This is a genomic window from Dyadobacter psychrophilus (assembly GCF_900167945.1).
GTDB classification, from domain to species: Bacteria; Bacteroidota; Bacteroidia; order Cytophagales; family Spirosomataceae; genus Dyadobacter; species Dyadobacter psychrophilus.
This window is the reverse complement of sequence record NZ_FUZA01000004.1, coordinates 403700-461370: the sequence shown is the minus strand read 5'-3', so window position 1 is coordinate 461370 and position 57671 is coordinate 403700. Positions and strand designations below refer to the sequence as shown.

Below are 57671 nucleotides of genomic sequence, written 5' to 3'. Positions count from 1 at the left end.
TCATCGATTCCATGATCTGCAACATTACTGGCCGAACCCACCGAAATGTAGATTTTGGAACCATCCGCATTTGCAAGCAGGTTCCTCGTCCAGTGATTGTTATATCCGCCGGCAGGCAAATCCACGATCTTTTCGCCTTTGCCTGTAATTTTTGTTTCACCGCCTTTGTAAGGATATTTATAAACGCCATTTGTATTGGCTACATAGAAAAAGTTTTTCAACACCAACATTCCAAGCGGCTGTTTCAGATTTTCCATGAAAATTTCCCTGATCTCGGGCTTACCATCTTTATTCACATCACGCAAAAGTGTGATCCTGTCTGCACTCTTTTCGGTAGCGGATTCAGCAACAAAAACATCTCCATTAGGCGCTACGTAAGTCCAGCGCGGGCTTTTGAGCTTATCTGCGTATTTGCTGACCGTAAAACCTGCTGGTGCCGTTGGCATCTTTCCTTCCGGCCAGCCAGCCTCTTCCGGTCTGTTTTCCACCGATTCCGTTGTAAATGGGGCGGGTAATGTCAGGCTGTCTGTCACTGTTTCTACCGAATCGGATCCGCTTTTTGCGGCTTCTTCCTTTTCTTCATTGCTTACCTTGCTGCTGCACCCGGCCAATGTAACGGCCAGGAAGGTGCATGCGAGTATGAGGCTGTTTGTCTTCATTCTGTCGATGGGTTTTTAAATAAAAAAGCAGATCATCGGTTTCTTGACCATTGATCTGCTTTTTTACAATAATGATGCCACTTAGCTTAATAAAAGCATATTAGGCAGCAATGAACATTGCTATGGGACCGTATCAGAAGCTAACCGGAACCTCCACAACGGACGAAGCCCAACCCATGAACATTTTTGCCGAAGTGTCCGAAACCTTCTCAAACACAATAGAGAAGTTCTCGATCGGTGCCTCCGCATTTTTCACGGGAACCGTTACGCGAAGCACATCATTGGCCTCTTTATATTTATAAGCGCCCCAATAATCCAGGTCAGAACTCAGGATAACCGTCCATTCCTTTTCGCCCGGAATGCTGAAAAGGGAATACGTGCCTGCCTTCACTTTTTTGCCCCCAAATGTCGCATCCTGATAAAATTTGATCTCTGTGGACTCATCCGCGCCCGTTCTCCAAACTTTTCCGTAAGGTTCGAGTTTGCCAAAAGCCTCTCTTCCTTTCAGATATGGACGGCTGTACGAAACTTTTACCAATGCCTTTTCGCCATCCTTCCGGTCATGGGCAAAGTGGTCGGGGAAGTAGGCAATGTCACGCGGACTCTTGTCCAACGGCCTGAATTTCTGCGCCTGCGCTGCAAACGCAATGAGGAATAATGTTAGGGAAAGGAGCAATGTTCTTTTCATAGAAGTTGATTTGAAAATAGAAAGTAAAATAATATTTAACGTTTCAGATAATTAAGCCATCATTTTCCCGCTTAGGACCGGTCTTGCGTCTTTTGTTTTGGCTAAAATGGCGAGGCTGCGTTTGAATTCAACTTGAACGGCGTCGCCTTCGAACTTGCAGGTGACGGTTTCATAATGTGCTGTTTCTATAAATCGCCATGTCATTTCAAATGTATTTTCGTCAACCCAGGCCCCGTTACCGGCCACTTTCGTTAGTTTTTCGCCAGGAACAGGTGTAAGTACGAGTTTCAGAGGCATCACTGAAAGGTTGGTTAACCCCACTTTCCAGTTACCCAATCCGTTCACGATCAAATGTTCGCCCCTATCATCATACATGCGGAACAGGCACCAGCCTTTGGCAAATTCAAATGATACTTTATTTACTTTCAAACTATTATCAGCAACTTTGAAGCTCTTGTTATTTAGTTTCGCGGTCAATTCAGACGTTGGCGTTCCCGAAGTGAGTGGCAACGCGAGGGTTGTCAACTTTTTTTGCAGCTGAGCCTGAATTTCTTTGTCAGCAGGCACGCCTGTTGCTTTCACAGCTGCAAGAATGTTGTTCCAAACATGATCCAGAATCGCCTGCATATCACCTGTTTCGCTGGTAATCGCAATCACCATATCTTCCTTTGGCATGACAATGCAATATTGCCCGTAAGCACCATCGCCGCGGTAAGCACCATTCCGGCAACGCCAGAACTGGTAACCATAACCTTGCAGCCAGTCGTTTTCTTCCGGTTTTCGGGAACCGCCTTTTGACATAATGTGCGAACGCGTGGCTTCCTCAACCCATGCAGCCGGAAGAATTCGCTTGCCGTTCCATTCACCTTTCTGCAAATAGAGCTGTCCGAATTTGGCGATGTCCTCTGTCTTCACCCGAAGTCCCCAACCGCCTGTATTAATGCCGTTCGGGTCTACTTCCCAATCCGGATCGTCAATGCCCAGCGGCTCGAATAAACGTGGCGTTAAAAATTGCAACAATGTTTGTCCGGTCAATTTCTGAATGATTGCAGACAGCATATACGTTGCCGCGCTGTTATACACAAAGAATGTGCCGGGCTCATGCTCAACGGGAAGTGAAAGGAATGCTTTAACCCAATTGGTTTCCTTGGATTCCCTCACCCGGCCCGTGGCGTCCTTATCATGCCCGGTGGACATGGTAAGCAAGTCTTTTACGCGCATAGCAGCCAGATTCGCGCTCACCGTTGCGGGCTTGTCATCCGGGAAGAACGATAAAACTTTATCCTCGACAGTCAGCTTTTTCTCTGCAACCGCCAATCCAATGGCCGTAGAAGTAAAACTTTTACTCAGCGAATAAAGCGTGTGCTTCATATCCGGCCCATAAGGTGCCCACCAGCCTTCCGCTACGACTTTTCCCTGCCGAAGGATCATTAAGCTGTGCAAATTCAACTTGTCTGCTTCCACAGCATTGGTAAAATCCAGAATATTTTTCGCCGATAATCCCTGCGATTCGGGCGAGCTGCGTGGTAATTGCCCGGAATGCAATGTTGCTGCCCAGGCCGATGCCGGAATTGCGCTGATTATGCCTAATTGTAATGCACCAAATCCAAGTTGTTGTAAAAATTCCCTGCGATTGTAAGACATGTCTATGGAGAATAAATGTTCAGAAAAGTCAAATGGTCGGGCGGCTGTGGACAGGTCATGGACGATTTGTCTGCGGTAATGGTATCTTTGTGCTTACAAAAATATTTTTTGACCAACTGCGCAGCACTTTATGTCTTTCGAATCGCTTGGCTTGTCCGAACCATTATTAAAAACCATTGCCGAACAGAATTATACTCAACCTTATCCGATCCAGCAAGAAGCAATTCCGGCTATATTGAAAGGAAATGATGTTTTAGGCATTGCTAAGACAGGTTCCGGGAAAACGGCAAGCTTTGTTCTGCCGATTTTGGAATTATTTCAAAACAAACCGGCAGCACCGAACAGGCATATTTCTGCATTGGTACTGGTTCCTACACGAGAACTTGCGGTGCAGATCGCGGTTGTTTTTCAAACATTCGGCGAAAGACTTCCCCGCAAAGTGAAGACGCTGGCAGTATATGGCGGTGTTTCAATCAATCCGCAAATGATTGGCTTGCAAGGTGTTGAAATTCTTGTTGCCACACCGGGGAGGCTAATCGATTTGTTATCTCACAAGGCACTTAACATTTCGGAGACGCAGATTTTGGTTTTGGATGAGGCTGATAAAATGCTTAATCTGGGTTTTGCAGAGGAAATGAAGGACATCTTTTTTCTTTTGCCCAGAAAGCGTCAGAGCATTCTGTTTTCAGCAACACTAGGCGAGGAAATTGACCAGATCAATAAAACGCAGCTTAAAAACCCGGTACGCATTGAGATTGAGGAAGAAGAACAAAACCTTGATCTGATCAAGCAAACCGGCTATTTCGTTGATCCTGACCGAAGAGGACCATTGTTAAGATATTTGATCAAAACGCAGGAAATGAAGCAGGTGCTCGTATTTGTTTCTGCTACGAGAACGGCCGATAATCTGGTTGAAAAACTGAATAAGAACGGAATTCAGGCCATGGCGATGCACAGCAAAAAAAGCCAGGGTGCCAGAACGGAAGCTTTAAACAAGTTCAAGGCTGGCAAGCTAACCGTGCTCGTTGCCACAGACCTCGTTTCCCGCGGGATCGACATTCAATTTCTTCCTTATGTGATCAATTTTGAGCTTCCACGATCACCCAAAGATTATGTGCACAGAATTGGCCGAACTGGCCGGGCAGAAGCGTCCGGAGAGGCGATCTCCTTAATCTGCCCGGAAGACGTGCACCATTTTAAAATAATCCAAAAGAAAATGGGCAAACGCGTCGAAATGCTGGAATCCTACGACCTTGAATTAATGGGTTATTGAGCCGTTTTGCTCTTGCTTTTTGCCGCCAGTTCTACAATGTCCTTCTTGCTGCCGGACCAGAAAGCGATTTTCCGGCGGTTGAATGTATACGTTACAGCAACGGAATCTCCGAAACTAACGATCGCAGGATAGGAATATTCGTCGTCTTTTTTGCCGGTTGCAATGTCGAGCTTATCGGTCCAGTTTTGGCCGTTGTCGTAAGATAATGTTAGCGAAAGCGGCGATCTTGAACCCCAGTCTTCGTTATCCGGGTTGTAGGCCAGCACCAATGTGCCGTCTGTCAGTTTTGCTAAATCAATCCCGCTATTGGGGTTAGGCAGGCTGGTTTTCTTAATGGGTGTCCAGGTTTTTCCATTGTCGAAAGAATCACTTCTGCCGATCACGCCGCCTGTTGTTCTTACCAGCATATGCACATTACCGGGTTTGGACTCCCACAATGTTGGCTGAATTGCGCCTTTTCCCTTTATTTCTGTGGTATCAATCTTAAAATAAGGGCTCGCGGTCCAGGTTTTGCCCTTATCCGTGCTTCTGTCTACAAAAACTTCCCAGCGATTTACCTCGTTGGATGCGCCTGCAAGCCAATCGCCGTTGGATAGTTCAATGAGCTTATCTTTTACAGGCCCTCTTCCGCCTTTATCCCCTTTTACCAGCTCAGCAGCTTCCGACCAGGTGTCGCCATTGTCCGTTGAAGTTTTCACCCACGTTTCCCAATGCGCGATTTCTTTTCCTACTTTGAAATACAAAATAATCTTTCCGTCAGCCGTTTTTTGCAACACCGGGTTCCAGTGCGCATCTTCCCTGATCTTGGCCACTTCTTTCGGCGCACTCCAGCTTCCCGGCTGTCCTTTGGAAACCCAGATGCCTACGTCCGGATTTTTTTCCTCCGTTCCTCCAAACCATGCGATCAGGTATTGACCATTCTCTAACCTTACGAGTGTAGATGCATGGCATTGTGCGAAATCGCGCTTATCCCCGAAAACGAATTCTTTATCGCTTGCTATTGAGTCTGTTAACTCTTTTTCCGCAGTTTCGGACTTTTTGGAACCGCAGGAAGTAAGCATTATTGAAGACAGGAAAAAGCCGGTTAGTAAACTTGCAGACAGGATTTTCGGAACGTGCATAATTGGTCTGAGAAAGTAGTGATTTTAAAAAGTACCCTATTCCGGGCCGATCAGGCTATTTATTTCAATAATTTCTTTAATTCATCCATGACCATTCCCGGCGCTTGCTCTTCATACAAAATGCGATAAACAGCATTCGTTATCGGCAGACTTACGTGGTGGATTTTGTTCATTTCGGTGATGCTTTTGGTGGCATAATAACCTTCTGCGATCATTTTCATTTCCAATTGTGCAGCTTTCACGCTATATCCACGGCCGATCATGTTGCCAAAAAGCCGGTTGCGGCTGAACTGAGAGTAGGCTGTTACGAGCAGATCACCCAGATAGGCGGACGAGCTCATGTTGCGTTCGCGCGGGTCGAGGGCGGTTACAAAATTCCCGATTTCCTGCATGGCGTTGGAAACGAGCACAGCCTGAAAATTGTCGCCATAACCGAGCCCGTGCGTGATGCCGCAAGCCAAAGCAATGATATTTTTCATAACGGCTGCATATTCAACGCCGTACAGGTCGTCGAGCGGGTTAGCAGTTACGTAACGGCAGGTCATCAGTTTGGCAAAATCCTCGGCACTGGGACATTCGGTGGAGGCGATGGATAGATAGGATTGTTTTTCCAAAGCAACTTCTTCTGCGTGGCAAGGGCCTGCTATAACGCAGGTTTCGTGCAGATCAATGCCAAATTCCTTTGAAATCCAGTCGGTAATGAGCATATTCTGATCCGGGACCATGCCTTTTATGGCTGAAACAATCCTTTTGCCCTGCAAATGCTTGCCCGACAGGTCACGCAATGCTTCCTGGACAAATGCTGCTGGAACAGCCAGGATCACGTAATCCGCACCCCTGACTGCTTCTGTAGTTTTCTCAAAAACCTTTATTTTTTTGGGAGAGAGCACCACATCGCTAAGATAACTTGGATTGTGATGAAATTTTCGGATATGCTCAATGTCTCTCTGATTGCGAAGCCACCACCGGATCTGGACATTATTTTGTTCACAAAGGATCTTGATTAGCGCGGTTGCCCAGCTGCCTCCTCCTATCACCGCGATTTTAATGTTGTTTAAAAAACTCATTTTGGAAGCCTGGAAAGCTGTTCAGGCGTAATTTTGAATTGATTGAATGTTTCCAAAAATGAGAAGATTTTGACAGAAAATAAAAAATCCTTGCAGCAAAGCCGCAAGGATTTTCTTTTTTAACCTAAACTAAATCGAACTTATTACATTTTTACAACGTATCAGTTTGCGTTTTCATTTGATTTTTTATCGTCTTTTTTCACTTCTTCTTTCTTTTTTTCTACCAGGTCTCCATTCTTAAGGTTTTTGGACACAGCAATGTAAGGTCCGGAGATTATTCTGTCGCCGGGTTTAAGGCCAGAAAGGATTTCAATGTTTTCAAAATCGCTGATGCCGGTTTTTACCTCTTTCATTTCCGCTTTCCCGTTCACATCAATAAATACGATTTCTTTGATCAACTCCACCTTTTTAGGTTTTTTCTCGTCCTCTTCGGCAGGGGCCTGATCGCCTTGTTCGCCCGGTCGGGCACCGGCTGCAACGGGAGGCGTGGTGCTTCTGGTGGTTACAGCGGCGATTGGAACCGATATTACATCATTTTTGCGCTCCGTGATAATTTCAACGGAAGCAGTCATCCCGGGTTTGAACGGGTAGGATTTTTTGGATTTGGAAACCAGCAAATCAGCGAATGATTCGTTCAGGATCTTCACCTTCACCTCAAATTCAGTCACTGCGTCGGCGGATGCGCTCGAAACCGAGGTGCTGGTGGATGTGGCGGAAGCAAGTCCTGCGGCTGTGTTTGCAATTTCCTTCACAACACCCCTGAATTTTCTACCGGAAGCACTATATGCATCCACGTCGATCTCGGCCGTGTCGCCCAGTGCAACGCGCACAATGTCATTCTCATTCACATTCACGCGCACTTCCATATTACTGAGGTTAGCGATGCGCATCATTTCGGTTCCGGCCATTTGTGACGTTCCTACCACGCGTTCACCGGCTTCAACATTCAATAATGATACGATTCCGCTAACCGGCGCGAATATGCTCGTTTTACGCAAGTTCTCTGCGGCGTCTTTCAAGCTGGCTTCGGCACTTTTAATGTTATATAAGGCTGCAGAAACATTGGCTTTTGCAGATTCTACATCTTGCTGCGCCACGCCAAATGTAGATGCAAACTGTTCGTAGTCTGCGGCCGAGATCACCTTATCGTTGTAAAGCTTTTTGTTTCTGTCAAAATTGGCTTTCGCTTGTAGCAAACGTGCTTCAGCCTGAGAAACCATTGCTTTCGTCTGCTCGTAATTGGCTTTGCTGGAATTCACCGCTGCCTGCGCACGTGCCATTAACGACTCATAATTGTCAGGACGGATTTTTAATAAAAGTTGTCCCTTCACCACAGAATCACCTTCTGCAACATTCAGACTAATAATTTCTCCTGAAACGTCGGGACTTAGTTTAACCTCAACCTCCGGCTGAACTTTACCCGAAGCGCTGACGCGCTCGATGATATCTGTCTTTTTAACATTGGTATACTCAACCTCCGTGGCTTTTGGTTTGCCAATGTAACCGGCCTGTTTCGCTCCAAATAAACCCGCTACAAGAAGTGCGACAATGCCTGCTGTAATCCACCAGATTCTTTTCGAAGATTTACGTGCCATATTTACTTTGGTTACAATTAATTGTTGATTGAGGATAATGGGGAATTAAGCAAATGAATGAAGCACTCTTTAAAAATCCGATAACGGACGGTTCATATAAAAATCAAGGATCTTGGTCCTGAAAACATAATCATACTTAGCTTGAACAAGGTTTCCGTTTGCTCTGTCCAGGTTTGCTTTCGCAATGTTGTATTCAACGGAGTTTATTGCTCCCACATCAAAACGCACCTGCGAAACGCGGAATGTTTCCTGTAATGCCCGCACCTGGTTAGCCGTTGCGGAGTAACGCTTGGCTGCATTCGTCATATCAATGTAAGCCTGCTCTACATTTTTACGAATGGTCAGCTGGACTTGTTGTGCCTGATATTCGTATGTTTTTTGCTGGATCTTCGCGTTGGCGACGTTGTATTTTACTCTGAAATTGGTGAAAATAGGAATGGTCAGGTTCAGGTTGACGGCCGAGTTACGGTTGAAGTTCAATTGATCCAGATAGCGAAAAGTGCGCATTTCACCATTCTGAGTTCTTATTTTCTGTACAATAGGGACCTGCTTATTATCAATGACAACATAGTCTGTCAGGGAAATTACATCTCTCGTCGTAAAACCCGTTCCATCTCCAACAAAACGTTCATCGGGCGCCGCACTTGAAAAGGCGGTGTAGATTCCTCCGTTTAATGTTAATGAGGGCATAGCCGCTCCTTTTGCAAGATCAATGTTCGTTTTTGCTGCCGCAATGCGCAATTCCGCGGCCTGCATTTGTGGCAGGTTTCCGCGGGCTACATCAAAAATTTCCTGAATTGTGGCGTCATAAGCTTTTAAGGTCGGATCGGCAACCTGGATCATCACAACATTGATTTGCTCGCTGCCAGGCATGTTCATAAATTGTTTGAGATTCAGCTTGGCAGTTTCAAGGTTGTTTTCTGCATTTACCAATGTGAGTTCATCATTCGCGAGCTGCGCTTTGAGATCGAGTAAATTGCTTTCTGCCAATGTCCCTGCTTCAACGAGTTTGGCCGTCCGGTCAACCTGCAACTGGGACGCTTCCACTTGTCGCTTCGCCACCTCGATCAGTTCAATGTTGGTCATTACCTGAAGATAGGACAATGCTACATTGAGCATAATGTCATTACGGGCAGCATCCAGGTCCTTGGCGCTCGCCTGATAATTCTCATTATTAAACTTGATATTATTTTTGATCTGAAAACCATTGAACAATGTGATCTGCCCGCCGAGCTGATAGTTGTTCGAGTTTACATTCTGCTGAACAAACTGGTTGGTAAACGGATCAATATTTCGACCGGAACTGAAACCCTGGCTGGCACTAAAACTGATACTTGGCCAGCGCTGCCACTTGGATTGGGCGTAAATGTTGCCATTCGTCTGTACGGTAAGCTCTGATATTTTTACGGAAGGATTGGTTTCCAACGCAATCCGTATGCAATCTTCGAGTGAATAGGTGTTGGCGGCCTGACTCGTATCTTTCTGTGCAAAAGCTGTGTTTCCCGCCACAGATACACAAAATACAATGAAAAGAACTGCGGATTTGCGTAACGATTTTAACATAAGCGGTTCAGAGTTAGATGATCAATATTAGTGTTTAGCAGAAAAAACAGCCATCCATTTTATACGGACGGTTGCATATCAGGGGTAAAAGGGTGATTCGTGTTGAATAGCCGGAAATCAGTGAAAAAATAAATAACCGAGCCATATTCCGGCTAAAACGCCTATCAAATCGGCAATTAATCCTGCTACTATCGCATATCGGGTGTTCTTGATGCCCACCGAGCCAAAATATAAAGCAACAATATAGAGCGTTGTGTCTGCCGAACCCTGGAAAATACACACCAGACGGCCTATAAACGAGTCCGGCCCGAATTCCTTCATTGCATCGATCATTAATGCCCGGGCCCCGCTCCCGCTTAGTGGTTTCATTAATGCGACAGGTAAGGCATCTGTAAAGTCTGTGTTCATTCCCGTTAAAGCAAACATCCATTTAAGTCCGTCAATCAAATAATCCATTGCGCCGCAAGCCCTGAAAGCGCTGATCGCGACGAGGAGTCCTACCAGATAAGGAATTATCGTTACAGACGTTGTAAATCCGGCCTTTGCCCCTTCTATAAATGTTTCAAAAACATTCACCCTCCGATACATTCCCCAAAACAGAAACCCGGCCACGACGCCAAGCAGAACAGAATTGCCTACGAAAATGGAGACCGTTTCAATCTGCTCTTTAGGTAAGCCCGATAAGTACCACAAGATCAATGCAATAATAGTCGTGATACTTCCCAAACCGACCATAACTGTACGATTGAAGAGATTGATCTTCTGCCACGCAGCGGTGATCAGCATACTCACAACCGTAGTAATATAAGTGCCCACAACGCATGGAATGAAAACATCCGAAGGGCTTTCTGCGCCCAGGATGGCCCTTTGTGCAATGATGGAGAGCGGAATGATCTGCAAGCCGGAAGTGTGCAGGACCAGGAACATGATCTGCGCGTTGGAGGCCGTGTCCTTGCTTGGATTGAGCTCTTGCAAACTCTGCATTGCCTTTAATCCGAAAGGCGTGGCAGCATTATCCAGCCCAAGGAAATTGGCGGAGAAATTCATGATCATCTGACCGTTTGCAGGATGATCTTTCGGGACTTCCGGAAAAAGCTTATTGAAAAATGGCCCTATAAACCTTGCCAGCGCATTAATGATCCCTGCTTTTTCCCCCACATTCAAAATTCCCAGGAAAAACGCCATCACGCCAGTAAGCGGTAAAGCAATGTCCATCACCGCAACTTTGGCCATTTCAAGCATCCCTTCCGTAATCGCCTTAAATGTCTGCACATCCCCGGTAACGATAAATTTTAAAAGTGCGATGACGAAGGCAATGACAAAAAAGGATACGAAAATATAATTTAACGCCATAATGAAGGTTCGGGGTGCTAGGCTGGATTGGTAAAGATTTGTTTACAATGCCGAAAGTAAAATATTTTATTTAATGTAAATAACAAAGGTATATTGCAAAGTAGTAGCAGCATCCTTAACCAAATATTGATTCCAATGAAGTATTGCAGCCTTTTTCTCCTGCTGACATTGTTTGCCTGTAACCAGAACACCAAAAAAGAAAGCAAAGACGCGCAAGGCAACGAAATTGTGAACGACACGATTCCTGCTGAAAGAAAAGTGGTCGAAAACAGCCCCGTGGCGAGTTTCAGTGAAAAAGTTAAAGATCCGCTCAACGACTGGCGCTTTTCCGTGGATGTGTATGAAACAAAATCAACCTTTGATTTTTTAGTTAAAATAAAATACAAAGAACTGGACGCTGAGGATAACATTAAGATCCCCAACTTCGGCATCATGCCCAAAGTGGAGGTCCGGAAAGGCAAAGAAGAACAATCCTGCATCATCGGTTTCCTGGACAAAACGGGTGAATTCAAAGAATATAAGCTTGTTCAGGTGAAAAATCAGGAATTGAAGATCTCCACCATTAAGCACTACGCAAGAACTTTGTATAAAGTGAAAAAATAGTTTTTTTCGATATGTTTTTAAACGCAAAAGAGCCTGGTTTCCCAGGCTCTTTGTTTATTTAGCGCTATACTTTTCAGGCTTTAAAAACCTCATCCATTTTTTCACGGATGGTAAGCAACCGCTTTCTGTCTCCACCGGAAACTTCTGCTGATGCCCATCCTGAATAGCCGATTTTTTGTAGAGCTTTGTTTACTTCCGGCCAGTTATTGTCGCCTTCCATAAATTCTACGTCAAATCCTTTCCATAAGCCGAGGTCATTTTGCTTTTTGAAGCTGAATTCCTTTAAATGGAGTTTCAGAATGCGTTTGTTCAAAGCCTCGATCCACGAAACCGGCCAACTGTAACGAAGCACATTGCCAACGTCAAAATACCAGCCAACCATGGGGTGTTTGAAGTCATCCACATATTTTGCCGCTTCCAAAGGACTAAGCAAAAATTGGTTCCAGACATTCTCAATGGCTATTTTGACGCCTGTTTTTTCCGCTATCGGAAGGAGCTTGCGAATCTCAACCTGCGAACGCTCGTAAGCTTCACCATAGCTAACATTAGCAGTCACCACACCTGGCACGACCAATACAGTGTTACCACCATATTCTTTGGTATCCCACAATGCTTTTTCAATAGACTTGACACATTCCTCCCGTTTTTTAGGATCGGGATCAGATAATGGTAGCTTCCAGTGCATCGAATTCACAGTGCCCGGGATCAGCAGACCGGTTTTATCCCTGGCCGCAAGGACTTCCTTCATATCCAGTTTGTCGGGAGAATCAAGCTCTACACCGTCGTAACCAAGATCTTTCAGAAGCTTGAATTTATCCATGACGGACAAATCTTCCTTTATCATTCCCCACATCAGGCTCTTTTTAACCATCGGTGGTGCCAATGAACTTGCAGGTGCTATGCCTGTAAAAGGTTGGGTAGCAGCATTGGCGATTGCCGGTGCCGCTACTATTCCAGTTCCTACTGCAGTGGCGGCAAAGGCCGCCGCTGCAGTGGAAGCTGAATTTTTCAGAAAATCTCTTCTTTGCATAAGATCTTATGAAAACGCTGTGATACCTGGTTTAGCAACTTCAACAACCGGTGGCTTCATGTCGAAGCTGTAAGTATCCGGACCTAATTTTTCTGTTGAGTTCATTGCTTCATCCCAGGTTACGCGCTTTCCAGTGTACGAAGCCATTCTTCCCATGATGGCGATCAGCGTGCTTTGTGCCATAAATTCACCATCATTCACATGCTTACCGCTTCTGATGGATGCAAAAAGTTCGTTGTGCTCAGTTTGGTACATGTCATTTTGCGCACCGGTGTATTTCCATGGATTTTGTCCAAAGATCTCATGCACATTTCTCGCACAGTTCACCATTGCACGGCCTTTCGTTCCGATCGTTTCAACAAGGTAACTGTTTTCGCAGTTGGCTTGCTGTCTTGAATGGTGGAAACCCTTCGCTCCGTTTTCGTAGTCGTAAACCACGGAGAAGTGATCGAAGATGTTACCGAAAAGCGAATCTGTACGAACCTGGCGACCGCCAGTTCCTACTGCAGAAACCGGCAATTTGCCGCCCATTGCCCAGGACATCATGTCGATGCTGTGTACAGCCTGCTCCACAATGTGGTCACCTGCAAGCCAGGTGTAGTAAGTCCAGTTACGCAACACATATTCCGCATCTGTCCAGCCTTGTACACGTGGGAAAGACCACAATGTGCCTGTGTCGTATGTGTTATAAATAGCAGAAATATCACCAACAGCGCCGTCAAGGATTTTTCCGAAACTTGCACGCTTTGGCTCATGGTAACGCCAGCAAAAGCCGGACATTAAAGAAAGATTTTTTTGTTTTGCCAATTTGGCCGCATCCAAAACCTTACGAACACCAGGTGCATCTACTGCCACCGGTTTTTCGCAGAACACGTGCTTGCCTGCATTGATAGCAGCCGTCAAGTGCTCAGGACGGAAATGTGGAGGCGTTGCAAGAATTACAACATCAACACCTGAATCAAGTACTTTTTTGAAAGCATCAAATCCTACAAACTTATGACCTTCATCCACTTTCACTTTTGAGCCGTGTACTTTGGTCAGGTTTTCAAGTGAAGAATCCATTTTGTCTTTGAAAATGTCCCCCATTGCGTGAAGAACAACATTTGGATCTGCCTTCAAAGCCTGGTTGGCCGCACCGGAACCACGTCCACCGCAACCGATCAGACCCACTTTAAGCGTCTCGGCGTTAACGCCGGCAAACGCACGGTTTGGGTTAAGAATAGTAACAGCTGGTAATGTGCTGCCTGCCAGTGCAATACCTGCCATTTTCAGAACATCTCTTCGAGAAGTACTCATTGTTAATTAAGGATTAGGTGATAAAATTTATGATACATAAAAGATCTTTCGGAGCAATAAAGATAGAAAGTTCTGTTATTTTTCCTGCAAAGATGAACCAAAAAATCATTTTGCGTGCTCGTTAACACACAAAATCTTATAACGTCTGTTTTCAATTTTGCATACATTTATATTCCGAAACTTCTCATTCCTCTATGATTCACGATAATTTACTATTAATCATTTCCCTGCTTTTTATTGTTTCAATGCTCACGATGCTGAGCGAAAAAATTGGCGTTTCGTATCCTATCTTTTTGGTTATCGCAGGCTTACTTATCAGTTTTATCCCAGGCATGCCGCATATGGAGCTGGAACCAGATTGGGTTTTCCTGATCTTCTTACCCCCACTTTTATACTCCGCGGCGTGGAATACTTCCTGGAAAGATTTCTGGGAATCGCGGCGGCCTATCGGACTGCTTTCTATTGGCCTTGTGGTTTTTACGGCAACAGCTGTGGCTTATCTTTCCAGCGCGATTATTCCTGGCTTTACATTGGCCATGGGCTTTTTGCTGGGCGGCGTTATCTCTCCGCCGGATGCCGTGGCCGCGACCTCGGTTTTACAAGGACTGAAAGTCCCGAAAAGGGTCGTTACCATTCTGGAAGGTGAAAGTTTGGTCAATGACGCATCGTCACTCATTGTGTTCCGCTTTGCGCTGGCTACCATTGCCACGGGTGAGTTTGTGCTTTGGAAGGCTGAACTAAACTTCTTTATAGTGGCCGGGATGGGCGTTGTTGTGGGACTTGTCATTGCCCATATCCTCTATTTTGTTCACAAATATTTTCCGACGACACCAAGCATTGACACGGCACTTACTTTCATTACGCCTTACATGATGTACATTGCGGCCGAACATTTCGAATATTCTGGCGTGCTGGCCGTAGTAAGTGGCGGGTTGTTCCTTAGCTTCCGGTCCCATGAAGTGTTTGCCTATCAGTCTCGTATGCAGAGCACTTATGTGTGGGAGACGGTTATTTTCCTGCTCAATGGCATTGTTTTCATTCTCATAGGCCTGCAACTACCGGAAGTAATGGCGGGGCTTGGCGCCTACACATTGCTCGAGGTCGTTTCCTATGCCGTCATCATTAGCCTTGTCACGATCGTTATCCGCATCATCTGGGTTTATCCAGGCACCTACTTGCCCCGTTTACTATCAAAAAAAGTGCGCGAAAAAGAGGCGAGACCGAGCTGGCAGACCACTTTTGTCGTGGCTTGGAGCGGGATGCGCGGCGTTGTTTCGCTTGCATCCGCACTGGCAATTCCGCTGACCCTCGACGGTAAGGCCTATCCGCACCGCGATCTGATCTTGTTTATCACATTTGTGGTGATCCTCTTTACACTGGTTTTACAGGGTCTGAGTCTCCCCTGGCTAATCCGTTTGCTCAAAATTGAGGATCCGGGCGAGAATATGACCGAACAAAAAGCGATCATTAATGCACGGCTGGCGACGGTTAGTTTGGAATATATGCAGTCTAATTACGAAGGGGAAATCTCACAGTTTGAGCCTTTCAGACTTTTGAAAGACCGTTACGAAAAGATCATTGAGCTCGCAGACACCCGTTATATGGACGTTGATAACAATGCAACCATTGGCTTCGCAAGGGCTTATCGCAAAATGCTCGTGGAAATTGTGGGCATCAAGCGGGAGGAAATAAGAAAAATTCGCCGGGACAAGGTTTGTTCCGACGAATTGATAAGGACAAAAGAAAGAGAATTGGACCTGGAAGAAGCCAGACTTAGAAACTCAGGCTGACATTAATCCCAAGCCACTTCTATCACATAATTTTTTAGGTCAATGGTCGTAAAACGCTCGCCGTTCTGGCGCTTCAGTGAGATTTTACCATTCTGAATTTTCGCAACCTGTTGCGCCATCACGTCTTTATCGGTTTTCTTTCTGTAAATGGCGACCATTTGTTCTTCACTGTCGACATCCACATCAATGCTGCGTCCTTTGGCGTTGATTAATTTCGCATTATCAGGCAAATAAGGCGCTTTTGCGAGTGCCAGTGCACGTGAAGCCTGCGGCACGCCATAACCGACGAAATTGTTTCCGTAAGGATACAAATGTGCCGATTTTTCAATGAGACTGATCAGTTCCTTATTGGTCAGTTTTGGATTTGCCTGCAAAAGACAAGCTGCAAAACCGGTGATCACAGGTGCAGATAATGAAGTTCCATATAACGAAAAACAGGAAACATTAGGTTTTACATAAGATAAAAACTCGGGCCCAACGCTGCTGTAACCGATTCTGTTCCAAAGTTTTCCATTGGTCGCACCCACAGCAAGAACGCCTTTTGCATCAGCCGGAGCCGAAACGATTTCCCAGCTCTTATCATCGCCTTCATTTCCCGCGGAAACGATCAGCATGATGCCTTTTCTATCAGATGCGATTTGCGCGGCTTTTGAAATGGCGGAAGTTTTGCCATCCATTTGAGAAGGAACGTAATTTTCTTTTGGATCCGAAAATCCTTTGGCATAACCCAATGATGTATTGATCAAACGCACGCCAAGGCTGTCCATCCATTCCATAGCAGCGATCCAGTTATCCTCCTCGCCCCTATATTCACGCAATGAATAATCTGTTCTGGCCAAATAAAACTTCGCATTGGTTGCCATGCCATACTGGATCTCATCCTGGAAATCGATGCCCGCGATAGCAGCCAAAACCTCCGTTCCGTGCATGTCTGAAAATGATTCAGCGGTGCTGAAAAGCAATTCCCCGGAGCGGCCCGGCTTGACATAATCTCGGATGCCTAAAATCCTTTTGTTGGAAAAAATCTGCGTAAGCGAAAGGGAAGAATCGGCGCCATAAAAGCCCGCATCGATAACGCCTATCGTCACATCCTTGGCTGAAATGTTTTCTTTTGTAAATGCATTGGCCTGAACCTGCGACATTACCGGGGCCATCTGTGCCTTTTCGATGGCTTTGGTCCGCGCAATGTAAAATCCGGGATCAATAGGAACCACTTCCTGCACAAAGTCCAACTCGCGAACTTTCATGGCTTGCTCGCTCGTCATGATCGCCGAAACTGCATTCAGCCATTTCGAGCGGTTGATAATGTTCACGGATTGTTCGCGCAACGCCCGCTCATATTCGCCTTTTACGGGCAGGTCCATTTCGTCAGAAGCGACGAGACCTAATTTGAGGCGGTTTTCAAGCGTTAATGCAGAAACGGCCGGTACGGCGTTCAGGTCCTTGTTTTTGAGGTAAATCCAGTATTTCGGACTTGCCGACAAAATAAAAGGCGCAAAAACAAACGCAAGCAGAAACAATCTTTTCATGAATATTATCACAGTTAGGTTATATCGGTAATCTCTAAAATCAACAAATTTGGTATATCGCGCCCAGAACCGGACAAAAGGATTTTTGCAAGTTTGTCGCTCTATTTTTGAACAAGATAAACGTAATTTTACAAATTAAATTACCAGTTACAAAATTTAGCACCTATGCGTTATGCTCCTATCGGCAAGGATCTTTTTATAGAAAACCGCCGCCGGCTTACCCCATTATTGAAGCCAAAGTCATTGGTAATATTGAATTCCAACGACATCATGCCGACCAATGCAGACGGCTCTATGGGTTTCAAGCAAAATACGGACCTGTTCTATTTTACCGGTGTGGATCAGGAGGAAACAATCCTCGTCCTCTCTCCCGAACATCCTGATGAAAAGCTGCGGGAAGTCCTTTTTTTGAGAGAGACCAATGAAATGATTGCTATCTGGGAAGGTGAAAAACTAACCAAAGAGCAGGCAAGAGAAGTAACAGGCATCAAAACCATTTACTGGACGCATCAATACGAAACGGTTTTCCGCAACATTATTTTTGAAGCTGATTACGTATACCTGAACACCAACGAACATACTCGAAACGACTCCCAGGTGCAAACTCGTGAGACGCGCTTTGTGAATGAGTTCAGAGAAAAATATCCTATTCACGCGTTGGCAAGGCTTGCTCCGCTTATGCACCAGCTGCGCGCTATCAAGCAGCCAAGGGAAATTGAATTGCTCCAAAAAGCCTGCGACATTACGAAGCTTGGTTTTGAACGGCTTTTGAAATTTGTAAAACCTGGCGTTGAGGAATTTGAAATTGAGGCTGAGCTGCTGCACGAATTTGTCCGCAACCGTTCCAAAGGATTTGCTTACCAGCCGATCATTGCCTCCGGCGCCAATGCCTGCGTCTTGCATTACATTCAGAACGACCGTCCGTGTAAGGATGGCGACGTTCTTTTGCTCGACGTTGCGGCTGAGTACGCCAATTACGGAGCGGATCTGACCCGGAGCATTCCGGTGAATGGTCGTTTTACAAAAAGGCAGCGTGATGTTTATGATGCTGTTTTAAGGGTTTTTAAAGCGGCAAAAGGCATGTTGGTTGCTGGAAATATCTGGGACGAATATCATTTGGAAGTCGGCAAAATCATGGAAAGTGAACTGATCGGGTTGGGCCTGATAACAAAAGATGATATTGCCAAACAAGACCCTGAAACCCCCGCTTATAAGAAATATTTCCCGCACGGCACTTCCCATTTTTTAGGCCTGGACATTCATGACGTAGGCAACAAATACCGCCGTTTCGAGCCAGGAATGGTGTTTACATGCGAACCGGGCATTTACATTCGTGAGGAAGGCTTGGGAATCCGCCTTGAAAATGACATTCTGATTACACAAAACGGAAACCTCGATTTAATGGCGCATATTCCGATTGAAGCAGAGGAAATTGAGGAGATGATGAATCGGTGATGTGAATGCTTTGATGCATTCTTTTTGTAAATTTGTTCAGATCAAATTGAAAACAAATGGAAAACACGATCAATTTCAACATTCCGCTGTCGTTCCAACAGCTAGTGGATATAGTAAGGCAACTACCGAGGCCGGAGCGTGAAAAACTGGTTACAGTTATCCAAGAAGAGCAGCTGGACGACGAAGAACCTACAAAAGAGCAGATTCTTGAAAACTTGAAGCAAGATTACATCGCTTTAAAAGCAGGAACATTAAAGACATGGCCCCTTAAAGACGTTTTGAATGAGCTTTGAATTAATTGTTTCCACACACTTCAAAAAAGAATTAAAACGGCTTTCCAAAAAATACGATTCATTGAAACAAGATGTTCATGAGCTTGGTGAAAGCCTCGCCGACAATCCTGCTCAAGGCAAGCCTATTGGAAAAGATTGCTTTAAAATTCGCCTGGCGATAAAAAGCAAAGGCAGAGGGAAAAGCGGCGGCGCGCGAGTCATAACCTGTGTTTTTTCTTTACAAGAAGAAGTTGTGCTCCTTAGCATTTACGACAAAGCAGAAAAAGAAAACATTAAGTCAAGGGAGCTAGACGAATTGCTCAATGCTATTGCTAGGGACTAGTAACATAAACATTACCACAATCATCAAAAGCCGGGAGATTTAGCGTCTTTCCGGCTTTTGATTCTTAACAACCTTTGGTTTTGGAAATGGAGTTATTGCCGGAAGACATTTATAAGCTGTTAATATCATTTTTTCTGGGGGCTGTAATTGGCACTGAGCGGGAATACAGGAGCAAATCGGCAGGATTGCGGACAATGATCCTGATCGCGGTTGGTTCTACTTTATTTACGATTCTGTCTATTAGAATCAGTTCGGATGCGGGAAGGATCGCGGCTAACATTGTAACGGGAATTGGTTTTATAGGTGCCGGGATCATTTTTCGCGAAAACAACCGGGTTGTGGGCATAACAACCGCGGCGATCGTATGGGTGACAGCTGCGGTGGGAATGGGCATTGGTGCTGGTTTTTATGAAGTGACAATCGCTACTTTCATTATTTCCGGACTATCACTGGTCATCCTGGCCCCTATCCAAAAATTTATCCGTAAAAAAAGCCAGATCCGGAATTACAGGCTTGTCTGCCCTTATCAGAAAAAAACATTGAAACTATATGAAGAGCTTTTCAAAGTTAACGACCTGAAAATTTTGCAAGGACAGCAAAGCCGTTCCGGCGGGCAGATCACGGGAAGCTGGACATTGCAAGGCTCCGAAAAAAAGCATGAAAAACTTACGCACCATTTACTGAATGACCCCGGGATTATAGAATTTGACTTTTAGCAAGGAACTGCACATGGATTAGAGGATTAGATTTTGATTAAAAATGGATGTAAAACCCCTCCATACGCGTCTTTTGAGAACAGTAAAACGTTATAAAATATCTGGGGGAAACTTTATAACCGAAAAATACTTTATAAATAAACTAACCCACTTTCAAGAATGATTTACAAGGCCAAAACCGCGTAAATCGGAATTACAATGTTCGTTATGCCCGACATCATTAAACAAAAGCTTTGGGAAATACTGGCCCTCAACACCTCGGAACCCGAGGCTGACTGGTTAAAAAGCCGCGCCACTGCTAGTCCGATGGACCTGATGACCGCATTCGTAGCCGCTCCCAGGTTTCTATCAAAAAAAATCATTTCAGTAGATAAAGACAAAAAATGGGAGCTCAACGCCGAGATTCCCGGATTTTCTGTTGAAGGCTGGTCGCTTGTGAGATTGGCGCGCGTTTGGCTGCTTACCCAACTTGATCCTTCCGACAAGGAGGAATATGTAAAAAACATTGAAACGCTCTTTGATACGGCTGAAATGAATGAGCTGGTGGCGCTTTATTCCGCATTACCAGTGCTTTCTTATCCGGATCAATGGCTTTTCCGGGCGACTGACGCAGTTCGTTCCAATATGGGTTTCGTATTTGATGCTATTGCATTGCATAACCCGTATCCCGAGAGACATTTCAGCGAGCTGGCCTGGAATCAGCTGGTTTTGAAAACCATATTCAATGACAAACCCATTCATTTTATTGAAGGTTTGGAGAATCGCGCAAACGAGAAACTTGCGATCACGCTTTCTGACTTTGCGCACGAACGCTGGGCAGCTGGACGGAGCGTTCCGGCGCAGGTTTGGCGGCTGGCGGGTAAGTTCATGAACCCGACTTTGCTGGCTGATATGCAGCATTTGTTTGATTCTGAAAACGTTGACGATCGCAAAGCAGCTGCATTGGCTTGCAATGATTCGTCACTTGCTTCGGCCAATTATCTTTTGGCCAAATACATTGATCTTGAAAAATCAGTTAAGTCCGGCGCTTTAACCTGGGCTGATCTTGAACACTGAAACCTGAACCTATGTGCCTAAACAATAACGATACAACACCTAACCCTTCGCATTTTGAAGACAGCGAAGAAACAGTCGCAGCGCCTGCGCACCGCGACATTGCCTGGAACGACTACAAAGACCTGATCAAAGGAATGCGCTTTTTCGACCCGCATATCCACATGGTTTCCCGGACAACAGACGATTACCAGGCGATGCACCAAGCCGGCATAGTGGCTTTGATCGAACCTGCTTTCTGGGTCGGGCAGCCACGAACGGGACTTTCGAGCTTTAAAGATTATTATAGCAGTCTGGTGGGCTGGGAAAGATTCCGCTCCTCACAATTTGGTATAAAGCATTATTGCACAATGGGACTTAACTCCCGCGAAGCGAATAATGAACCTCTTGCAGAGCAGGTTATGGAAATCCTGCCTCTATATATTTATAAAGAAGGCGTTGTTGGCGTTGGCGAAATTGGTTTTGATGACCAGACTCCTGCCGAAGAAAAATATTATCGTTTACTGCTTGAACTGGCCAAATCAGCCAAGCTGCCCGTACAAATCCACACGCCGCACCGGGACAAGAAAAAAGGCACGGAACGCAGCATGGCCATTGCATTGGAACATGGAATTGACCCTTCGTGGGTAATCGTTGATCATAATAATGAGGAGACGGTGAAAAGCGTTTTGGACAAAGGTTTTTGGGCTGCATTTACGATTTATCCTTTTACAAAAATGGGCAATGAGCGCATGGTGAAAGTGGTGGAGCAATATGGCCCCGAGCGCATTATGGTTAATTCCGCAGCTGACTGGGGTATTTCCGACCCGTTGGCAATTCCTAAAACGGCTGCATTAATGAAAATGCGGGGCATACCGGACGAAACAATCCGCATGGTAACCTATCAGAATGCAATTAATGCATTCGGCAAAAGCGGGCAGATCGATGTGACTGATTTTGAGTCGGATTATGCCATCGATCATACCGAAAAGTTTCATGGAAACAGCATTTTGAGAGGCGGGCAGCAACCTTCGCCCGCCAAAGATTCATTAGTAATTAATTAAAGTGAGCAGCTTAAAACCCTATCTGCAGCTAACCCGTCCTGCCAATGTGGTCACCGCATTTACCGATATTTTTGCGGGAATGGCCATTGTACAATTTACTTTTTCAGACTTTTCTCCTGCTCTTCTGATTGTTTCCACATTGGGCTTATACGGTGGCGGCGTGGTCATGAACGATGTGTTCGACGCAAAGCTCGACGCCGTTGAACGTCCCGAACGACCCATACCAAGCGGAAAAGTGCCCTTGAAATCCGCAGCAATGATGGGCATTTCCCTTTTGTTTCTGGGGATTCTGGCAGCCGCAATGTTCAGTGCTCTGAGTGGGATGATTGCGATAGTTGTTGCTATGCTTACTGTTTTATATAACCGTTTTGCAAAGCATAGCCGGGTGCTTGGGCCGTTAACCATGGGCATGTGCAGGGGTGGAAACCTCATCCTCGGCATGAGTGTGCTGCCGGAATCGCTTCAAAGATGGGCGTGGATTGCATTATTTCCGATTATGTACATCGGCGCTATCACGTTGATCAGTCAGGATGAAGTGCACGGCGGTAAAAAGACAACACTTTACATTGCAGCACTTTTGTATTTAATCGTTCTGTTTTCGCAGTTAAAACTCGCCAATGAGCATGGTAATTTGCTTTATACATTACCCTTTGTTTTATTACATGCCTGGCTCATATTCAGGCCATTATGGAATGCAATGCAAAATCCGGTCGGGCCGTTGATTGGTAAGGCGGTGAAAGCAGGCGTTATTTCCCTGATCGTGATGAATGCTTCATGGTGCGTTGCTTTTGGTTTATGGCCACTGGCATTGCTGGTTTTGGCGTTATTGCCTTTATCAATGCTTTTGGCAAAGGTTTTTGCGGTAACTTAGTGTTAAAAATTACTTTTTTGCGTGTTCAATGTCGATTTCAATGCAAACCATACAACAGCGTTTCCAGGTAGAATACAATTATGCAGTATTCTTTACCGAAAATTTATTTGATACAAAAAACCCTTTACTGCAAGATTTTTTCAACGAATATACAGAACAAGGCTTTCAGCGTAAGGCTTTGGTGATTGTGGACGAGGGGTTTGCTCAGCATCATCCAGATTTATCTAACCAGATCCAGTCCTATTTCGCTGCTTCTGTTTCCCATATTCAGCTTGCCCCGGAAATCATCATTGTCCCTGGCGGTGAAGCTTGTAAAAATGATCCGGCCCTTTTTGACAGCCTGGTAGAAGCTGTTGATACTTATGGCATTGACAGACATTCGTTTATCATTGGCATAGGCGGCGGCGCGGTGCTGGATTTAGTAGGTTATGCAGCCGCAGTTTCGCACAGAGGCATTAAACTAATTCGGATTCCAACAACCGTTTTATCTCAAAACGACTCGGGTGTCGGCGTCAAAAACAGCATTAACTTCCGCGGAAAAAAGAACTTCCTGGGCACATTTGCCCCCCCGGTTGCCGTATTTAATGATCTTACTTTATTGAGAACATTGGACGACCGCGATTGGCGGGGAGGCGTTTCGGAAGCAATTAAAGTTGCATTGATTAAGGATGCTTCGTTTTTTGAATGGATTGAAGAACATGTTGCTGCATTAGCAAATCGCGATGAAGAAGCTATGGCTTACCTCATTCACCGCTGCGCAGAAATGCACACAGACCATATTGCAGGCGGCGATCCTTTCGAATTCGGTTCTTCGCGACCGTTGGATTTCGGACACTGGGCGGCGCATAAGCTTGAATTTTTGACAGGTTTTCAGGTTCGCCACGGCGAAGCGGTGGCCATAGGAATTGCGCTGGATTGTGTGTATGCCGCAAAAATCGGGCAGTTATCCGAAACAGAATTAAACCGCATTCTCGACGTGCTGGGCAAATTAGGCTTCGACCTTTTTCACCCAAAACTGTCGGAAAATGATAAAATCAATCTCCGTAATGGTTTAAACGAATTCCGCGAACATTTGGGCGGAAGGCTTACCATTATGCTTTTAGAAAAAATAGGAAAAGGCGTGGAAGTCCACGAACTGGATGCAGACATTATCGCACAATCGGTTGATTATCTGGAAGGAACCAAAATCATTCATGCATTATGATCACGCCTTACGGACATTTAACTTATTGCAGCAACATTCATCCCGGCGAAAAATGGGCGGACCATTTCCAGTCGCTTCGGGACAATATTCCATACATCAGACAGCAACTTGCGCCCGGACAATCATTCGGGCTTGGCCTTCGCGTTGCGAATGAAGCGTCGATTGAACTTAGTAAACCTGAGGTTTTACAAGAATTCAAAAACTGGTTGAAAGAACAGGATGTTTACGTTTTTGTGATCAACGGTTTCCCTTATGGCGGCTTCCATAACACAGTTGTAAAGGATAATGTGCATACTCCCGACTGGACAACGACCGATCGGTTAAATTATACAATCCGCCTCTTTAACATTCTTTCCGAACTGCTTCCAGAAGGAATGCATGGAGGCGTCTCTACGCCGCCGCTGTCTTACCGCTTGTGGTGGACAACGATGGAAGAAAATATTAATGCAACCGAGCAGGCGACGGATCACGTTTTGCAATTGCTGGACGAACTGATCAAAATTGAACATGAAACCGGCAAGCTGCTTCACCTCGACATCGAGCCGGAGCCCGACGGGATTCTGGACAATGCAGTTGACTTTGTGAAATGGTATCGGGATGTATTATTGCCAAGAGGAACCGCTTATCTGTCAGAGAAATACAATGCAACTGCTGAGGAAGCCAAAGCGACGATCCTGAAACACATTCAGCTCTGTTACGACATTTGCCATGCCGCGGTTGGTTACGAAGACCCGGAAGAAATTTTGGCTTCACTGGACGAAGTTGGGATTCAGGTTGGCAGGATTCAGGTAAGCTCTGCGCTGAAAGTTAATTTTTCCAATGAACGTGAAATTAAACTGAAAGCAATCGAAACATTCGACGAGCCGGTTTATCTGCATCAGGTTGTGGCTTTGAATGAGGATGAAACAAAATCACATTATCCCGATCTGAAAGAGGCGTTGACGGATTGGAATGATAAACAGAAAGAATGGCGCGTCCATTTTCACGTTCCGCTTTTTATTCATTCTTACGGCGTGCTGGAATCTACGCAGGGCGACATTATCAAAACACTCGCTATTCACCGGGAAAAGCCGTTTTCTTCGTTTTTGGAAGTGGAAACCTACACTTGGGGCGTTTTGCCCGAAGATATGCAGAAGCCCATCGGCGATTCGATCGTGCGTGAAATTCAATGGGTGAAGAAAATACTTAGTTATGAATAAAACAGTCGTAATCGACATTGTAGGTTTAAGTGCAAACCTCATCGGTGAACATACTCCGTTTCTTGCCAAATATTTAAAAGACAGACATTTAACACCGATTAAACCTGTTCTTCCTGCCGTAACCACTACATCACAAAGCACTTACATTACCGGCAAATGGCCAGCGGAGAATGGCATTGTGGGCAATGGCTGGTATGATCGTGAGGACTCGGAGGTTAAATTCTGGAAGCAGTCCAACAAGCTTGTCAAGGGCGAAAAAATCTGGGATGCTGCCAAAAAGCTGGACCCCAGTTTCACCTGTGCGAAAATGTTCTGGTGGTATAATATGTACTCGACTGCCGATTTCTCAGTAACGCCGCGCCCGCAATATCATGCAGATGGCGTTAAAGCGCCGGATTGTTACGCCTATCCACCCGAGCTACGCGATGAACTTCAAAAAGATTTAGGTCAATTTCCACTTTTCAATTTTTGGGGTCCTAACGCGAACATTAAATCCACCAAATGGATCGCCGACTCATCCATGTGGGTTGAAAAGAAGCATAATCCGACATTGACGCTGATTTATCTCCCGCATCTGGATTATTGTTTACAAAAATTCGGGCCTGACTTTTCCAAGATCAGCAATGAGCTGAAAGAAATCGACGATGTCGTTGCAGAACTGATCCAGTTCTATGAAGCGCGCAATGCGAAGATCATTCTGCTTTCGGAATATGGGATCAATCCAGTGAATAATCCGATCCATATCAACCGTATTTTAAGAAATGAAGGCCTTATTTCGGTGCGGACCGAACGCTGGTATGAATTGCTCGATGCTGGGATTTCAAAAGCCTTCGCAACGGCCGATCATCAGATTGCGCATGTCTATCTGAATGATGAATCGGTTAAAGAGCAAGTTGTTAATGTATTGAAAAAGGTGCCGGGGATCGATTTAATTTTAGATAAAGAACAACAAAAAGCATATCATATTGACCATGAACGCTCCGGGGACCTGGTTGTTATGGCCAAGCCGGACAGTTGGTTCACCTATTATTACTGGCTGGACGACGCCAAAGCACCGGATTATGCACATTTGGTGGACATTCACCGCAAGCCGGGTTATGATCCGGTGGAAATGTTTATGGATCCTAAAAATCCGCTCATTAAGCTTCGTGCTGCCTATAAATTAGCCCGTAAACTGATGGGGTTCAGGTACTTAATGGACGTTATTCCACTCGATGCAACATTGGTAAAAGGCTCGCACGGAAGCATTAATGTTCCCGCCCAATATTTCCCGATCTGCATTACAGATTCCGCTTTGGAAAAACCTGAGATCGAGGCAGTCGATGTCTATGATGTAATCTGGAAACATCTGATTTAAAACACTTTGCTAAAAACAAAAGGCGCTTCATGACGTTGATAAGAAAAAACTTCAACGTCATGACACTTAACGCACTCCCTATATTTTTCCTCTTAACAATGGGCCTTGCCACCATTTCATGTTCCAAAGATAAGGACATGGAGGACGACCCCGGGACGATTACAAATCCGGATACAACCATTAAAACAAAAGACGCATTTCCAGGTCTGACATTTACCGATCCTGTTGAAATGAAACAACTTCCGGGCGATAGCAGCCGGTTTTTTGTCGTGGAGCAGGCAGGTGTTATCAGGGTTTTTCAAAACAATGCTGCTGCAACAACCAGTTCCGTTTTTCTGGATATAAAAAGCAAAGTGCAGGATGGCGGCGAACTTGGGTTACTAGGCCTTGCCTTTCATCCTGATTTCAAGACGAACGGCTATTTTTATGTCAATTACACGGTCGGCTCACCGCTAAAAACAGTCATAGCACGCTACAAGGCCGCAACCCCAACGGCAGAACGGGCGGATCCTGCCAGCGAAGCGGTTTTATTTACATTTAATCAACCTTATGCCAACCACAATGGCGGCTCGCTTCAATTTAGCAAAGATGGTTTTTTGTATATTGCCACAGGTGATGGCGGCAGCGGTGGCGATCCGCAAAATAATGCGCAGAACCGCAAAAGTTTGTTAGGCAAAATCCTCCGCGTGGATGTAGACGGAACCGCAAAAGGCAACTATGGAATTCCCTCCGACAACCCTTATCCGGTTGGTAATAATGATGGCTATCTGCCCGAGATTTATGCTTATGGGCTGAGAAACCCCTGGCGGATCAGTTTTGATATGGAAAACGACCGTTTGTTTGCAGGCGATGTTGGACAGAATAAGCGCGAAGAAATTGACCTCATTACCAAGGGCGGTAATTACGGCTGGCGGCTCAAAGAAGGCGTCGATTGTTATGATCCCGCTTCCAATTGCAATGCGGCCGGCCTCATTGAGCCGATCCATGATTACAACCAGAACAATGGCGACAGGTCCATCACGGGCGGTTATGTTTATAGGGGAAAGGCTATCAAAAGTCTGGTTGGGAAATACATTTACGGAGACTTTGCCAGCGGCAGGATATGGGCGCTGGAACTGGATGGTGACCAGAAAAAAAGCAATGCAATTTTGTTCGAAAATAAAGGATCAATCTCCTCATTCGCACAGGATGTCAGCGGAGAAGTTTACTATTTGAATTACGGTGAAGGCAAAATAATGAAGTTTGTTCGCGGAAATTTAAATTGAAAAATTAACCGGTCATTCTATCTTTGCCGAAAACTCAAACAAAATAAGATGTCTAAGGTTCTGATCATTGGTGCAGGTGGAGTTGGAAGTGTTGTGGCCCATAAATGCGCGTTGAATAGCAATGTTTTTACGGAAATTATGCTGGCCAGCCGCACAAAATCAAAGTGTGATAAAATCGCTGCAGAAATTAAAGAAATGCACGGCGTCACCATTGAAACGGCACAAGTTGATGCGGATATCGTTGCTGAAACAGTGCTGCTGATCAAACGTTTTCAACCGAAATTGCTGATCAATGTTGCTTTGCCTTACCAGGATCTCACGATTATGGAGGCTTGCCTGGCAACGGGTGTACATTATCTCGACACAGCCAATTATGAGCCGAAAGATGTCGCCAAGTTTGAATACAGCTGGCAATGGGCTTATCAGGAAAGGTTCAAAGAAGCTGGCTTAATGGCCGTTTTGGGCTGTGGCTTCGATCCCGGCGTAACGCAGGTTTATACGGCATATGCCAACAAGCATCATTTTGATGAAATGCATTATCTGGACATTATCGACTGCAACGCGGGCGATCATGGAAAGGCTTTTGCGACAAACTTCAATCCTGAGATCAACATCCGCGAGATAACTCAGCCAGGTCGCTATTGGGAAAATGGCGAGTGGGTTGAGATTCCTGCCATGTCCATTCACAAGCCTATCGAATATCCGGGAATCGGGCCGAAAGAGAGTTATGTGCTTTACCACGAAGAGCTTGAATCTTTGGTAAAAAACTTCCCTACATTAAAGCGCGCACGTTTCTGGATGACGTTTGGACAGGCTTACATTACGCATTTGAATGTGCTTGAGAATGTTGGTATGACGAGCATTAAGCCTATCAAATTCAATGGAATGGACATTGTCCCGCTGGAATTTCTAAAAGCTGTGCTTCCTGCGCCGGATTCATTAGGGGAAAATTATTCCGGACAAACATCCATCGGATGCCAGATCAAAGGCATCGAAAATGGGGAAGAAAAAACTTATTACGTCTGGAATAATTGCGATCACGCCGAATGCTATCGCGAAGTGCGGGCGCAGGCTGTAAGTTACACGACCGGCGTGCCTGCTATGATCGGCGCTATGCTGATGCTAACGAATGAAGAATGGATGAAACCAGGCGTTTATAACGTAGAAGAGCTAAACCCGGATCCTTTCATGGATTTGCTTAACCAGCACGGATTGCCCTGGAACGAGCGGATTAACGTCCCGCTGCCGCATGAATATTGATGACTTTTCAACCTGTCAGCCTGAGCGGAGTCGAAGGCACGCTACTCCTTGGTAACGTGCCTTCGACTCCGCTCAGGCTGACAAGGTTAGTTCCGCTCAGGCTGACAGGTGTTTTGAACCTAACCTTCCATCGTGATCATCGCCCTTGTACAAACGCCACCGACAGGTGGATTGAACTTGGAAACCCGGACTGTAATGTTTGCTACGACCGGGTAATGTTCCCTTATTTTCTCGATGACCGTGAAACCAATGTGTTCCAACAATTTGGCTGGTTCCTTCATCACTTTTGAAGCGATCTGGTAGATCGTTTCGTAATTGACAGTTTCACTGAGCTTATCTTCCTGTGCAGCCTTTATAAAGTCGGCTGTGATGATGATATCCAATGCGTATTTGTTACCAATTCGTTGCTCCTCAGGATAATAGCCGTGGTAAGCAAAGAACTCAAGACCTTCAAGGCTTATTGTTCCCAATGTATTCTAGATTTGATCAAAAAATGAGCCTCCACCGGTTTTCTTTGGTTGGTTTTCGGGCACGCGCGGGCGGTTGACTGGTGCATTCTCTTGAACGCGCGGACGATTAACAGCTTGTTCAGTTTCTCTGGCCCGCTCAGTCCTTTGAAGTTCGGCCAATGCTGCCGCTGACTCCTCTGCTGCACTTTTTGGCTCCTCTTTTACACTATATTCAATTTCTTCTTCGAAAAGCTCAGGCTCTTCAATTGGCTCTGGTTCCGGTTCTGCCTCAACGGTAACCTCACTGACCAGCTCCGGCTCTTCGTCCTCAAATGTTACCTGGGGAACAAACTCTTCCTCGTCATCCATCACAACTTCTTCCTCAGCATCCACAACCTCGAATAAAACTTCCGGTTTCTCATCCTGAAGAATAACTTCTGCATCCGGTTCAGACGCCTCCTCTAGTTGCGGAACGATTCTTGGCTCAACCGGGAATACGGCTTTCTTAGGAATTTCGATCTCAGCAATATGTTGCTTAATCTCCTCCATTTTATTCAAAACAGACTGTTTGTCATATTTCTGCTCGAACCTTTCTACGGTTTCAATGGTGTTGTTGGCCAGCGAAGAAAGTTGTACAATCAGATTGTCCCTGAAATTTTCTATCGCCCTGAAATCGCGTTCTTGCAGCTTCACTTCCGCAGCAAAATCTTCTTTGAAACGCTTTAATCTATCTTCCGTTTCGCGGATAACCTGGTTCGTCCTGTTCTCAGCTTCGGTTACCAGATCGTTGGCTGTGGTCCGGGATTCTTCAATCCGTTTTTCAGCGTTTTCATTCGCTTCTTTTTCAATCAGCTTGCTGGTATCCTCAGCCGCTTTTAACGTCCTGAACAGCGTAGATTCGATATCTTTCAGCTTGGCCAGCTCTTTTTCGGCATACTCAAGCTGCATTTTCAACAAGCTGTTTTCGCTGGAAAAACGCTCCCATTCCTGCGATAACGAGTTAAGAAAAGCATCTACTTCGTCCGGGTCGTAACCTCTGAAAATCTTTTCAAAAGTATGCTTGCGTATGTCTATAGCGGATATTTTCATGATGCATTCTATGCTTTGGTACTTAGTTAAAAACGGTCGTGTAAGTTAAAGATATATGAATCATTTTTCAAAGTATTTACCAATAATACCATATTATAAGTATACTATTCAGCCACTTCCCAAACCGAAATCATCCGGTCGTCACTGCAGGAAATCAATTGGTTTTGATAGCTGGTCCACAGCAGTTTATTCACAGAAGTTCCATGCCCGGCGTGCCTTGCCCGATCAATGATCTTTTTAAGTTTAAAAGTAACAGCATCCCAGACTTTTACCGATTTGTCCATGCTGCAGGAGGCGAATAATGTGCGGTCGGGACTGAAAGTAATGTCATTGACCGCATATAAATGTGCTGGAATGTCTAAAACCATCCCATAAGCGTCATTTACATCCCAAATTTTGATGTGTGCATCCCGACCGGTTGTGAACAGATATTTGCCATCGGGTGAATACTTAACGGAAAATACCGAGTTACCATGCGACTGGATCGTCTTTTTTAACACAAAACCATCTAAATCGAAGATATTGACATTAAAATCACTGTCTCCAACGGCAAATTCCCGGGTCTCATGATTGATCGCAATGGTGCGGATGCTTTTGCCGGAAACTTTAATATGCTTCTGAACTGCGAACGAAGCAATGTCCATCACCACCACCACGCCGTCGCCCAGCGCTATTAATGCTTTGTTGTCAAAAAACTGAATGTCAAAAATAGGCGCAGTTGTGATTTTCGAGGTTTTTTCAATCTTATTTTCAGCAATGTCCAGCACCTGAATGCCTTCGTAATTTTGCCCGATCCAAAGTGCATTGTTCTCTTTTTCAAGACCCAGCGCATATACGGAAACGCCCACACGGGCAACGAGATTTCCCAGGTCGGGCTTGTTGAGATCCCACTGAATCACAAAACCATCGCCGCCAGCAGAGTAAAAGCCATGAGAAGTGTTGTCAGAAATAATTGTATAAACACTGTCTCTATGACCGGAAAAAGTATCTACTTTGCGAATGTTCATGCTTTACTTGAGATAGGGATTAAGCGCCAAAAATAGAAATTGTAAACAGAATTATTATGCCGCTCGTTCATTCCGAAATGATCGAAGAGTCCAGTACGCTGCTCCTTTGGAAGCTCACCGAAACTGAAACCGAGCTCAGGGGAAACCTCGGCAACGCCTACAATCCGGAAGAACTGTCAGCGGTTTCACACCCGCAAAAACTACGTGAATGGCTGGCAAGCAGGCTGCTGATCAAGATTATTGCCGAGCGCTTCGGGATCAACTACATCGGCACTTATAAAGATGAACACGGCAAAGCATTCCTCATCGACAACGACTCACACATTTCCATCACTCATACATTTGATTTTGTTGCGGTTGCCATAAATCCTCCGGCGGCTGTGGGAATTGATATGGAAAAAATGGACGCAAAACTGCAGCGCACTTCAAAAAAATATCTCTCGCAACCCGAATTCGAACACGCAGGCGACGAAATGGCCTTGCTATGCATGTATTGGTGTGCTAAGGAGGCACTTTATAAGCTATATGGAAAGAAAAAGATCAGTTTCAGGGATTCCATATATATAGAACCTTTCGACAAAGATGCTGTATCACTCAAAGGAAGGCTGACTGATACGGAAACGGTGGTAGAAGCGAATATAACCGTCAGATGGTTTGATCATCACTGCCTGGCGATCGCATTATAGATCGGGCATGTCGTCCAGTGTTGACTTCAGTATCTTCTCGATCTCCTTTATCTTTTCCTGCTCACTCGTTTTCTCGTAAGATAAGATCAGGTTACGCAACACCCGCTGCACGATTTCGAGATTGGTGCAAGGCTGGTAAAAAATCTCTTTGGACTTAATGTTAAGCTGCGCAATATAGTGGTCAATGTCTGTTTTGGAAAAAATGATTCCTCTGTTAAAGACATTAATATAAAATTGCGTCTTGTCGTTTTTGTAAGTCAGCACGAAAAGATTAGGCAAATTAACCCCATAAACGGGCATTCCGAGCTTCCTGGCAATTAAAAGATAAATCACGCACAATGTAATCGGGTTACCTCTCCGGCTTTCCAGCACCACATTGATCATGGAATTAGAGGGTGAATGAAAATTTTTCGTGTTTGCCGCGAAATTCATCACTCCGAAAAAAATACTGTTAATGCGCTTGATCTGGTCCACAGCATTCATTTCTTCCTGAAACTGGATCCATATGTCATAATAAAGCTGCTCAATGGTAGTCCGGAGCTTCTCCATGGAAAGGTCCGGATAATGGTAAGTTGAAATGATCCACATTCCTTCCAACAGATCGAGCGCACCGCCATTTTTCCAAGATTGCAAGCGCTCAATCATGATGCTGAGCTGCAATTCGTGGATCAATTCTTCAATTTTACGCTGCACAATCGGGTTGAAACTCTCTTCCCACTCAGTCTCAAGAAAAGGTATGACATTGCCTCCCAACGACAAGATTTTGCCCTCCACATGCTGGCTCACTTCATGATCTTCGTCATCAAGTAAGGATATCAGTGCTTTAATTTCTCTCTGGTTCATTTTCCTCAAATCTGCATTTAACAACCAACGGATAAATAAAAACATTTTTTTTTAATGGACATCAAATTTTCTACTTTTGCCCGGGAAAAAAGCTGGTTAACGGAGCGGATTTCGTTTGTTAATGCACGAAATTCTGTATACAAATGCACTTTTGAGCTTGTTTTTTCACATCATCTATACCACAATATTTTTTTAAATTAAGCAAAGAGCACATGAAAATTCTTGTTACGGGAGGAGCTGGCTTTATCGGTTCTCACACGGTTGTTGAGCTGGATAAAGCAGGATTTGAGCCAGTCATCGTCGACAATCTCTACAATTCAAATCCCGGCGTTCTGGAAGGGATTAAAAAAATTACCGGCAAGGATTTTCCGTTTTACGAGATCGATTGCAACGATTCTGAGAAGATCAGGGCGCTTTTTGAAAAGGAAAAATTTGATGGGATCATTCACTTTGCTGCTTACAAAGCCGTTGGCGAATCCGTTGAAAAGCCGCTTAATTATTACGAGAATAATTTGATTTCTCTTCTTGTCCTTTTACGCGCTGCACAGGAATTTAAAGTGCCAAATTTTGTATTCTCTTCATCGTGCACGGTTTATGGCCAGCCCGATGCCATCCCGGTAACCGAGAATACGCCGCGCAAACCTGCAAACTCGCCTTACGGCAACACAAAAGCGATCGGGGAAGACATTATCCGCGACTATGTGTATGCAAAATCAGGTGTAAGAGCTATTTCACTTCGCTATTTCAATCCAATCGGCGCGCACGAGTCCTCGTTGATCGGTGAGTTGCCAAATGGCGTCCCAAGCAATCTGGTGCCCTTTATTACCCAAACTGCCGCTGGCCTTCGCCAATCACTGACCGTCTTCGGAAGTGATTACGATACGGCTGACGGAACCTGCATCCGTGATTTTATTCATGTTGTTGATCTGGCGAAAGCGCACGTGAAAGCCCTTGAACTATTGGGTGAGCAAACGGAATCGGACTATTATGATGTATTTAATGTTGGCACTGGAGAAGGATATACGGTTCTGGATCTGATCAATACATTTGAAAAAGTAAATGGCGTAAAACTAAATTATACGATTGGGCCGCGCCGCGCAGGAGATGTTGAAAAGATCTACGCGCAGTCTGACAAAGTGAACAATGTAATGAAATGGCATGCCGAAAAAACCATGGCGGATGCATTGAAAGACGCATGGAACTGGCAATTAAAAATAACAGCTCAACAATGAAAAAGATCTTAATTACAGGAGGTGCGGGTTTTATTGGTTCACACGTGGTGCGCCGTTTTGTAAATTTCCATCCTGACTATCACATATATAACCTCGACGCCCTTACTTACGCAGGAAACCTTGAAAACCTTCGCGACGTTGAGAATGCGCCGAACTACACATTTGTAAAAGGCGACATCGTTGACGCTGAGTTTATCGACAAACTTATCAGCGAAAATGACTTTCACGGCATCATTCACCTGGCTGCCGAAAGCCACGTGGACCGCTCTATTTCCGATCCGATGTCGTTTGTCATGACCAACGTGGTTGGGACTGTAAACCTTTTGAATGCTGCTAAAAAAGCATGGAAAGATGATTTCTCAGACCGCCGCTTCTACCACGTCTCTACGGATGAAGTTTACGGTGAACTGCACGATCCGGGCACATTCTTTACGGAAACGACCAGTTATGACCCGCGCTCGCCGTACTCGGCTTCAAAAGCATCTTCGGACCATTTTGTCAGGGCTTATCACAACACTTATAAGCTGCCGGTTGTTATTTCCAATTGTTCCAACAACTACGGTCCAAACCATTTCCCTGAGAAGCTTATCCCGCTGATGATCCACAACATTATCCAGCAGAAACCGCTTCCTGTGTATGGAAAAGGCGAAAATATCCGTGACTGGCTTTTTGTGGAAGACCATGCCATTGCTATCGATGTGATTTTCCACGACGGCAAAAACGGCGAGACCTACAACATCGGCGGCCATAACGAATGGAAAAACCTGGACCTGGTCCTGTTGCTATGCAGCATTATGGACCAGAAACTGGGCCGGGAAAAAGGCGAAACTGAAAAACTGATCACGTACGTGACCGACCGCGCCGGGCATGACCTGCGTTATGCGATCGATGCCACCAAACTTTCCGAGGAACTGGGCTGGAAACCTTCTTTGCAATTCGCAGAAGGGCTTGAAAGAACAGTGGACTGGTATCTCAGCAACCAGGAGTGGCTCAACAACGTCACATCGGGCAACTACCAGAAATATTACACCGACATGTACTCGGAAAGATAGTCAGATAATTAACTTACGCTTACCAACGATCTTAAAATGAAAGGAATTATTCTGGCCGGTGGATCCGGGACAAGGTTGCACCCATTGACATTGGCAGTTAGTAAACAGCTTATGCCTGTTTATGATAAACCAATGATTTACTATCCCTTATCAATTTTAATGCTGGCGGGAATCCGCGAAATACTGATCATTTCAACCCCTCACGATCTGCCGCATTTTGAAAAATTGCTCGGTGACGGAAGCCGCCTGGGTTGCGAATTTACCTATGCCGTGCAGCCAAGCCCGGACGGACTGGCGCAGGCATTCATCATTGGCGAGGAATTCATTGGTAATGATAAGGTTGCCTTGATCCTTGGCGATAATATATTTTACGGCTCAGGACTTTCTCAGCTGCTTCAATCCAACAACAATCCCGATGGCGGCGTGATCTTCGCCTATCAGGTGCATGATCCCGAGCGTTATGGCGTTGTGGAATTTGACAGGGCCAATAATGTACTTTCCATTGAAGAAAAACCGGAGCAGCCCAAGTCCAATTACGCGGTTCCGGGTTTATATTTTTATGACAATGATGTAGTGGAAATCGCCAAAACGATCCCTCCTTCCCCACGAGGCGAGCTGGAAATCACGGATGTGAACCGGGTTTACCTGGAACGCGGCAAGCTGAAAGTAGGCGTTTTGAACCGCGGCACGGCATGGCTCGACACGGGCACATTCCAGTCGCTGATGCAGGCCGGGCAGTTCGTTCAGGTGATCGAAGAACGCCAGGGCTTGAAGGTAGGCTGCATTGAGGAGATCGCTTATCGCATGGGCTTTATTAATGCAGAACAACTGCGTGAAATCGCCAAGCCTTTGGTAAAAAGCGGCTACGGAACGTATCTTGAACGCATCGTTGCCAATGTCTGATTTCACGATCACATTGTGTTTGATTTAGAATCGGAATAAAAAAATGAAGTTTCTGGCAGAGGAAATTGAGGCGTATTCCGTAGCACATACGGAGAATGAGAATGCATTGCTGAAGTCTTTGAATCGCGAGACCCACGCGCACATTCTCAACCCGCGTATGCTGTCCGGCCACCTTCAAGGCAGGTTTTTATCAATGATATCCCGGATGATCCGTCCGGACAGAATCCTCGAGATCGGTACTTACACAGGATATTCAGCGTTATGTCTTTGTGAAGGGCTCAATCCCGGAGGGAAGCTGGTCACTATCGACATTAATGAGGAACTGGAAACTTTTACAAGACGGTTTTTCGAAAGTTCTCCCTTCGCAGATCACATTGACTACCAGATCGGTAAGGCGACCGACATTATACCAACGTTAAATGAGACCTTCGATCTGGTCTTTATCGACGCCGACAAAATAAACTATCAGAAATACTTCGATCTTTGTATAGAAAAAGTGCGAACAGGCGGTTTTTTAATCGCCGATAACGTACTTTGGAGTGGCAAGGTAATTCAGGACGATATCAAAATCGACAAAGACACGCAGGCATTACTGGACTTTAATAAAATGGTCCACGAAGATAGCCGGGTTTCCAACATTCTGCTTCCGATCCGGGATGGGTTGATGATCCTCCAGAAGTTATAGTACACAAAACACATTAAGCCAAGCATTTACAATTTATGGCCAGGACTTTCATTAAAAACATCAAGTACATTGCAGTTGCCTGGATGTTGCTGCTCACCGCAAAAAGCAACGTCATTGCCCAAGCTTATCCAGAAATTCCTTCCAGCATTTCATTTGGTGGAATTACAGTAAAGCTCGACCGGAGCGCCCAGGACATCATTGAAGAAGATGTGAAGAACCTGATGTCCAATAAAAAGTTTTGGGAAGAAAAAATGGACCGCGCTGTGCTCCATTTTCCTATTGTTGAAGGCATATTGATGGATGAAGAGGTTCCCATCGACTTCAAATATCTGGCCGTTCAGGAAAGTTCTTTCCGGCCGGATGTTGTTTCTACTTCCAATGCGGTGGGTTACTGGCAGTTCAAGCCAGAAACAGCCAGGGAGCTGAACCTGCGGGTTGATGATGATGTGGACGAAAGGAAAAATATAAGCGCATCAACACATGCCGCAGCCTGGTATCTGAAAAAGAACAATCAGCAATTTAACAACTGGGTTACTACGCTTTATTCCTATTATCAGGGTGCGGGCGGTGTAAAAAAAGTGGTTCCCGCTAACTGGGCATACGCACGCGAAGTAACATTGAACGGCAAGACGGATCGATACATGCTTCGCTTTTTTGCGCATAAAATAGCACTCGAAGCTGGGATTGAAAGATACAGGACTGCCAACAAGCTTGTGCTTTTGGAAGCGGATTATGGAAAAGGAAAAACATTCGATGAAATTTCCGCATCCCTTGGCGTTGGCCTCGCCGACTTGAAGAGTTACAACAGGTGGCTTACGGACGATAAAATTCCGAGCGACCGCGAATATCTGGTTACCATCCCGGTGCCCGTTGATCAGCTTGCTTCGGTTCGCGAAAAATTATCATTGCCACCACAGCAAACAGCTGTTGCTTCTGTTTATGAGGACACCGGTTATCCGGTTTTGAAAAAAAAGGCGGGAAACAATTCAGACCCGAATGGTCCTGAGCTGTATGAAATAAATGGTCTTCCCGGAGCGCAGGCACGCGCTGGTGACAAACCAAAAGCATTGGCAAAAGCGGGCGACATGAGCGCTCCGAAGTTTATGCGTTACAATGATATGGTTGCCGAAATGCCACTTATTCCAGGTCAGGTTTATTATTTGGCCAAAAAACATAAAAAAGCATCCACACCATTTCATACAGCCAGGCCGGGCGACACCTGGCACAGTGTGTCCCAGCAATACGGGATCCGTTTGGTAAGCCTTTTGAAATATAACCGCACAACAAGTCGTAATTATCCGATACAAACCGGTCAGGTTTTGTTTTTGACCAAAAAACGTCCTAAGAAACAGCCGATAGAAATTATCGCTCCGCCGCAACCGACGCCCGGCAAAAGGGATTCGGTTATTGCCACGAAAACCGAGGTTATTGCCGCTGCACCTGCTGCCAATGCGAATACAATTCCGGACAAGCCATCGGGACGCAAGAAATACACACCTGTTCTGGTTGAAAAGAAAGAGGAAACCGCCAGTGTACCAGCAACAGCAGCGCCTCCGGTCACTAATGCCCCGGTTGCAGCTGCGACACCTGCCGCCGCGAACATTCAAACAAATCCTTCTGTAAAAACGGCCACGAATGTGCCCGCTACTGTGCCAACCGAGCCGGTTAGCACTCAAGCAGGCGACCGCGTTGTGATCATCACACAGGACAATGCTGATACTTCTTTCAAATCATCGGAAGAGAGGCCGGTAGCCAGCTCAACTTCTCCCTCCAAGGTGGTTACACCAAATGATACGCGTGCAAGTTCTGAAACTTCGGTATATATGAAGCAAAGGGCTGCGGCCGAGGAAAAAGCAGCCAAGGACGCAGCTGCGACACCTAAAACCGCTCCTGAGGCAGAAAAAGCATCTTTCCACACGGTCCAATCCGGCGACACCTATTTTAGCATTGCAAGCAAGTATAACCTGACGCTTAGGGAGCTGATTGCCCTGAACAAAAATACACCGGGCAGATTGGTTGTAGGCCAGCGGCTTGCTGTGAGCAAATCGGCAACGGTTGAAACTGCGAGCGCTGCAACAACAAGAGAAACGCCTGCCAGCACGACGAAAGAGCCTGAAAAAGTAACAGTTACACGTACCGAACCAACGGAAACTTTCAAAACCCCGGAAGAGATCAAACACGAAATACGGACTACTGCGAGTTCAGGAGACGAATTTCATGTGGTTCAGGGTGGACAGACTTATTACAGCATTTCAAAGGCTTATGGATTGTCGGTAAAAGATTTGTACGACCTTAATGATCTGAATGAATCGTCGCGATTGAAATCAGGACAAAAGTTGCGTGTAAGAAAAGTAGATTCGGAAGCTCCGGCATCTACGCAAGCATCTGTCCCGCACCAATCAGGCACAAAAACGCATACTGTGGCATCGGGTGAAACCCTCTTCCGTATTGCTCAGAATTATCACACGAATGTGGAAGACATCAAACGATTAAACAATATGTCGGGAAATAGTGTTATGGTGGGACAAAAGCTAAAAATCCCGCAACAATAATTGATATGATACTCATCGAGAATACATGCATTAGTGATGACATTGAAGACCAGTTTTTTGTCTGCAACCTGGACAAATGCAAAGGTGCTTGCTGTGTGGAGGGAGATTCGGGTGCGCCGCTGGACGAGGATGAACTGGCAATTCTGGATGAGATCTACCCGCATGTTGAACCTTATCTGACACAGGCTGGTAAAGATGTAATTGCGCGGGAGGGAACTTACACCAAAGATTGGGACGGTGATTACGTAACGCCCATTATAAACGGAAAGGAATGTGCTTACGCGCTTTATGATGAACGAGGCATTTTGAAATGCGGCATTGAGCAAGCCTATAATGATGGAAAGATCACCTACAAAAAACCAATCTCATGTCATTTGTATCCGATAAGGGTTACTAAATACGAACAATACCATGCGCTCAATTACGATCGCTGGGAAATATGCAGCCCTGCCTGCAGCTTTGGCCAGGAATTAGGTGTGCCGGTTTATAAGTTTCTCAAAGATCCCCTCATCCGTGCTTATGGCCCCAAATGGTATGATCAGCTGACACGGGAAATAGATGAGCGCCGGGAAAGCCGGTTAAAAGAGAATGAAGCAGGGAAATGATTTTTTTACCGATGTATACGATGTAGTGAGGCAAATCCCGAAAGGCCGTGCTACTTCTTACGGCGCAATTGCCGCTTACCTGGGCGCAAAACGTGGTGCCCGAATGGTAGGTTGGGCAATGGGCAGCAGTTATACACAACACGGGTTGCCCGCGCACAGGGTTGTCAACAAGCAGGGTGAGCTGAGCGCCCGTCATCTTTTCGAAACGCCTACAACCATGCAGGAACGGCTGGAAAGTGAAGGTGTTGCCGTGAAAGACGATCGCATTCAAAATTGGAAGGAATGTTTCTGGGATCCTGAAAAGGAGCTCAATTGATAAAAAGGAAAGGCTCTTTATCCTGCTGGACAAAGAGCCTTTCCTTTTATGAACCTTATATTACTGCAAAGAGATCAGTTTCTCGCTGGTGCTTTGGATCTGCACTTCTTTTACCAATTTTTTCTTGTTGTAAAACAACTCGAAATAGTAAACGCCGTCATTCATTTCTTCAAGGTCAAATACACGGCGATATTTTGCATCTTTATCATTGAATACTTCGGAGTAGAACACTTTTCCGCCTTTGTCTTTCAATATGATTCTCAATCTTTCGTCGGCAGCTTTGTTAACGGAAAGTTTAACCTTGTTGGTTTCCTTCACTTTGTAAAGAGCAGCATCAAAAACGACCGCATCCGGAGCAGCTTTTTCTTCTTTGTTTTTCTTTTTGTCAGTTGTAAATGAAGCAAGAGACAAAGTAAGCGCCAATGCGCAGAACAGGTTTGAAATGTTTGAAATTTTCATGGCTAATATAGTTTTATAGTTATGACCGTACATCTGCACAGTTGACTATATACAAAAAAGGAATGTGCCAGTTTCATTTCCGAAGAAAACTCACCTGACACATTCCATTTGTAACAAACTATATTTCAGGAAGTTAAAAACATTTTTTAAAGAATTTTTAAGTCCCACTCACTTTTAAAAGCTGTTCATAACCGAACATTTCCGATTGAAACCGAACGAATTCAACTGAAAAATAGACGATCAGAAGTTGCATCACCCTAGATTTTATTTTTACCCCTGCTTTCGTTAGCGATCTTTTTGATCATGGGCAGGCGGCTTGCCGGAATTAAATGTTTATAATCCCAGAAAGCGGACACGCAAACGATTTTCCACTCACCATTGATCTTTTCCATCAGCCTTACTTCTTTGCTGTGGTGAAAGTTCTTTTCCATCTTATCACTATTAAACTGGTCCCAGGTGAGGTAGGCCACATTATCATCGAAGAACTTATACTTTACATTTTTCCTTTCAACAATCGGATGGCTTGAAACGGGCTCGGGGTTGTCCGCGATGTATTTGCCTATCTGCTTATTGATATCCTCCCAGCCTACGTTGGAATCGAATGTTCCGTCATTATTGCTCCAAGCCTGGAATGCGTAGTCTGTTTGCGCATAGTTTGCCTTCCATGCGTTGTAATCTCTGGCGAAGAATGATTTGGTTTCGTTTTCAATTACAGCGTTGATCGCTTTCTTTTCTTTTTCAAGATTAGCTTCGCGATTTGCTTCACGGTTAGCTTCTTCTTCCTTTGTCTTGTCTGTACATGAGACGCACAGCAAGACTCCTAATAGAAATACTGACAATGTTTTCATACTATAAAAGTTTAGTTTGTTAAAAACAATTTAACTCAACTTCATCTTTCAGTAAGCATCCATCAAAGGCGCGAAAGGGCGTCAGATTTATCAGAAAGTTAATATTTTTTTGTATAAATACAAGACATAAATCGGAAAATATGTAACCGATTTCAAAGAAAAAGACGATTAATAAGAGGAAATTTTACTTATCTCACCAACGGATTTGGCACATAACGTTTTGCCTTGGGATCGTGCAGTAACCAAAGCCCTATGAAGGTAATTAAACCATTGATAATCAATCTTTCAAACCCAAACTTGTAACCATTAAACCATTCAGCTGAATGATCGTTGATAATGTAAGTTATTATCGGCGCGAGAATGCAGACCAGCGGCACCCACTTGTCCTTTACAGGTCGTTTGAGAAAAGCTCCGAACGAAAACAGCCCCAGCAAAGGCCCATAAGTGTATCCTGCCAAATCAAACACCGCTGTAATCACTTCTTTACTATTCAGCCGGTTAAAGATTAATATTACCAGATAGAACACAACAGAAAAGCCGATATGCACCCAGAATTTGATGGATGAGCGCTGGGCCTCAGGTCTTTTTTCAATATTCATAAAATCAATGCAGAAAGCTGTCGTCAATGCCGTTAATGCTGAGTCGGAACTGGCGTAAGTCGCGGCTGTAATGCCCAGTAAGAACGTGATTCCCACAACCAGACCTAAGTGATTGAGCGCCAGCATCGGATAGAAATCGTCCGATTTGGCTGGCGTTGGAATTCCTTGCGCTTCCGCATATACGTAAAGCAGCGCGCCCAGGGACAGGAACAGGAAGTTCACGATCACGAGCACAACCGTAAACCAGAACATATTCTTTTGCGCCTCCCCTATGTTCTTGCAAGTCAGGTTTTTCTGCATCAGATCCTGATCCAGGCCTGTCATAACGATGGCAATGAAAACACCGGCAAAGAACTGTTTAAAGAAGTTTTTCGGATCGTTGGTATCCCAGTAAAAAATCTTGGAATAACCACTTGTCTGCACGCGGTTCCAGATGTCGCCGAAGCCATCCAGGTTCAGCTCATTAGACACAAGCACAATGGTCAGGATAACGGCGGTGATGAGGAAAAACGTTTGTAAGGTGTCTGTAACAATAATGGTCTTGACACCGCCTTTGAATGTATAAATCCAGATCAAAAAAATGGTAATCGCCACTGCAACTTCAAACGGAATTCCCAGCGGCTTAAACAATGCCAGTTGTAAAACCTGTGCAGCGACATAAAGCCTTACTGCTGAACCGATTGTGCGGGAAAGTAAAAAGAATCCGGAACCCGTCTTGTAAGACCAGAAACCAAAACGCTGTTCTAAATAAGAATAAATGGATATAAGGTTTAACCTGTAATATAGCGGCATCAGCACCGTTCCGATTACCAGATAACCCAGAATATAACCAATAACAACCTGAAAATAGGAAAATTGTATATTAACAACCGCTCCCGGAACTGAAACAAATGTTACTCCCGATAATGAAGTCCCGATCATTCCAAATGCCACGAGATACCAGGGCGACTGCCTGTTTGCAGTGAAAAATGTATTCGTATCCGCCCCTTTGGAAGTGTAAATGGAGACTGTAATGAGCATCCCGAAATACGCGATCAGGATGACCAAAGAAATATATGGATTCATTAAAGCGGGTTATTTGTGAATTTTAGCAGCGGATTAAAAGGCGCTTAAAACTTCCGTTAATCTGCGTTTTTGTTTAGATTTGCTAATCAAACAGAAATTTGGTTGTTATGCAAGCGCTTACAGACACTGAGGTAGAAATTCTGGATAAAACTGTAGAAACCGATCTTCAGAAGCTGGTTATCTACAATGATGATGTAAATACATTTGATTGGGTCATTGATACATTGATTGAAGTTTGTGGCCATACCAATGAACAAGCTGAACAGTGCACGCTGATCATACATTACAAGGGTAAATGCTCCGTTAAAGAAGGTGCATTTGAAGAATTGACCGGCATGCGTAACGAAATTTGCCGCCGCGGTATTTCCGCAGAAATCCACTAGTCTCACTCTCAACTTTTCCTATGAATTACCCCTCACGTCTTATTGAGGAAGCCGTAAGTGAAATCTCCCGTCTGCCGGGAATAGGAAAAAAAACAGCACTACGCCTGGCATTACATTTGCTTAAGAGAGAAGAGGAACAAACCCGGTCTCTTTCGGAGGCACTTATCAACATGCGGACCAAAACCTCGTATTGTGAAAAGTGTCACAACATTGCCGACGACCGGTTATGTAACATTTGCAGTAATCCCCGACGCGATAATTCGATCATATGCATCGTTGTGGATACGCGAGATGTGCTTGCTATTGAATCGACAAACCAGTATAAAGGCCTGTACCATGTCCTGGGAGGAATTATTTCTCCGCTGGAAGGCATCGGCCCTTCGGATTTGCAAATTGATTCATTAATAAAAAGAATAGAGCATCCGGAAAATGCAGAACCTGTAAAGGAGATCATTCTCGCATTGAGTCCTACCATGGAAGGTGACACAACCGCCTTTTATCTGCAAAAAAAACTAAAATCGACGGGTGTCAGAATGAGTACAATTGCCCGTGGCATCCCGATTGGGGGCGACCTCGAATACGCGGATGAAATTACCCTTGGGCGCAGTATCGTAAGCCGGGTGGCCTACGATTAAGACAACTAAACACTTTACCGAAAGAATGTTATGAATAGAACCGACTTCTTAAAGACATTAGCAGGAAGTTCACTGGCTATGAGCGCATTGTCCAGCCAGGCATTTGCAAACTCAGGAGAAGGCCTGCAAGTGGAAATGGCGCCTTTTAAGCAAGCTCCGCTGCCTTACGACTTCGGCGCATTGGAGCCTAGCATTGACAAAATGACCATGGAGATCCATTACGGCAAACACCACGCGGCTTATGTAAAAAACCTGAATGACGCTGTTAAAGGAACAGAATACGAGAAAAAATCGCTGGACGATATTATCAAAACCATTGGAAAAGCGCCTGCTGCAATCCGTAACAATGGAGGCGGACATTGGAATCACACATTTTTCTGGGAAGTAATGGGCCCTAAAAAGGCTGCTGCTCCGGCGGGACCTGTTGCGGATGCAATCAATGGTCAGTTTGGATCGATGGATAAGTTCAAGGAAGAGTTTGCAAAGGCTGCAACAACGCGCTTCGGTTCAGGATGGGCCTGGCTGGTTGCCAAAGATGGTAAACTGGCAATCGGCTCAACTCCAAATCAGGATAACCCATTAATGGACATTTCCGATTTTAAAGGAACGCCGATCCTGGGACTGGATGTTTGGGAACACGCTTATTATCTGCATTACCAAAACAAACGCCCGGATTACATTAAAGCATTCTGGGACGTGGTAAACTGGGATAAGGTTGCTGAGAAATTGAAAAAGGCATAATTGTTGGTCAAAACGATATAAGAAAGGGTTAACGATCAATGATCATTAACCCTTTCTTTGTTTGTAGCCGGTAATTTAGTTACAATAACTTCCGATAACCTTATATGCTTGCTGATAACCCAACTCCCCTGCCCGGCTCAAATCAAGGCAACCATCATTAACTTCGCCAAGACTGTTTTTCAAAATTCCCCGCAAGTAATATGCTTCCGGATAGTCCGAGCGCAATTTGATAGAGCTGGAAAAATCCATAACCGCACCCATCTGGTCGCCACTTGCCGAGCGGACCATTGCACGTGAGAAGAATGCTGTCGAGTAAGTTGGATTAAGCTCAACTGCCGTTGTAAGGTCCTGAATTGCACCCTTAACCTCTCCTACCTTCGCTTTGCTGACACCTCTCACAAAGTATGCCTCTGCCCGGTCCGCGCTTAGATTATCTATTTTAATATTATGCTGGACCTGATCTCTTAACGCGTCGAGCGTCTCACGGTTTATTTTACCCGCATATGCTATTTTTTTAGGGTCGCCGAGGTAAGTATTCTTCAATTCAATAGATGTAGAAAGATCGGCAATTGCACCGCGCGTGTCATTGAGCTTACCTTTGGCATAACCTCTTCCGTAAAATGCCTGGTAATTTTCCGCATTCAATTGGATCGTTTTATCAAAATCAATTACCGCTCCCTGAAAGTCTTCCAGCTTATTCTTGGCAAAACCTCTCTTTTCATAAAATTCACTTTCGTTGGGACTTAGCTCAATGGCCCGTGTGAAATCCGCGACAGCTCCCTGGAAATCGCCTAATTCTATTTTCGCCAATCCCCGGCCGGCATATGCGCCTGTTCTTTTAGGGCTTAACTCAATTACTCTTGTAAAATCTGCAAGGCTTCCGGCATACTCCTGCAAATCCTGCTTGCAGTTTCCCCTCGCATACAAGGCCGCAAGCTCGTCGGGATTCAGCGATAATGCTTTGTCCAGGTCCGTGAGCGCGCTTCTGTGTTTCTTTAGTTTGGCATAGCTTACGCCTCGATTGTAGTATATCTTCGGGTCTTCGGCATTCAGTTCCAGTGCTTTGGAATAATCCTCAATCGCCGACGAGAAATCATCTTGCAAGCTTTTGCTTACGCCCCTGCTTTGGTAATAAAGCGGTTCTTTGGGATTAAGCTCAATAGCGCGGTTATAATCCTGAATGGCTCCTCTAAAATCTTTTAGATTTGCCTTGGCCAGACCACGGTTGAAAAAGCTTGGCGCATGCTCCGGACTCATTGAAATTACCGTAGAATAAGCTTGCAAGGCACCATTAAAATCGCCGGTCCCGGCCCTCGTATTACCTTCTTCAAAAAATTCCGCAGCCGATCGTTGAGCAAAAGTGGAGTCAGGCAAAAAAATCACAAAGAGGGAAATTAGACCAAAAAATAAAACTTTCATGAATGTAAACCGTTTCCTCAAATCAAAATGTGTTTTTATTATCCTATAAAAGTATTCAAATTCCTACTACGCATCAAAAAAACAAATGCCCTATTTTTCGAATACAGTTTTTAAAGATGGTTTATGAGAATATGGTTACTTTTACCCTATCAACTGTCCGCCAGGACATTACTTTTTTTCATTAATCCACACCATTATGAACGCCAATACAAGAAAGTTTTTTCTCATCGTTTTGCTAATTGTAGCCGCAGCAGCAGTTTATTATTCATTTGTCAAACCGATTGATAACAAGGAGAATAATGTTGCAGGAGCCTTGCCGGTGCCAGCGGAAAATTCCTCGGTATATCTGTCCGAACTCAGAGACCTGGAAGGCAAACCCGTCGCGATGGATGAAAATAAGCTGGTGTTTTTAAATGTCTGGGCAACCTGGTGCGGCCCTTGCAATATGGAAATGCCGGGCATTCAAAAGCTTTATGATAAATATAAAACGCACGAAAAAGTATCATTTTACATTATTTCAGACGAAGATGCTGAGACGGTAAACCCATTCATTGCACGCAAAGGCTACAATCTGCCATTTTATCAATTTGCCGGCGCTTATCCTCCGGCATTAGACGGCAATGCAATTCCCAGAACTTACATTATTTACAAAGGGAAAATATTGGTTGAAGAAGTAGGCGCTTCACAATGGGACAGACCCGAAATTGTGGATCTGATTGAAAAGCAACTTGCTGAAATCTAGGACGAAAAGAACATAAAAAAAGCGCTGATCAAATCGACCAGCGCTTTTTTTATATTTTCAATTCCTTATTCAACGATGAATGTTCCTTTCATCAAAGCATAGTGACCTGGGAAACTGCAGATGTAAGTGTAAGTTCCTTTTGCAGGTGCAGTAAACTCCACTGTGTCGCTTTCTCCGCCGCCAACAAGTTTGGTATGCGCGATGATGCTGGCTTCTTCAGACTTAGGAATGTATTCTGTTTCTCTCGCAGCAGCAGCTTTCGATCCAAATGCAGCAACGTCAGTTCCTGGCTTCAACAAAACCCAGTTGTGGCCCATTGCAGCCTTTGCAAGTTTACCAGAGTGTGTCAAAGTAAGCTTCACCTTTTGACCAGCCTTCACTTTGATTTCTTTAAGGTCAAATTGCATTGCATCACTTCCTTTTATAACGATGGTTTTAGCTTGTTTCACATCGCTAACCACAGCTTTGGCAGGCAATTTAGCCTCAGCAGTGTTCATTGTAACAGCTCCGAAAGCCAAAACTGAGGCAAGAAGCATTACGCCATACTTCGTCGTTTTCATATTAAGAGTATTAGTAAACTTGTTTGTTTGAAATTAACTGGTGCAATTTACGACGCGGTATTTAAAAAAAACAATCCATTAACATTTGTTTGATAAATAGCGCTTAAAACAGGATTTTATATTGATCCCGCACAGCCCTTCCCATGCAAATTACAGACAGTACCATCATATAATGGTTAATATCCACGGGATCCATCGGAATAGGCAGCTTTCCCGATTTGGTTGATAATGCCAGCAACATCATAGAAAATATGACCCACAATGCACTTTTCTGACGGCTTGCAAGCCCCACGCAGGATATTAATAATGTTACCAAAATGCAGAATGACTTGGTGATAAGCCCCACATATTCCACGCCGAACCAGGTAATGCAATACATAAGTAGCAGGCCGAGCCCAATTGTGGACCCGAAGAAATAAGTGCCTGCATTATAGCGCATGATGAGGCACCAGGATGCCGACACAAGGCAAAATGCGCCCAAAGTCATCTCCCCTGCAATAACGATATCGTGAATGGTTTCCAGACTTTCCACACCTGCGTAGACGAGCAGATCCGTGAGGGCGACAAGTGCTATGAAAAACAAAAATATGCCCCAGAGCCACTTGCTTATAAACGGCTGCGTCCTGAAATACCTCGAAAAAATAAATAAACTGGTAAAACTCAGAACTAAGTTAGAAAATATATGTGGGCTGCTGAGTATCTGCATAAACCTGCTTAATATTGTCAAAAAAGCAATTTACAAATTCTGGCTACATTTTGCTACTTCGTGCTTTTCGTTCTACTTTTACCAAAAAAACTGATTTACCAACATGAGCGTTTTAGTTAATAAAAATTCTAAGATTATAGTTCAGGGATTTACCGGATCGGAGGGCTCTTTTCACGCCCAGCAAATGATCGAGTACGGTACTAATGTCGTAGGTGGCGTAACTCCGGGCAAAGGCGGTCTCTCTCATCTTGAAAGACCTGTTTTCAACACCGTTGACCTGGCCGTTCGTGCTACCGGCGCAGATGTATCAATCATTTTTGTTCCGCCGGCTTTTGCTGCTGATGCTATTATGGAATCCGCTGATGCTGGAATTGGCGTAATCGTTTGTATCACCGAAGGTATCCCTACCAAGGACATGATGCAGGCAAAAGAATATATCAAAAACAAAAATTGCCGCCTGATCGGCCCGAACTGTCCAGGTATAATCACAGCAGAAGAGTGTAAAGTGGGCATTATGCCAGGCTTTATTTTCAAAAAAGGAACCATTGGACTCGTGTCAAAATCGGGAACATTGACTTATGAAGCTGTTGACCAGTTGACGCGCGCTGGACTTGGTCAAACCACAGCCATCGGAATCGGTGGTGACCCTATCATTGGAACAACCACAAAAGAAGCCGTTGAGCTTTTAATGAACGATCCAGAGACAGAAGCAATTGTTATGATCGGTGAAATTGGTGGAAGTATGGAAGCGGATGCGGCCAACTACATTAAATCAACTGGAAACAAAAAGCCTGTTGTAGGGTTCATTGCAGGACAAACTGCCCCAAAAGGACGAAGAATGGGCCACGCCGGTGCGATCATCGGTGGTGCTGACGATACGGCTGAAGCTAAAATCAGAATCATGAAAGAGTCTGGTATATTTGTAGCTGAGTCACCTGCATTGATCGGCGAAACGATGCTGATCGCTCTTGGAAAAAAATAGTAACCTGCTTACATATAACTTTATAAGAGGGCTGGGGAAACCCCGCCCTTTTTTATACCAATGAAGTCCATTTCCATTACGCTTTTTTGGGCTTTCCTAATCGCTTTTTCCGTTTCCGGGACATTCGCTTCCGGCGCGGCCAAAGTTAATCCTCCCGAGCAATATTTCCCGGTCTACGATTACCAGAATGACTGGCTCGTTTACAATCCTCAATACAAAAATTACGTCCCTTTCTCTCAAGGTGTGAACGAAGGGGCGCGTTACGTAAGCTTGTACATCGATCTTGTCAAAAACCGGCGCTATGTCCTGCTTTTAAAAGCGGAAAACGAAAGTTATCTGTTTTTAGAAGGGTCTCTTCAAAACAAAATAGCCAAAGAACAATGGCAGGAACTCAACATTGACAGCCTGTATAAGATCTACAAAAAAGACGAATTGCTGCTCACAGTTTACGGCAGCTCGGGGATTGGGGACAAGTCTGTGTTGCTTTGTAACAAAAAGAAACGCAATGATCCAACAACCGTTGAGCAGGCGGGACGCAATTTTATAAACATTAAGCCCATCACTTTTACGCCGTTCGGTAACTTTGCGGCGCTTTCACTCATTCTTATTCTGATACTCACCGTCTGGATTTTCAATGCTAACCCATTGTCGTTTATACGTTTGATAAATCCTATTGAGTTTTTTAACAACGATCCAAGGGACCAGCTTTCTAAAATCAACAAGCCTTATAGCAACACAGTCATTTTCTTAGTCATTATTACTTCGATGCTGATGAGCTTTATTGTGGTTTTCTTTTCAGCGAATGAGCTTAACGTATTTTCTGTCAGCACGATATTGTCCGAAAAGTCGAATACGCTGCAAATTTTGAGAGATTTTTTTATCCTTTCCATCATCTTCTTTCTGCTTACTTATCTCAAATATATAGCCATGGTCATGGCGGGAAATATGCTGAATCTGGACAAGACGGTCGATATCATATTTCTTAAAATAATACAATCCTCTTACCTGTTTTATGCAGCGTTGTTCTTGCTTGTTTTCATCCTCAGTTTCAACCACATAAACTGGCTAAACGAGATGAGAACCTATGTTCTGGCTCCATTTTTGCTGTTTTACTCAGCAAGATTCTTAGCATTATACGTTGTAACCAAGCCTCCGGGCTCGTTGATTAATCTGTATTTATTTTCGTACCTTTGCGTCATTGAAATAATCCCGCTCATTGTCGGCATAAAGTTTGCTTTGTAATTGCAGAAGATGAAACGGAATTTAAACTAATGAGGATTATACATGAGTGATACCATCAATTTTGATCAGGAGCGGCTTAAAAAAGTAACCAGCCTTTTAGTTAGTCAATCCAGACCAGCCGACGAGAATTCACCTTACTATGAATTGGCCAAAAAATATAATATTAAAGTAGATTTCAGGCCGTTCATACAAATTGACGGAGTTTCTTATAAAGAGTTTCGCAAACAAAAAATCAACATTCTGGATCATACTGCGGTTATTTTTACTAGCCGTAACGCTATTGATCATTTCTTCCGGATTTGTAATGAGGGAAGAGTTGAGGTGCCGGCGACTATGAAATATTTCTGCATTTCGGAACAGACTGCCAATTATCTTCAGAAATACATTGTGATCCGTAAGCGGAAAATCTTTACAGGCACCAAAACAGCTGCCGAACTGATCGAGCTGATGCGGAAACATAAGAAAGAGAAGTTCCTTTATCCGTGCTCGGACGTTCGTAAAAATGACATCCCGGAGTTTGCTGATACAGAAGAATTCCACTTCGTTGAAGCGACAATGTATCAGACCGGCTCTGCTGACCTGTCTGATCTGGAAGATGTCTACTACGATATCATCGCATTTTTCAGCCCGTCGGGGATAAAGTCGTTGTACGATAACTTCCCGGATTTTAAACAGAACTCCACGCGCATTGCCGCTTTCGGCCCGACAACGGCAAAAGCAGTGACCGATGCAGGTCTTTTTCTGGACATTCAGGCGCCATTGCCAAATGCCCCATCCATGACCGGCGCGCTCGACCTTTATATCAGGCAAGCGAACAATGTTTGAGTCGTTTTTCCTTCAAAAAAGCCCCGGAAAATTTCCGGGGCTTTTTTGTTATTTTATCAATTTTTTTAAGCAATATGCGTTATAAATACAATCCGAAAACTCCCGGCGTGTTCCTTAACCAAACCCACAGGCATGACTTTGACGTTTATTATTCGAAGTATTAAATACAACCGGCTGCTTGCAATAATACTCCTGACCACCACGGGTGCGATGGCTCAGAAAGACGCACAATTCAGCTTATTTTCTCTTAACCAGTTATATCTTAATCCCGCAGCTGCTGGCGCAGACGGACTTACTAAATTCCAGCTTACGCACAGAACCCAATATGCGGGTTACCAGGGAACCAATATTTCAGATGAAGGCGGCGCACTTTCCACACAGCTTTTTGCATTCAGTATGCCTATTAAGAACTTCGGGATAGGCTTTTACGCATTGAATGATCGCAGTGGTCCGCGCACAGACCAGGACTTCAAAGTATCCGCAGCTTACCGCATTCCCGCTTTTGGAGGAAATTTCCAGGTTGGGGCGAGTGCAGGCTTGTTCAGACAATCCATTGATTACAGTAAATTAAGATATCAGGACCCCGACGATCCTTTGATTCCAACCGGCAATATTTCGGAAATAAATCCCGATTTTTCTGTTGGCGCACGATTTGAAAATGAAACATTCTACGCAGGGCTTTCCTTAAACCATCTTTTAGAGCCGAAATATCAGTTGGGATCTACAACGGCGACTAATCCGTTGCCTAAAACATTGTATTTCAATGCTGGTGTTAATATCGAACTGGGTTACTTACTTGATATACAGCCTATTGTTCTTTTAAAGTCGGATATCAGCACGTTTTCAGCTGAGGGGGGAGCAACCGTTACCTACAATAAGCGATATTGGATTGGAGGAACTTACAGACAGCAGGACACTTATTTTATCATAATGGGTGGGATTTATTTGCTGCCGGATCAATCGCTCAGACTCTCGGGAGCGTATGATCTTGTGTTGGGAGGAAATGATTCCAAAGCGCCGTCATCTTTCGAAGTAATGTTGTCCTATGCATTACCATCTCCTAAGTTTGGCAAGAAGACTATCATCCGGACACCGCGTTTCAGATTCTAAGCTGTAATGCTCCGTATATAGTACTATGGGATCCGGAAATTATTAAAAAAACATGCAATTGACCATTTATTAAACGGTTTTTGTAAACCAGTAGGTAATTGTTATTAATCAGTTTGCAAAACTTTAATTTATATTTGTAAAATAATCTTGCCTTATACCATTTATCTTATTCTTACGTTAACTCGATAAATGCGGGCTTTGTGATGGATACGGGAGTTCCACAATATGATTTCTCCCAGATTCCTGCTGAGCATGAGATTGTTATTTTAGTTTTTATTTCAAGTATACTATATATCACCAGTCGACGTTTTTAGGCTAACATTTTATTATTCAAATTTTACAAAACCACTATGAATGTGAAAGTGTTCTATCGGGATGGAGTCAAAAGCCTGCTTTTGGTAGCCGCTCTTATGCTCATGCAAAGTTGCGGATTTATTAAAAGTAAGTTTGGCAAGGGAGGACAAGAAGAAAGCGGTATTCAAAACGGGGAAATTACAGCAACAGCCCGTAAAGGTTTCAAGCAAACAACTCCGGCAGGAATGGTGGTTATCCCATCAGGCTCTTTTGTAATGGGCCAGGCCGATGAAGATATAGCTTCCTCAATGAACAACATGAACCGGCGTGTTACGATCAGTTCATTCTTTATGGATGACACTGAAATCACAAACAACGAATATCGCCAGTTTGTAAATGCCTTGCTGGTTGACTCGGTTTCGGTTTTAGGAGAAGAAGAAATTATGTCCAAATACTATCCTGATACAACCGTTTGGAAGAAAGATTTTGCTTATTCAAATGGCGATCCTTTTGTAGAATATTACTATCAGCACCCGGGATTTGATACTTATCCCGTTGTGGGAGTGAGCTGGACCGGCGCTGAGTATTTTTCGAAATGGCGTACTAACCTGTTGCATGACTTCCAAAACAAGGAAGGTCAGTTCAATTCAACAGGGTTCCGTTTGCCAACAGAAGCAGAATGGGAATGGGCAGCAAGAGGTGGACGTGCAGTAGCAAAATATCCTTGGGGTAATCCTTACACCATGAATGCAAAGGGATGTTTCCTTGCGAACTTCAAGCCTCAACGCGGAAATTATGATGCGGATGGCTATCCTTACACCGGACCAGCTAATGCTTATAATCCAAATGACTTCGGACTTTACAATATGGCTGGTAACGTAGCTGAATGGACTTCAGATGCTTACACGGATAATGCAACTGCAATTGTTTGGGATATGAACCCGGAATACAATAATCCTGATGAACCCCGGAAAGTGGTTAAAGGCGGTTCATGGAAAGATATCGCTTACTACTTACAAACCGGCACGAGAACTTTCGAATATGAAACAGAACGTCGTGCTTTCATCGGCTTCCGCTGCGTAATGGACAATGTTAATGACCGTGGTGGTGCACGCGCACGCCGTCGCTAAATAGAATCTCTTCGAAAAAGAAGCAGCGTTTTGAACACTGCTTCTTTTTTACGACCTGCTCAAAACACTTTTCTATATCAATATCTAATTTTTTCACTGTAACTGATTTCAATAAGTATGGCTAAGAATAGCGGACCTAATTTTTTTTGGGATAAACTGGTACCAACAATATATAGCGCAGGTGCTGCCGTTGTTATTTTGGGAGCGTTAGCAAAGATTCAACACTGGGATTTCGGCGGCCCTTTACTAACTGCCGGATTGGGTACTGAGGTACTTATATTTTTACTTTATGCACTTCAAACACTAACACAATCTTCTGACCGCGATCCGGACTGGACCCGCGTTTACCCTGAACTTGCAGACGATTACAATGGTCCTGCGATTACACGTGGCTCGACATCTTCAAGTGGCGTTACTGCTAAGTTGGACAACATGCTCGACAATGCTAAACTGGGACCTGAGGTTTTCGATAGCCTTGGAAAAGGTTTCAGAAACTTGTCTGAAACAGTTGGCAAAATCAGCGATCTGACCGATGCAACTGTTGCTACTAATGATTACGCAAGAAATGTGAAAAGTGCGTCAACTGCGATTAATGATATGAACAAATCTTACGGTGTTGCCATTAGCGCGATGAGTTCTATGGCCGATGCTACCAAGGATGCCCAATCATATCGTGAGCAGTTTCAGCAGATTACCAAGAACATGGGCGCGCTTAATGCGGTTTATGAGCTTGAATTGCAGGATACAACGAAGCATTTGAAAGCGATGAACGCATTCTACGGTAACCTTACAGCTGCGATGGAAAACATGGCTGATGCTACCAAAGAATCACAAGTGTTTAAAAATGAAATGTCCAAACTGACGACAAATATTTCGTCTCTGAATGGCATTTATGGTAATATGCTGACTGCCATGCGTGGTGGTAATGCATAATATCAGTTTAGCAAGCATATAGTAAATCCTTCTGAGAGTTATTAATTGTTTGTTATCAATAAATTATTCAATCACTGATAACTGATTACTGAACAATATGGCAGGTGGAAAAGAAACACCCCGTCAAAAGATGATTGGCATGATGTACCTGGTACTTACTGCAATGCTTGCATTGCAGGTGAGCTCAGCCATCATAGAAAAATTCATTCTTCTGAACAATTCTTTGGAACTATCCTCCGGAGCAGCTAATAAAATAAACCAGGAAACTGTACTTAAAATTAAAGCAGCCGTTGAAAAGGCCGGAAACCGGTCGGCTGACGTTGCGGTAATCAAACAAGCAGAAGAGGTTCGCAAATTCACTGCTGACATTACCAACGAGATCAATTCATTAAAGCAAGAGATCATCACCAAAGCGGGTGGCGGACTCAATGAGGAAGGTGGAATTAAAAACCCTCAGGAAGAAGCCAAAGTTGCTGAATTGATGATTGCGCAAGGAAAAAAAGGAAAAGCTTACGGCTTGAAAGAAACGTTGAATTCATACACGGCTAAGTTAAATGGATTGTCTCCGAACAAATTCCAGATGCTGGCCATGGACGGACGCGACGATCCTAGTGTTAAGGCAAATAAAGAACAAAGAAATAAGGATTTTGCTGAGCTCAATTTTGAGTCAACACCTGTTGCAGCTGCATTGGCAGTTTTAAGCCAGAAACAAACAGATATTCGCCGTATGGAAGGTGAAGTTTTGAATTACCTGGCTAGTAAGGTTGGTGCTGCTGACGTCAAATTCGACCGTGTTCTTGCAATGGTCAGCGCTGATGCGAAAACCGTTGTGGCTGGTACAAAATTCAAGGGACAAATGTTCATCGCTGCCTCTGCTTCGGGTATCACACCTCGCATGAGCCTGAACGGTTCCCCTGTGAAAGTTGAGAATGGCGTGGGTATGATTGAATTTACTGCTCAGGGTGGCGGTTATAATGCGGAAGGTGTAGTTCGGAAAGAATTGCAGGCCCGCATTACGATTCCTACTCCTTCCGGAAAAGATACAACTTATAGCATGAATCAGGAATACTTCGTTGTGAAGCCTTCCTACCAGATTGAAACAGGAACACTTCCTCCATTGTATCTGGGTTGTGCAAACAAATTAAGCATTCAAAGCCCTGCATTAGGACCACTTTGGGCGCCTAGCTTCTCGACCGACGGTGGAGAAATTATCCAAAGCGGACAAAAAGGAAAGTTCACAATCGTTCCAAACAAAGCGCAACTCAATATTACAGTGAGCAATGCCGGAAACGTTTTAGGTTCTGAGCCGTTTAGAGTAAACAAGGTGCCAAAACCTTCGCTAGAAGTTAGGGTAAACGGTGCCGTTTATGATGAGCGTAAAGGAGCACCGGCATCGGGAGCACGTAGCATTCAGGTTATTGCCATTCCGGATGAGAGTTTTAAAAATTTCTCTCCAGAAGATGCGAAATTCAGAGTTTCACAAGTTGAAATTTCGTTGGCAAGGTCAAACAGGCGCATCGGTGGTGTTACTTTGAACGGAGGAGGCGGATCAATATCGTCACTCGCGCAACAAGCACAACCTGGTGATCGTTATGTGATTACAATCCTTAAAGTAGAGCGTCAGAATTTCAAAGGCGCTGTAAACGAAGTTGAGATGGGTAATCAGTACAGAACTGTTCCGCTATACTAATTCATCAATTTTAATCGTTGATTGGACAATACACTTTATGTATGTTATGAGAAGAATGAACGGAAAAACGATTGCATGGTCATTACTTTCTTTGTCATTGGGTACAGGCGCCGCCTTTGCTCAGGAAAAGGAAGATTCCACTGCTAACCAGTTTTCATCACGCCCGATTGCAGATGGCGACATTTTGATGAAAAGGACGCTTTGGAGAAGGGTCGATCTGAAAGAGAAACAAAATGTTTCTATGTTCTCAAAAAACAATGAGATCACACGTTACTTGCTGGAAGCTGCAAAGGCAGGTTTGATTGACGCTTATACCAATGACTCATGCGCAACAAAAATTGATGCTGACGAATTACACAAGCGTATATTAATTCCTAATCAAACGGCTGGCTTATCTGCTGAAGAAATAGCAGCTGGTTTTGGTGAGCCAGCAAAAACGGAAGACGGCTGGGGTGCTAAGCCAAAGGCTGATCCCACTAAAACCGCGGCTGCAACAGCTGACGATGGATGGGGCAATACAAAAAAAGAAACCAAGCCGGAAGCAGCAGCAGAAGATGATGGCTGGGGTCCTCCAAAGAAAAAGTCAACAAAAAAAGGTGCAAAAACTGAGGTAGCGAAGGAAGAGCCGCCTGTTGTTGAG

56 protein-coding genes (2 of these 56 running past the window's edge) are annotated in these 57671 nt (G+C 44.6%); 35 read left to right on the top strand and 21 right to left on the bottom strand.

The window, feature by feature from the left end; all coding sequences use genetic code 11:
• From B5X68_RS17980 to B5X68_RS17970, 3 genes are all read right to left on the bottom strand, one after another.
• Nucleotides 1-659: the 5' portion of a PQQ-dependent sugar dehydrogenase gene (locus B5X68_RS17980; RefSeq protein ID WP_082216121.1), read on the bottom strand. 610 nt of this gene lie to the left of the window's left edge; only the first 659 of its 1269 coding nucleotides appear in the window; its start codon is at nt 657-659; its stop codon lies beyond the left edge, outside the window.
• 133 nt (nt 660-792) lie between these two features.
• Nucleotides 793-1347, bottom strand: a complete 555-nt coding sequence (locus B5X68_RS17975; RefSeq protein ID WP_082216120.1) for a DUF2911 domain-containing protein — start codon at nt 1345-1347, stop codon at nt 793-795.
• Between the two features lie 51 nt (nt 1348-1398).
• Nucleotides 1399-2991, bottom strand: a complete 1593-nt coding sequence (locus B5X68_RS17970) for a serine hydrolase domain-containing protein (RefSeq protein WP_082216119.1) — start codon at nt 2989-2991, stop codon at nt 1399-1401.
• A 130-nt stretch (nt 2992-3121) separates the two neighbouring features.
• Between B5X68_RS17970 and B5X68_RS17965 the strand changes: the two genes are divergently transcribed.
• A complete protein-coding gene (locus tag B5X68_RS17965; RefSeq protein WP_082216118.1) occupies nt 3122-4264 on the top strand; it encodes a DEAD/DEAH box helicase in 1143 nt (380 codons plus the stop codon).
• Here the strand turns inward: B5X68_RS17965 and B5X68_RS17960 are convergent.
• From B5X68_RS17960 to B5X68_RS17940, 5 genes are all read right to left on the bottom strand, one after another.
• Complete coding sequence (locus tag B5X68_RS17960) at nt 4258-5385, bottom strand: sialidase family protein (protein WP_170916675.1); 1128 nt, start codon at nt 5383-5385, stop codon at nt 4258-4260. The two genes, B5X68_RS17965 and B5X68_RS17960, sit on opposite strands and share 7 nt — an antisense overlap.
• A gap of 59 nt (nt 5386-5444) precedes the next feature.
• Nucleotides 5445-6452: an NAD(P)H-dependent glycerol-3-phosphate dehydrogenase gene (locus B5X68_RS17955; RefSeq protein ID WP_082216117.1), complete on the bottom strand. Its 1008-nt coding sequence runs from the start codon at nt 6450-6452 to the stop codon at nt 5445-5447.
• 161 nt (nt 6453-6613) lie between these two features.
• Entirely contained in the window at nt 6614-8047 is a 1434-nt protein-coding gene (locus B5X68_RS17950; RefSeq protein ID WP_082216116.1) for an efflux RND transporter periplasmic adaptor subunit, read from the bottom strand.
• 69 nt (nt 8048-8116) lie between these two features.
• Nucleotides 8117-9610, bottom strand: coding sequence for a TolC family protein (locus B5X68_RS17945; protein WP_082216115.1), 1494 nt, complete (start codon nt 9608-9610; stop codon nt 8117-8119).
• 117 nt (nt 9611-9727) lie between these two features.
• A complete protein-coding gene (locus B5X68_RS17940) occupies nt 9728-10963 on the bottom strand; it encodes a spore maturation protein (protein WP_082216114.1) in 1236 nt (411 codons plus the stop codon).
• Nucleotides 10964-11098: 135 nt separating this feature from the next.
• On the opposite strand from B5X68_RS17940, the gene B5X68_RS17935 reads away from it, so the two are divergent.
• Nucleotides 11099-11566, top strand: coding sequence for a hypothetical protein (locus tag B5X68_RS17935; protein ID WP_082216113.1), 468 nt, complete (start codon nt 11099-11101; stop codon nt 11564-11566).
• Nucleotides 11567-11639: 73 nt separating this feature from the next.
• Here the strand turns inward: B5X68_RS17935 and B5X68_RS17930 are convergent, their stop codons facing one another.
• Nucleotides 11640-12596, bottom strand: a complete 957-nt coding sequence (locus tag B5X68_RS17930; RefSeq protein ID WP_082216112.1) for a sugar phosphate isomerase/epimerase family protein — start codon at nt 12594-12596, stop codon at nt 11640-11642.
• A 6-nt stretch (nt 12597-12602) separates the two neighbouring features.
• A complete protein-coding gene (locus B5X68_RS17925; RefSeq protein ID WP_082216111.1) occupies nt 12603-13862 on the bottom strand; it encodes a Gfo/Idh/MocA family protein in 1260 nt (419 codons plus the stop codon).
• Between the two features lie 224 nt (nt 13863-14086).
• On the opposite strand from B5X68_RS17925, the gene B5X68_RS17920 reads away from it, so the two are divergent.
• Complete coding sequence (locus B5X68_RS17920) at nt 14087-15682, top strand: Na+/H+ antiporter (protein WP_082216110.1); 1596 nt, start codon at nt 14087-14089, stop codon at nt 15680-15682.
• A gap of 2 nt (nt 15683-15684) precedes the next feature.
• Here B5X68_RS17920 and B5X68_RS17915 read toward each other — a convergent pair whose 3' ends face one another.
• Nucleotides 15685-17211: a S8 family serine peptidase gene (locus B5X68_RS17915; RefSeq protein WP_082216109.1), complete on the bottom strand. Its 1527-nt coding sequence runs from the start codon at nt 17209-17211 to the stop codon at nt 15685-15687.
• A 165-nt stretch (nt 17212-17376) separates the two neighbouring features.
• On the opposite strand from B5X68_RS17915, the gene B5X68_RS17910 reads away from it, so the two are divergent.
• From B5X68_RS17910 to B5X68_RS17855, 12 genes are all read left to right on the top strand, one after another.
• Nucleotides 17377-18666 carry an aminopeptidase P family protein gene (locus B5X68_RS17910; protein WP_082216108.1) on the top strand — a complete coding sequence of 430 codons (1290 nt, stop codon included), beginning with the start codon at nt 17377-17379 and terminating at the stop codon, nt 18664-18666.
• 56 nt (nt 18667-18722) lie between these two features.
• Nucleotides 18723-18959, top strand: coding sequence for a hypothetical protein (locus tag B5X68_RS17905; protein WP_082216107.1), 237 nt, complete (start codon nt 18723-18725; stop codon nt 18957-18959).
• Nucleotides 18949-19281, top strand: a complete 333-nt coding sequence (locus B5X68_RS17900; protein WP_082216106.1) for a type II toxin-antitoxin system RelE/ParE family toxin — start codon at nt 18949-18951, stop codon at nt 19279-19281. The genes B5X68_RS17905 and B5X68_RS17900 overlap by 11 nt, the downstream gene beginning before the upstream one ends.
• A gap of 86 nt (nt 19282-19367) precedes the next feature.
• A complete protein-coding gene (locus B5X68_RS17895; protein WP_082216105.1) occupies nt 19368-19997 on the top strand; it encodes an MgtC/SapB family protein in 630 nt (209 codons plus the stop codon).
• Between the two features lie 207 nt (nt 19998-20204).
• The gene (locus tag B5X68_RS17890) at nt 20205-21053 is read left to right on the top strand and encodes an EboA domain-containing protein (protein WP_082216178.1); all 849 of its coding nucleotides are present in this window, start codon (nt 20205-20207) and stop codon (nt 21051-21053) included.
• Nucleotides 21054-21064: 11 nt separating this feature from the next.
• On the top strand, nt 21065-22093 hold the full coding sequence (locus tag B5X68_RS17885; RefSeq protein ID WP_082216104.1) for a TatD family hydrolase: 1029 nt from the start codon (nt 21065-21067) through the stop codon (nt 22091-22093).
• A gap of 1 nt (nt 22094) precedes the next feature.
• Entirely contained in the window at nt 22095-22964 is an 870-nt protein-coding gene (gene eboC / locus B5X68_RS17880) for a UbiA-like protein EboC (RefSeq protein ID WP_082216103.1), read from the top strand.
• Nucleotides 22965-23004: 40 nt separating this feature from the next.
• Nucleotides 23005-24168 (top strand): 3-dehydroquinate synthase, encoded by a 1164-nt coding sequence (locus tag B5X68_RS17875; RefSeq protein WP_082216177.1) that lies wholly within the window; start codon nt 23005-23007, stop codon nt 24166-24168.
• The gene (gene eboE, locus B5X68_RS17870) at nt 24165-25367 is read left to right on the top strand and encodes a metabolite traffic protein EboE (RefSeq protein ID WP_082216102.1); all 1203 of its coding nucleotides are present in this window, start codon (nt 24165-24167) and stop codon (nt 25365-25367) included. The genes B5X68_RS17875 and eboE overlap by 4 nt, the downstream gene beginning before the upstream one ends.
• Entirely contained in the window at nt 25360-26724 is a 1365-nt protein-coding gene (locus B5X68_RS17865) for an alkaline phosphatase family protein (RefSeq protein ID WP_082216101.1), read from the top strand. Before eboE ends, B5X68_RS17865 begins: the two co-directional genes overlap by 8 nt.
• Before the next feature lie 59 nt (nt 26725-26783).
• Nucleotides 26784-27989, top strand: a complete 1206-nt coding sequence (locus tag B5X68_RS17860; protein WP_229208467.1) for a PQQ-dependent sugar dehydrogenase — start codon at nt 26784-26786, stop codon at nt 27987-27989.
• A 3-nt stretch (nt 27990-27992) separates the two neighbouring features.
• Nucleotides 27993-29249, top strand: a complete 1257-nt coding sequence (locus B5X68_RS17855; protein WP_262485874.1) for a saccharopine dehydrogenase family protein — start codon at nt 27993-27995, stop codon at nt 29247-29249.
• A 119-nt stretch (nt 29250-29368) separates the two neighbouring features.
• Here the strand turns inward: B5X68_RS17855 and folB are convergent, their stop codons facing one another.
• The 3 genes from folB to B5X68_RS17840 all read right to left on the bottom strand — a co-directional run bounded on the left by folB (nt 29369) and on the right by B5X68_RS17840 (nt 31794).
• On the bottom strand, nt 29369-29719 hold the full coding sequence (gene folB / locus B5X68_RS17850) for a dihydroneopterin aldolase (protein WP_082216098.1): 351 nt from the start codon (nt 29717-29719) through the stop codon (nt 29369-29371).
• Between the two features lie 6 nt (nt 29720-29725).
• The gene (locus B5X68_RS17845; protein ID WP_082216097.1) at nt 29726-30787 is read right to left on the bottom strand and encodes a DivIVA domain-containing protein; all 1062 of its coding nucleotides are present in this window, start codon (nt 30785-30787) and stop codon (nt 29726-29728) included.
• 104 nt (nt 30788-30891) lie between these two features.
• Nucleotides 30892-31794 carry a WD40 repeat domain-containing protein gene (locus B5X68_RS17840; RefSeq protein WP_082216096.1) on the bottom strand — a complete coding sequence of 301 codons (903 nt, stop codon included), beginning with the start codon at nt 31792-31794 and terminating at the stop codon, nt 30892-30894.
• 56 nt (nt 31795-31850) lie between these two features.
• On the opposite strand from B5X68_RS17840, the gene B5X68_RS17835 reads away from it, so the two are divergent.
• Nucleotides 31851-32480 (top strand): 4'-phosphopantetheinyl transferase family protein, encoded by a 630-nt coding sequence (locus B5X68_RS17835; RefSeq protein WP_082216095.1) that lies wholly within the window; start codon nt 31851-31853, stop codon nt 32478-32480.
• On the opposite strand, the gene B5X68_RS17830 is transcribed toward B5X68_RS17835, so the two are convergent.
• Entirely contained in the window at nt 32475-33323 is an 849-nt protein-coding gene (locus tag B5X68_RS17830) for a transglutaminase-like domain-containing protein (RefSeq protein WP_082216176.1), read from the bottom strand. The genes B5X68_RS17835 and B5X68_RS17830 overlap by 6 nt on opposite strands.
• A 212-nt stretch (nt 33324-33535) precedes the next feature.
• On the opposite strand from B5X68_RS17830, the gene galE reads away from it, so the two are divergent.
• From galE to B5X68_RS17795, 7 genes are read left to right on the top strand one after another with little or no spacing between them, the layout of a single operon-like run.
• Nucleotides 33536-34555: a UDP-glucose 4-epimerase GalE gene (gene galE, locus B5X68_RS17825; protein ID WP_082216094.1), complete on the top strand. Its 1020-nt coding sequence runs from the start codon at nt 33536-33538 to the stop codon at nt 34553-34555.
• Complete coding sequence (gene rfbB / locus B5X68_RS17820) at nt 34552-35607, top strand: dTDP-glucose 4,6-dehydratase (protein WP_082216175.1); 1056 nt, start codon at nt 34552-34554, stop codon at nt 35605-35607. The genes galE and rfbB overlap by 4 nt, the downstream gene beginning before the upstream one ends.
• Before the next feature lie 36 nt (nt 35608-35643).
• The gene (gene rfbA / locus B5X68_RS17815) at nt 35644-36510 is read left to right on the top strand and encodes a glucose-1-phosphate thymidylyltransferase RfbA (RefSeq protein WP_082216093.1); all 867 of its coding nucleotides are present in this window, start codon (nt 35644-35646) and stop codon (nt 36508-36510) included.
• A gap of 43 nt (nt 36511-36553) precedes the next feature.
• Nucleotides 36554-37195 (top strand): O-methyltransferase, encoded by a 642-nt coding sequence (locus B5X68_RS17810; protein WP_082216092.1) that lies wholly within the window; start codon nt 36554-36556, stop codon nt 37193-37195.
• 35 nt (nt 37196-37230) lie between these two features.
• Entirely contained in the window at nt 37231-39747 is a 2517-nt protein-coding gene (locus B5X68_RS17805; protein ID WP_082216091.1) for a LysM peptidoglycan-binding domain-containing protein, read from the top strand.
• 5 nt (nt 39748-39752) lie between these two features.
• The gene (locus B5X68_RS17800) at nt 39753-40352 is read left to right on the top strand and encodes a DUF3109 family protein (RefSeq protein WP_082216090.1); all 600 of its coding nucleotides are present in this window, start codon (nt 39753-39755) and stop codon (nt 40350-40352) included.
• Nucleotides 40336-40668 carry an MGMT family protein gene (locus tag B5X68_RS17795; RefSeq protein ID WP_082216089.1) on the top strand — a complete coding sequence of 111 codons (333 nt, stop codon included), beginning with the start codon at nt 40336-40338 and terminating at the stop codon, nt 40666-40668. Before B5X68_RS17800 ends, B5X68_RS17795 begins: the two co-directional genes overlap by 17 nt.
• A 60-nt stretch (nt 40669-40728) precedes the next feature.
• Here B5X68_RS17795 and B5X68_RS17790 read toward each other — a convergent pair whose 3' ends face one another.
• From B5X68_RS17790 to B5X68_RS17780, 3 genes are all read right to left on the bottom strand, one after another.
• Entirely contained in the window at nt 40729-41127 is a 399-nt protein-coding gene (locus tag B5X68_RS17790) for a hypothetical protein (protein ID WP_170916674.1), read from the bottom strand.
• 257 nt (nt 41128-41384) lie between these two features.
• Nucleotides 41385-41975: a hypothetical protein gene (locus B5X68_RS17785; protein WP_082216088.1), complete on the bottom strand. Its 591-nt coding sequence runs from the start codon at nt 41973-41975 to the stop codon at nt 41385-41387.
• A gap of 188 nt (nt 41976-42163) precedes the next feature.
• Complete coding sequence (locus tag B5X68_RS17780) at nt 42164-43639, bottom strand: sodium:solute symporter (protein ID WP_082216087.1); 1476 nt, start codon at nt 43637-43639, stop codon at nt 42164-42166.
• A 107-nt stretch (nt 43640-43746) separates the two neighbouring features.
• Here B5X68_RS17780 and B5X68_RS17775 point away from each other — a divergent pair, with 107 nt between their 5' ends.
• The 3 genes from B5X68_RS17775 to B5X68_RS17765 are packed head-to-tail and all read left to right on the top strand — an operon-like array spanning nt 43747 to nt 45398.
• A complete protein-coding gene (locus B5X68_RS17775; protein WP_082216086.1) occupies nt 43747-44022 on the top strand; it encodes an ATP-dependent Clp protease adaptor ClpS in 276 nt (91 codons plus the stop codon).
• 20 nt (nt 44023-44042) lie between these two features.
• Nucleotides 44043-44657 carry a recombination mediator RecR gene (recR, locus tag B5X68_RS17770; RefSeq protein ID WP_082216085.1) on the top strand — a complete coding sequence of 205 codons (615 nt, stop codon included), beginning with the start codon at nt 44043-44045 and terminating at the stop codon, nt 44655-44657.
• A gap of 30 nt (nt 44658-44687) precedes the next feature.
• The gene (locus B5X68_RS17765; RefSeq protein ID WP_082216084.1) at nt 44688-45398 is read left to right on the top strand and encodes a superoxide dismutase; all 711 of its coding nucleotides are present in this window, start codon (nt 44688-44690) and stop codon (nt 45396-45398) included.
• Between the two features lie 75 nt (nt 45399-45473).
• On the opposite strand, the gene B5X68_RS17760 is transcribed toward B5X68_RS17765, so the two are convergent.
• Complete coding sequence (locus B5X68_RS17760; RefSeq protein WP_229208466.1) at nt 45474-46817, bottom strand: tetratricopeptide repeat protein; 1344 nt, start codon at nt 46815-46817, stop codon at nt 45474-45476.
• Nucleotides 46818-47013: 196 nt separating this feature from the next.
• On the opposite strand from B5X68_RS17760, the gene B5X68_RS17755 reads away from it, so the two are divergent.
• The gene (locus B5X68_RS17755) at nt 47014-47559 is read left to right on the top strand and encodes a TlpA family protein disulfide reductase (protein WP_082216083.1); all 546 of its coding nucleotides are present in this window, start codon (nt 47014-47016) and stop codon (nt 47557-47559) included.
• Nucleotides 47560-47624: 65 nt separating this feature from the next.
• Here the strand turns inward: B5X68_RS17755 and azu are convergent, their stop codons facing one another.
• A complete protein-coding gene (gene azu, locus B5X68_RS17750; protein WP_082216082.1) occupies nt 47625-48119 on the bottom strand; it encodes an azurin in 495 nt (164 codons plus the stop codon).
• Between the two features lie 103 nt (nt 48120-48222).
• Nucleotides 48223-48702, bottom strand: a complete 480-nt coding sequence (locus B5X68_RS17745; protein WP_229208465.1) for a hypothetical protein — start codon at nt 48700-48702, stop codon at nt 48223-48225.
• 226 nt (nt 48703-48928) lie between these two features.
• Here B5X68_RS17745 and sucD point away from each other — a divergent pair, with 226 nt between their 5' ends.
• From sucD to porN, 8 genes are all read left to right on the top strand, one after another.
• The gene (sucD, locus tag B5X68_RS17740; protein ID WP_082216080.1) at nt 48929-49807 is read left to right on the top strand and encodes a succinate--CoA ligase subunit alpha; all 879 of its coding nucleotides are present in this window, start codon (nt 48929-48931) and stop codon (nt 49805-49807) included.
• Between the two features lie 60 nt (nt 49808-49867).
• Nucleotides 49868-51049 (top strand): DUF4271 domain-containing protein, encoded by a 1182-nt coding sequence (locus tag B5X68_RS17735; protein ID WP_082216079.1) that lies wholly within the window; start codon nt 49868-49870, stop codon nt 51047-51049.
• Nucleotides 51050-51091: 42 nt separating this feature from the next.
• Nucleotides 51092-51874, top strand: a complete 783-nt coding sequence (locus B5X68_RS17730; RefSeq protein WP_082216078.1) for a uroporphyrinogen-III synthase — start codon at nt 51092-51094, stop codon at nt 51872-51874.
• Nucleotides 51875-52006: 132 nt separating this feature from the next.
• The gene (locus tag B5X68_RS17725; RefSeq protein ID WP_082216077.1) at nt 52007-52984 is read left to right on the top strand and encodes a PorP/SprF family type IX secretion system membrane protein; all 978 of its coding nucleotides are present in this window, start codon (nt 52007-52009) and stop codon (nt 52982-52984) included.
• 350 nt (nt 52985-53334) lie between these two features.
• The gene (porK, locus tag B5X68_RS17720; protein WP_082216076.1) at nt 53335-54408 is read left to right on the top strand and encodes a T9SS ring complex lipoprotein PorK/GldK; all 1074 of its coding nucleotides are present in this window, start codon (nt 53335-53337) and stop codon (nt 54406-54408) included.
• Nucleotides 54409-54525: 117 nt separating this feature from the next.
• Nucleotides 54526-55341, top strand: a complete 816-nt coding sequence (gene porL, locus B5X68_RS17715) for a type IX secretion system motor protein PorL/GldL (RefSeq protein WP_082216075.1) — start codon at nt 54526-54528, stop codon at nt 55339-55341.
• Nucleotides 55342-55438: 97 nt separating this feature from the next.
• Entirely contained in the window at nt 55439-57031 is a 1593-nt protein-coding gene (porM, locus tag B5X68_RS17710; RefSeq protein WP_082216074.1) for a type IX secretion system motor protein PorM/GldM, read from the top strand.
• A 37-nt stretch (nt 57032-57068) separates the two neighbouring features.
• Nucleotides 57069-57671, top strand: partial view of a type IX secretion system ring subunit PorN/GldN gene (porN, locus tag B5X68_RS17705; protein WP_170916673.1) — the 5' portion only. It continues 465 nt past the right edge of the window; 603 of the gene's 1068 nt are visible here — the first part of the coding sequence; the start codon lies at nt 57069-57071; its stop codon lies off the right edge, out of view.

Coding starts and splice junctions, on each gene's coding strand:
- B5X68_RS17970 (WP_082216119.1), bottom strand. CDS start 2,991: ATGTCTTACAATCGCAGGGAATTTTTACAACAACTTGGATTTGGTGCA.
- B5X68_RS17915 (WP_082216109.1), bottom strand. CDS start 17,211: ATGAAAAGATTGTTTCTGCTTGCGTTTGTTTTTGCGCCTTTTATTTTG.
- B5X68_RS17830 (WP_082216176.1), bottom strand. CDS start 33,323: ATGAACCAGAGAGAAATTAAAGCACTGATATCCTTACTTGATGACGAA.
- B5X68_RS17975 (WP_082216120.1), bottom strand. CDS start 1,347: ATGAAAAGAACATTGCTCCTTTCCCTAACATTATTCCTCATTGCGTTT.
- sucD (WP_082216080.1), top strand. CDS start 48,929: ATGAGCGTTTTAGTTAATAAAAATTCTAAGATTATAGTTCAGGGATTT.
- B5X68_RS17795 (WP_082216089.1), top strand. CDS start 40,336: ATGAAGCAGGGAAATGATTTTTTTACCGATGTATACGATGTAGTGAGG.
- B5X68_RS17765 (WP_082216084.1), top strand. CDS start 44,688: ATGAATAGAACCGACTTCTTAAAGACATTAGCAGGAAGTTCACTGGCT.
- B5X68_RS17890 (WP_082216178.1), top strand. CDS start 20,205: ATGCCCGACATCATTAAACAAAAGCTTTGGGAAATACTGGCCCTCAAC.
- B5X68_RS17775 (WP_082216086.1), top strand. CDS start 43,747: ATGCAAGCGCTTACAGACACTGAGGTAGAAATTCTGGATAAAACTGTA.
- B5X68_RS17805 (WP_082216091.1), top strand. CDS start 37,231: ATGGCCAGGACTTTCATTAAAAACATCAAGTACATTGCAGTTGCCTGG.
- B5X68_RS17780 (WP_082216087.1), bottom strand. CDS start 43,639: ATGAATCCATATATTTCTTTGGTCATCCTGATCGCGTATTTCGGGATG.
- B5X68_RS17810 (WP_082216092.1), top strand. CDS start 36,554: ATGAAGTTTCTGGCAGAGGAAATTGAGGCGTATTCCGTAGCACATACG.
- B5X68_RS17910 (WP_082216108.1), top strand. CDS start 17,377: ATGCGTTATGCTCCTATCGGCAAGGATCTTTTTATAGAAAACCGCCGC.
- B5X68_RS17840 (WP_082216096.1), bottom strand. CDS start 31,794: ATGAACATTCGCAAAGTAGATACTTTTTCCGGTCATAGAGACAGTGTT.
- B5X68_RS17760 (WP_229208466.1), bottom strand. CDS start 46,817: ATGAAAGTTTTATTTTTTGGTCTAATTTCCCTCTTTGTGATTTTTTTG.
- azu (WP_082216082.1), bottom strand. CDS start 48,119: ATGAAAACGACGAAGTATGGCGTAATGCTTCTTGCCTCAGTTTTGGCT.
- rfbA (WP_082216093.1), top strand. CDS start 35,644: ATGAAAGGAATTATTCTGGCCGGTGGATCCGGGACAAGGTTGCACCCA.
- B5X68_RS17755 (WP_082216083.1), top strand. CDS start 47,014: ATGAACGCCAATACAAGAAAGTTTTTTCTCATCGTTTTGCTAATTGTA.
- rfbB (WP_082216175.1), top strand. CDS start 34,552: ATGAAAAAGATCTTAATTACAGGAGGTGCGGGTTTTATTGGTTCACAC.
- B5X68_RS17845 (WP_082216097.1), bottom strand. CDS start 30,787: ATGAAAATATCCGCTATAGACATACGCAAGCATACTTTTGAAAAGATT.
- B5X68_RS17955 (WP_082216117.1), bottom strand. CDS start 6,452: ATGAGTTTTTTAAACAACATTAAAATCGCGGTGATAGGAGGAGGCAGC.
- porM (WP_082216074.1), top strand. CDS start 55,439: ATGGCAGGTGGAAAAGAAACACCCCGTCAAAAGATGATTGGCATGATG.
- B5X68_RS17940 (WP_082216114.1), bottom strand. CDS start 10,963: ATGGCGTTAAATTATATTTTCGTATCCTTTTTTGTCATTGCCTTCGTC.
- B5X68_RS17800 (WP_082216090.1), top strand. CDS start 39,753: ATGATACTCATCGAGAATACATGCATTAGTGATGACATTGAAGACCAG.
- B5X68_RS17930 (WP_082216112.1), bottom strand. CDS start 12,596: ATGCAAAGAAGAGATTTTCTGAAAAATTCAGCTTCCACTGCAGCGGCG.
- B5X68_RS17860 (WP_229208467.1), top strand. CDS start 26,784: ATGACACTTAACGCACTCCCTATATTTTTCCTCTTAACAATGGGCCTT.
- B5X68_RS17945 (WP_082216115.1), bottom strand. CDS start 9,610: ATGTTAAAATCGTTACGCAAATCCGCAGTTCTTTTCATTGTATTTTGT.
- B5X68_RS17725 (WP_082216077.1), top strand. CDS start 52,007: ATGACTTTGACGTTTATTATTCGAAGTATTAAATACAACCGGCTGCTT.
- porK (WP_082216076.1), top strand. CDS start 53,335: ATGAATGTGAAAGTGTTCTATCGGGATGGAGTCAAAAGCCTGCTTTTG.
- B5X68_RS17885 (WP_082216104.1), top strand. CDS start 21,065: ATGTGCCTAAACAATAACGATACAACACCTAACCCTTCGCATTTTGAA.
- B5X68_RS17790 (WP_170916674.1), bottom strand. CDS start 41,127: ATGAAAATTTCAAACATTTCAAACCTGTTCTGCGCATTGGCGCTTACT.
- B5X68_RS17875 (WP_082216177.1), top strand. CDS start 23,005: ATGCAAACCATACAACAGCGTTTCCAGGTAGAATACAATTATGCAGTA.
- B5X68_RS17965 (WP_082216118.1), top strand. CDS start 3,122: ATGTCTTTCGAATCGCTTGGCTTGTCCGAACCATTATTAAAAACCATT.
- B5X68_RS17905 (WP_082216107.1), top strand. CDS start 18,723: ATGGAAAACACGATCAATTTCAACATTCCGCTGTCGTTCCAACAGCTA.
- B5X68_RS17920 (WP_082216110.1), top strand. CDS start 14,087: ATGATTCACGATAATTTACTATTAATCATTTCCCTGCTTTTTATTGTT.
- B5X68_RS17730 (WP_082216078.1), top strand. CDS start 51,092: ATGAGTGATACCATCAATTTTGATCAGGAGCGGCTTAAAAAAGTAACC.
- B5X68_RS17900 (WP_082216106.1), top strand. CDS start 18,949: ATGAGCTTTGAATTAATTGTTTCCACACACTTCAAAAAAGAATTAAAA.
- B5X68_RS17835 (WP_082216095.1), top strand. CDS start 31,851: ATGCCGCTCGTTCATTCCGAAATGATCGAAGAGTCCAGTACGCTGCTC.
- porL (WP_082216075.1), top strand. CDS start 54,526: ATGGCTAAGAATAGCGGACCTAATTTTTTTTGGGATAAACTGGTACCA.
- recR (WP_082216085.1), top strand. CDS start 44,043: ATGAATTACCCCTCACGTCTTATTGAGGAAGCCGTAAGTGAAATCTCC.
- B5X68_RS17895 (WP_082216105.1), top strand. CDS start 19,368: ATGGAGTTATTGCCGGAAGACATTTATAAGCTGTTAATATCATTTTTT.
- B5X68_RS17865 (WP_082216101.1), top strand. CDS start 25,360: ATGAATAAAACAGTCGTAATCGACATTGTAGGTTTAAGTGCAAACCTC.
- B5X68_RS17935 (WP_082216113.1), top strand. CDS start 11,099: ATGAAGTATTGCAGCCTTTTTCTCCTGCTGACATTGTTTGCCTGTAAC.
- eboE (WP_082216102.1), top strand. CDS start 24,165: ATGATCACGCCTTACGGACATTTAACTTATTGCAGCAACATTCATCCC.
- B5X68_RS17950 (WP_082216116.1), bottom strand. CDS start 8,047: ATGGCACGTAAATCTTCGAAAAGAATCTGGTGGATTACAGCAGGCATT.
- B5X68_RS17735 (WP_082216079.1), top strand. CDS start 49,868: ATGAAGTCCATTTCCATTACGCTTTTTTGGGCTTTCCTAATCGCTTTT.
- B5X68_RS17785 (WP_082216088.1), bottom strand. CDS start 41,975: ATGAAAACATTGTCAGTATTTCTATTAGGAGTCTTGCTGTGCGTCTCA.
- galE (WP_082216094.1), top strand. CDS start 33,536: ATGAAAATTCTTGTTACGGGAGGAGCTGGCTTTATCGGTTCTCACACG.
- B5X68_RS17960 (WP_170916675.1), bottom strand. CDS start 5,385: ATGCACGTTCCGAAAATCCTGTCTGCAAGTTTACTAACCGGCTTTTTC.
- B5X68_RS17925 (WP_082216111.1), bottom strand. CDS start 13,862: ATGGCAGGTATTGCACTGGCAGGCAGCACATTACCAGCTGTTACTATT.